The following is a 57,671-nucleotide window of genomic DNA, read 5'->3' as shown; positions in this document are numbered from 1 at the left end:
TAAAGATAAAGAACAATTGAATGTACTTACAAATTTATCGACGGCAATTGCAGTTACACCAGCAATTGCACCAGCGATTGGAAGCTTTATTCAGACGTATTTAAATTGGAGATATTGCTTTGTATTTTTATTAGTTCTTGTGTCTATCGTTTTAATTTTAACTTTATGCATTTTAGAGAAAGAAAAAAATGTACAAGGTAAAAAGAATATAAATTTAAAATCTATATTTAATAATTATAAATTATTACTAACACATAAAATATTTTTAGCTTATAGTGTTGCTATAGGACTTGCTTGGTGCGCATATTATACATTTATTCAATCATCTTCTTTTGTATTACAAGGATTCTTTCATGTTAGCCCAAAATCATATAGTTTAATGTATGCTTTGGTAATTATAGGATATATTATGGGGACCACTTTTACTAGAAGAAATGGGAGTAGGGTAGGCCTAAATAAAGTAATTATGTATGAAAGCTATATTGCCCTTTTTTCTTCAATATTAATGGTAATAGCCGTTTGGATTATTCCTTATAATCCATTTGGTATAATATTCCCGATGATGTTACTAATGATTGGTGTAGGAGGGATTTTTCCTGCATGTCAGGCTGCAGTAATGAAACCATTTAATGAAATTGTAGGGACCGCTTCAGGATTGTTTTTCTTTATACAAATGATATTTGGCTTCTGTTGTGGCCTTATACTTAGTGCTTTTAATATGACATCGCAGCTTCCAATGGTCTTAACTATTTTAGTTTGTTGTATTTTGTTAGTTGCAAGCTTTTACCAATTAATTTATAGGAATTTTAAAGAAATAAAACGTGCTTAATAGCATTCAATTTAATAAACCTTCAAAATAACTACTTAAAAACCAGTTATCTGAAGATAACTGGTTTTTATTTATATAGATCAAGATTTTAAAAAAGCTATTATTGTAGCTACACCGATGGTTGTTATAATTGTATTTCTTATAAGAGTATTTAGAAGTTACATTACTTACAGGTTATAGTAATAATCAAATTGTACTAAAAATTTAGTTAGTATGCAAAAAATGAGAAGAATGTTTGACACTCTTCTCATTTTCTGTGATTAGGGTCTGCATACTCACCAAATATGCAGTTGAGTAGATTGATGGATAAACAATCTACTCAACTATTATAACAAAATAATTAAAGCATTAGATATGCAATGTTACATATTTGGTGCTAATAAAGTTGATATTCATTCTTTTAGTTAGAAAGATGTTATTGCCTGAAGTAATTAAGAATATTAATTTAGAAATTGTTGAGGGAGTATTTCAACTGTATAACAACATTTATAAATTCTAATATAAGGTTGTATATTTATTACCTGTTGTGGTAGTTATAAGATTATTTTTAATAATAAAAATGAGAAGAATATTTATCATTCTTCTCACTTTTAGTAATTAAGGTTGCCTACATACATTTTCGTATGTGTGGATTCGATGAATGTAAGATCCACATAACTATTATAACAAAATGATTAAAGGTCTTCATATGCAATATTGCATATGAAAAGTAGATATAATAGCACGGTTTTTTTTATGATTAGAATTATTATTGTATTCTTTCTGTTTTTATCTGTGAAATTATGAAGGGCTATGATGTTTCATTGTGGGTGAAAGAATACAAATCTTTCGTAAGTGAACCTAGTATTATTAATTTCTAGACACACATCTTTTTATGAAAATATAGAAGTGAATTTCAATAATTCTTATTTATCTTATAAGAATTATAAGGTATAATAAAATTAGGTGCAAAGATGCACTATTTGAAAAAGAGTTCAAGGCAAAAAGGAATCCGTAAAGGATTCCTTTTTTTGTTTTTTAGAAAATGAAACAAATTTGTAATTATCTCCTTTAATTCACTGGTTTTAAAGTTAGTTACTATATACTTTATTAAAAAGCCAGTACAACCATAATGTGAAGTCTCGATAATATTGAACTTGAATATACAATTGCGATTAATTATTATACTAGTCTGCCAAATAATCAATTTAAATCAGAACATTCAGAATTTAAGGAGGTTGCTTTTAAATTATATATTAATGAATTATGCCTCCTTAGATAAAACAAATCGAGTTCAGATAAACGAAGAACATAGAATACATAATTTTTAACTAGATTTATTGTTAACTAATTTATCCCCACCACCAAGCTCCGCCTCAATCTGCGAAGTCTTCGATGACTCATCCATACGCCAATACGTAATAAAGCTTATTGCGATACATCCAGCTACGTAGAAGTAGAATAGTGATTCCATTCCGATACTCTTTAGCCATAATGCGATGAACTCAGCTGTTCCGCCAAATATCGCAACTGTTAGTGCATATGGTAAACCTACGCCAAGTGCGCGAATTTCAGTTGGGAAGAGTTCTGCTTTTACAATTGCGTTAATGGAAGTGTAACCAGTAACGATGATGAGGCCGACCATCATGAGTAAGAATGCTACGATTGGTTCTGTCGTTTTTTCCATAAAGAAGAAGATTGGTGCTGTTAGTAACGTTCCGAGAATACCGAATGCCATTAATAGTGGGCGGCGTCCAATTTTATCGGATAGTAGACCCGCAATTGGTTGAAGTACGACGAATATAAGTAGTGCGACAAAGTTAATCCAGCTTACAATTTCTTTCGGAAGGCCGACTGTGTTTACCATGAACTTTTGTAAATATGTTGTGTACGTATAAAATGCAACAGTGCCTCCTAATGTTAGGCCGACTACTGTCAATACTGCTTTTGGGTGTTTCATAAGAGCGCGAACGGTTCCTGCGCTTTCGCGTTTTTGTGATTTTATGTTTGAGAACTGCTCCGACTCATCCATCGTGCGGCGAAGCCATAATACAGCTACTGCGCCCATCGCTCCAATAATGAATGGAATACGCCATCCCCAAGCTTTCATATCTGGTTCGCTTAGTAATTGCTGAAGAACAATTTGAACGCCTAATGCAACCATTTGTCCGGCAACGAGCGTTACATATTGGAAGCTTGAATAAAAACCGCGGCGACCACTACTAGCCATTTCAGATAAATACGTTGCGGAAGTTCCGTACTCTCCGCCAAGTGATAATCCTTGCAGTAAACGGGCAAGAACTAAAATAATAGGTGCCATAATACCGATGCTTTCGTAACTAGGTGTACAGGCGATAATTAAAGAACCACCGGCCATAACCGTAATCGAAAGCGTTAATGCTGCTCGGCGTCCGTGCCGATCTGCATAACGTCCCATTAATAAACTTCCGATAGGGCGCATTAAAAATCCAACCGCGAAAATAGCCGCTGTGTTCAGTAACTGACTCGTTGGATCGCCTTTAGGAAAGAACTCTGCTGAGAAATAAACAGCGAAAGCAGAGTAAACGTACCAGTCGTACCATTCAATTAAATTACCGACAGAACCTTTGAAAATATTGCCGGCGACTCGGTTAGGTTTTGCTTGAGCCATAATCATTCCTCCTCTTGCTAGTAATAAAATGATAATTATGAAAGCGTGTTCATTATAGTTGAATTGTACTGTTCTTTAAATGAAATCTCAATATTTTGACAATTTTATTCTTTTTGTACTTTATGAACATGGATATTTTTAATAGTTGCTTCATTTTCAGTTTTGTCATAATAATAGAAAAAGGAGATTGATAGTTTTGAATATTTTATCAAAGGATATGAAGCATGAAAAAATCACGCAAAGTGTCATTACAAACGAAAATAGTAAGCTTAATTATCGCGTTAATTTTATTTGTCGTTCTCCTATTAACAGGAATATTTGTTTACATTCAGTCCGTTGATACGAAGCACCAAGTGGAACAGTTAGCACTGCAAACGGCTAAATCTCTTTCTTTTATGCCAGCTATAAAAGATGCTTTTCAATATAACGAGCATAAAAGTACCATTCAATCCATTGCGGAACAAGTTCGTGAGCAAGCTGGTGCAGATTATGTCATTATAGAAGATCGCTTTGGGGTGATGTATTCCCATTCTAATTCGGAGTTAATTGGCACAAAGAGTAACAATCCATATAACTATGAAGCACTCACTTTTGGTGGCTATTATACGCTCGAAGGAAATGGCGAAAGTGGTCCTGCTTTAATGGCGAAGGCACCCATTATTGTTCATAACGGAGACTACGATCAAGTAGTAGGCGTTGTGACAGTAGAATTTTTAATAAAAGGTATCGAATCTAACATATTGAGCAGAACGAAAGAAATTATACTCTTTTCCTTAGCGGTATTATTAGCCGGCATTGTTGGTGGCATTCTTTTAGCGCGTAGCATCAGGAAAGATACACTCGGTTTAGAGCCCAATGAAATTGCAGCGCTATACCGGGAACGAAGCGCGATACTACTATCTATAAAAGAAGGGATTATCGCCATTGATCAAAATGGTTTTATTACGATGATGAATACGTCGGCAGAAGAGATGCTACATGTAAATGGTGATTATATGCAGCAGCACATTTCAAAAGTTTTACCGAATTTTAATATGGAAAGAGTGCTAGAAAACGATCAAGAAATCGCGTTTCAAGATAAAGTGTTTATTTTAAACATGACACCGATACTCGAAAATAATAGTACGGTAGGCGTTGTATGTAGTTTTAGAGATAAAACAGAACTGCAAAACTTAGTGAATACGATATCTGAGGTAAGAAAATATTCCGAGGACTTACGTGCTCAAACGCATGAATTTACAAATAAACTTTTCGTCTTATCAGGATTACTTCAGTTAGGACATTACAAAGAAGCGATTGAATTTATCCAGCAAGAATCTAATATTCATCAAAGCCAAAATCATATTTTATTCCATCAAATTCATGATGCAAAAGTACAAGCTATTTTATTAGGAAAACTCGGAACAGCGTCTGAAAAGAAAATCGATTTTCATATTGAAGGAGATAGCGCGCTTCATCCGTTACCAGACCATATAAAGGTTTCGCATCTTATTACGATTCTTGGAAACATAATCGACAATGCATTTGATGTGGTGAATGAACGAGAGGAAAAGAGTGTTTCCTTCTTTGTTACGGATATTGGACACGATATTGTGTTTGAAGTGATAGATAGTGGAGTAGGGATACCGGTTGAAAAAATCACGACCATTTTTCAAAAAGGATTTTCAACGAAAGGAACTGATCGTGGTTACGGGCTAGCAAACGTGAAAGAAATGGTAGATCTACTAGAGGGAACAATTGAAATTCAAAACGAGAAAAATGGGGGAGCTATTTTTACAATTTACCTTCCGAAAACATTGAAAGAGAGTACATGACAAACAGGGGGATGGGCACATGTTGAAGGTTGCAATTGCAGAAGATGATTTCCGCGTCGCGCAAATTCAGGAAGAGTTTTTATTAAAAATAAAGGATGTAAAAATAATCGGAAAAGCATTGAACGCGAAAGAAACGATAGAACTACTACAAAAGGAAGAAATCGATTTACTTCTATTAGATAATTATTTACCAGACGGAATCGGAACAGAATTATTACCGAAAATTCACGCCGACTTTCCAGACGTTGACGTCATTATGGTTACTGCGGCAAATGAAAACCATATGCTAGAAAAAGCAATTCGAAACGGCGTAAGCAACTATCTTATAAAACCGGTCACGTTAGAAAAATTCGTTCGTACAATTGAAGACTATAAAAGAAAGAAGCAATTATTACATAGTAACAATGAAGTGAATCAAGCACTTATCGATAACTTCTTTGGCCTTTCGCAAACACAAGACATAAAAAACTTACCGACAGGTGTAGATCCGTTAACACTGCAAAAAGTGAAAGGGATTATAAAAGGATTCGAAGAGGGCATTACAATAGAAGAAATGGGCGAACAAATGGGGGCCTCCAGAACAACCGCAAGAAGATACTTAGAATATTTAGTAGCGACCGGCGAATGCACAGTAGAGTACACATACGGCATTATCGGACGACCAGAACGAAAGTACCGAATAGGACGAGGACTATGAAAAAACGATTATTACTATGTATATGGATCATGACAGGAGTAATAGCTGGTTGTTCTTCGGAAAAATCCCATACGAATAAAGTAAACATAGACAAAGTAGAAATCGTTGCGCCAAACGTTCAAGGAGCAGGATGGGACTTAACAGCACGAGCGATGCAAAAAACGCTGAAAGAAGAAAAAATCTTCACAAAACCAATCACTGTCACAAACAAAGTAGGTGGCAGCGGTGATGTCGGATGGAAATATACGAAACAAAAAGGTGGTCACGTACTGGCGATTAACTCAAGCTTACTCATAACGAACAACCTACTAGGCCACAGTAAACTAACATATAAAGACTTCACGCCGCTCGCAACTCTCGCATCGGACTGGGAAGTCGTTGTCGTATCAAAAGACTCAAACATAGAAAACGCAAACGAACTAATGAAACAACTAAAACAAAACAAGAAAAACTTCAAAATCGGAGTTGCCCCCGGCCTAGGAAACGACGATCACCTATCATTCGTACAAGTAAGCAAAGCATTCGGCATAAACCCAGCCGAACTACAATTCTTCGTCTACGAAAACAAAGGAAAAATCATAAATGCTCTAACGAACAAACAAATAGGCGCCGCAACCATGACCCTATCCGAAGCCGAAAAACAATACAAAGCCGGCAAAATAAAAATACTAGCCGTATCCGCACCAAAACGACTAGACCGACTACCAGAAATCCCAACATGGAAAGAACAAGGAATCAACGTCATCTTCCAGCACTGGAAAGGGATCATGGGCCCGAAAGATATGACGGAGGAAGAGGTTGCTTATTGGGATGGTGTAATTAAAAGGATGGTTGAGAGTGAGAGTTGGAAGGGGATTTTGAGGGAACGGGGTTGGGAGAGTTTTTATAAGGGGAGTGGGGAGAGTAGGGGATTTTTGGAGGAGAGTAGTTTAGGGTATGGTGAGCTGATAGGAGGAATTGGCTTGAGATGATGAGAGATAGTATTTCTACAATAAGCTATATAAAAACACCTCCTCACTGTATGTACTAATCATGTGAAGTGAGAAGGTGTTTTTTATGGTTATAGAACTAAAGATAAATTATTCATTAACGCTATTGGCAACGACAGAAGCAATATAAGAATTATTCAACCAATAACACTGCTTTGTAATATGCTGACCATCAGGTAAAGTTACTTTATCGGCACCGTTGCGAGCTTTTGGTCTAATATGCGCGACACCGTTGAAGTTTATTTTTGGTAGGTTATTTGCTTCGACGACTTTGTCACCGCGTTTTTTATATTCAATTTGAATACCCTCATGTATTACTTTATTAACTTCTTCCCATAGTTCACGTATTTCTTTTTCTATTGTAGGAGCAGGCATGTTCCAAAGTTTAATACCTTTAAAGTAGAGTTTACGATTTGGACTTTCTTTTTTTGTTTGGTTAAATTCAAAAATTACGAATAAAAACTTGGTTTGATAGAAGCGTTCTCTAATTTCGCTTTCTTCCCATGATTCGTTTGTCCATTGATGAAAATCGATTGTTTCAAATGACATGCTTTGTTCGGGTTTACCGTTAGGCTCTAAACGAACTGTTTTAAATTCTATATTAGCTTTCGCAAATTCTTCAATTTTATCGAGTCGAGTTCCTTTGATACCAAGTAAAGAGCTTACTAATAGTGGAACAAAGCTTTTGGTTGTAGGTTTGTAATCAATAGATAATTTTTGAGCGATTTCTTGATCAGTTAAGCCTATGTAATTTTCAAATTTTGAATAAAGGATTTCTTCTAAAGATTTTCCTTTTAGTTCATTTGTTGTTGTAAAACTTACTAGTTCTTCGTTTAGGTGATACCTGCGAACTAGTGCTGTCATGTAAGAAGGCTTTAACGAAAAAGCTCTTTGCATTGCTGGAATTTCAGAATGCGGTTGTGAGCGAAGTGAATTTTTATTGGAACCTTTTGTACAAGCTCCTAAATAGTTTGTATCACCTTCGGATAATTCATGTGCTTTGCCGGCACGAATTTTATTTACGATGGTTTCCCAGTCTTGTTTAATTATTTCTAAATCAGCTTCAGGATAGGTGAACAGAAGGCTTTTTGTAATATGAAAATCTTTACGGTCTACGCCAGGTACCCATTCATAGAACATTAGTAGTAGCTTTTCGTTTTTTTTCCAAAAGCTTGATGTCTCAAAGTGTGTATGAACTTCTTCCATATAGTTGATAATATTTAAGACTAGCCGTTCTTTGGCCGATAGTGAACCGTTTTTATTTTGTTTAAATGCAGTTACTTTGAGTTCAATACCAAGGTGTTTAAAGTCAGCTTCTGCGTTTGAATTTACTTCATATCCAAAGAAGCTTTCCTCAATTACTTGCCCTAGCCCACCTTTTGATTTTGCATTTGCGAGTCGGTCAGTTGTATCGATTTCACCAAATGTTTTTCCTTCAGCTTCATGTGCTTTTTTCATTAGTTCTTCTATTGTAGTGTAGTCCATAATAATCTCCTTTCTGTATCCAGTGCTGCGGTGTATGATTTTAAACAATACATATTAAAGTTATGCTATAATAAAAAGCTGTTTCAAATTTATATAAGTAAAATTTATAAGAGGGAAAAGACAGTTTATATTATTAGATAACAGTTATATTGAATTTATTCAATATGAGTTATGTCCTTTATAATATTGATAAAGTGCGAACAGTTTTCTTAATTGGTACAAGCCAAACAAGGAAATACAAAAAAGTACGGTTCTTGAAATGTTATAGTTGATCTTTTCCTTACTTTTTATTATAATGAAGCATAGATAAATAAAATACCGAAAGGATGTTCGTGTATTTATGGTGAAAGTAGTAGAACTTTTCGCGGGAGTAGGAGGTTTTAGATTAGGACTAGAAGCAAACGAAAACTTTGAAGTTCTTTGGGGAAACCAGTGGGAACCCTCAACTAAAGCACAACATGCATTTAATTGTTATGCAACTCGCTTTGAAAATAAAGGAATACATGTAAATAGAGATATAGCTGAAGCTTGGCCGGAAATACCTGAGCATGATTTATTAGTAGGAGGCTTCCCTTGCCAAGACTATTCTGTAGCACGTACTTTATCAAATGAAAAAGGAATACAAGGGAAAAAAGGTGTTCTTTTTTGGGAGATAATGAACATAGTTAATTCTCGCAAGCCAAGATTTGTTTTGTTAGAGAATGTAGATAGATTATTGAAGTCACCAGCAAAACAAAGAGGTCGTGATTTTTCAATTATGCTGGCTAGCTTTAGAGATGCAGGTTATGTAGTGGAATGGAGAGTCATTAACGCTGCGGATTATGGGAATTCACAAAGAAGACGAAGAGTATTTATTTTTGCGTACTTAAAAGAATCTCATTTCACATCTGTTCAAAGTAAAATGAAGCCGTTAGAGATATTGTGTGAAAATGGATTTTTCGCTCCGATTTTTAAAGTGCATGAAGCGCCTGAGGAAAACAAAAAAAGAGGGCAATTTGAGTTGCCGGTCGATATTATTGAGGTTTCTGATACATTTAAAGCTGAATACTATAATTCTGGCGTGATGATGGATGGACAAGTTTATACTGAAGAAGTAGTTCCGGTAACTGAAAATCCAGAGACTTTAGGTGAAGTTGTTCAAAAAGTATATGATAAATTTGGTCCTGCAGATGAATCATATTATTTGAAAATGGATAAGGTTAACAAAAAGGGCAGAACGGAATTTGAGGAACTTAAGTATCTTAAAGGTCCTAAAAAAGAAGAAAGAGTATCAAAAGCGACAGGTCATAAATATTTCTACTCTGAGGGAGGAATGGCTTTCCCTGATGATTTAGATAAGCCTGGACGCACAATGTTAACAAGTGAAGGAACATGTAATAGAAGTTCCCATGTAATAGAAGATCCTCATACAAAAAGGCTAAGATATTTAACGCCGGTTGAATGTGAGTTGTTAAATGGTTTCCCGATGGACTGGACAAATACGGGAATGCCACAAAGAAATAGATACTTTTGTATGGGAAATGCTTTAGTGGTTGATTTGGTGAAGCGCATGGGTCAAAGGATTTTAGAGATTAATCAGGAAGAAGAAAAGATGAAGGACTTTGTGCAGTTGAGTTGGTTTTAGTTGACAGATATTGTATAAGTCAATATATAGTTTCTATAAGAAAGTAGCTTGATTTTGTATCAATACAGAATCAAGCTACTTTTTTTGAAATGAAATTGATGATGATTAATAAGGATTATGTAGAGTCTATGTAGTTTTTCGATATCTTGAAATTTATAATATATACAATCCTTATATTGCAGTATAACGGTAATTTTTTTATTCTGCCAACGTCTTTATTATGGTAAAGAAAGAAGGGATTAACTGAAATAATCGTTATAGAATTGGACAGAATGTGGGAATATCATTACACATTAATTATATGTTTTTTTCGAATCCACCATAATTAGCCATTTTTTGATATAATTTTATAAAGCAGGGAAGTATAACATTATGATATTAAAAGAAAAGTTCCTAAATAAAGGGAGATTAGAACCATGAGGAAAGAATTAACATGGAAGCAGTTAAAAAGAATAATAGAGTTAAATGATAGTTTAATGGATTATAGTGAATTGCAAATAATGTTGAAAGATAAACCAGGACTTGCTGTTGCTTATATGGATCAAGTATTTTGCGCCATTTCATTTCAGCGAATGCAGCAGTTAGCAATACAAACAAGTAGTGAAGAAATCAATGAATCTTATTTTGAATTATCAACAATAGAAACAGCATGGTTGCTATTAAAAAGTGAGTTTGGCATTTCCGATAAAGAATTTGATTGTGCTATGGAATACTATACGGTAAGTAAGAAAAAGTTTAAAAATAATTTTACTGTGCAGGAAGCTCAACAAAGTTTGGATTGTATCCTATTAATTTCGGAAAAGTTAGTAATTGATGAGTCTAAAACGGAAGATGTCGTTAACCTAGATGTGAGCCAAATGGAGGCTGCTGCTACAATAGATGAAGAATTAAGGGAGGACATAACGACCGAAATTACCTATTCAAAGGACGAGAGTAGGTTTGTTTCACTGTTAGAAGTCTTACAATCTTCCTCGAAGGAATCTGTAGTAAACGCTAACTCATTTGGACTTCTTCAGAATTATATGCATGTGGAACGGGATATTCAAAAAGAGTTAGAAAAAATATTGATAGATTTAAAGCAGAAAGAAACCCCGAGTTTAATTCTCTTATGTGGGAGTGTGGGAGACGGTAAGAGTCATTTGTTGGCTTATATGAATGAAAATCATTCTGAACTTTTAAAAGACGTGATGATTCATAATGATTCAACGGAATCGTATAATCCTGATAAAAATTCATTGGAAACACTTGAACAGGTGTTAGCACCTTTTGAAGAGGGGGGGATTGCTAATGGTCATGTTATTATTGCGATTAATCTTGGTATTTTACATAATTTTTATAGCCAACAACGAAAAAATGGTAGATTTCAAGCTTTATGTAATTTCATAGACAGTTGTGGGGTGTTTGATAAGGGACAGGATGTAATCAGCCATGATGGAAATTTCCGTTTGCTTAATTTTGCTGATACACAACCATATATATTAACAGAGGAAGGGCCAAAGTCTCCGTTTTTCTTACAGCTCATTAATAAGATAACAAATCAAGATTATGCCAATCCATTTTATACTGCGTGGGTTCAAGACAAAGAAAATGGAATAATCAGTGCAGCACACTATAACTATTTTTTATTACAACAACAAGAAGTGAAGGAATCAATTGTTCAGTCACTTATTGAAGCGATGATAAAGAAAAAGGTGTTTATTTCCACTCGGGCATTTTATAATTTTTTATTTGAAATTATGGTACCTACCAAGCATAAATTGCTTGTAAATGATTCAGTAATTCCCGTAAACGATATGTTACCAAATTTAATGTATGGTCACCCGGATCGCTCGTTCTTACTAGCTACTCTAAATGAAATTGATCCATTAAAAAGAAGGTTGAAAGGAACAGATCAATTAGTCTCAAATCTTATACTAAAAGCAGACCCATTTCAATATGTGAAGGAAGTACTGGGAGAAAAGACAAGTATTGGCGCATGGGAACAAGTTAATAACATGCATCAACAGGGGACTCAGATAGAATTTGCTAGGCTATTCGTACGACAACATGCTTTATTATTTAAACAGGATTACAATGACGCCTATCATGAGTTTATAGCATATCTATATTCTTTCTATAAAGGGAATGAAGAAAGAATTGGTAGACTTTTTGAGTTAATTGAAAAAGTGATTTATGCATGGAAGGGTTCACCAAGGGATCGTTATGTTTTTTTAGATTCTCCTAACAAGAGCTTTAGGGTTGCGTTTGAAATTAATATTAATCCAGAAGTGGATGAAAACGTGTTCAATTCAGCGAGTCAACTAGATAAGATAGAGCGCTTTATACCATCAATGAGGATTGGGTATAGCCAAAATGGAAAGACATTTCTATTTGAACTAGATTATAAACTATATTCACTACTCAAACGAATAAATGAAGGGTATCGTCCTAACCGTCAGGATATACAAGATGCACTTCAATTTTATGAATTTCATGAAAAAATCCTACAATCAGTTGATAAGAAAAATAATATGCTTCTAGTTCGTACTCATGATGGAACCATTCTTGAAGTGAAGAAGCCACGGTTTTCGAAAGCGAAGTTTGAAGTTGGGAAGGTGAATTAAGAGGATGTATCAATTAGACTTTGATAAGATCGATAAATTTATAGATAAAAGTGGAAAATATACCTTCAGGAGACGTTCGGTAACAAGTGTTTTACCACTTCCAACAAGGGAACCAGAACGTGTTAAATTTGATAGGGGTTTTTCTTCTATTACGGGTGGTATAATTCGAAAATTACATGGGAAATCATTATTTATTGAGACGAGCCATGGCATTGTTGAGGATATTATTTCTAACGGTAAATTTAATGATGAAGAGAGTAAACTCTTGTTTACCCATTACTTAGAGGAACAAATAAAAGAGTTGCATTTAGGAAGGGTTACTTCGCTTAATCAGTTAGAACGTATTCCTTTGTCAGAAAATGAAAATGAACGAAAGGGAGAAATCGATTTTATCAATTTCTTTTTTGATACGTTTATCAGTAATGAGGTAGTTCGTGTACAAAAGATTCTACAAAGACAAGATGATTCAGATTTAATATCAGAGATATTAAGTCTTTCTACATCGGATTCTGCTGTGAAAAACAAAAGTATGGTGACCTATCATAATTTTTTTCCTAATTTAAGAGAACAGTTTATAAAAGATTTAGATAATTTAGCTAGTAATTCTAGTTTTTTAGTTAATCATATTTCACTGTTTTTTGTTCATTATACATTTATCGCGATGTCTCAACTCATCCTTCAGACCAATAAGATGACTCGTTTTTGCCAAGATGAATTCTTGCCTGTTTATTACATTTTACAATGGGAAACACCCGCGAAATGGCGAAACAGCTATCGTCAGGGGAATAAAATGTTGATTGGAGAAATGGATGGTTTTTTTGCACATGAACATGCTTTGAATATTTTAGGGATGAATACAATATCGGATGCGGAAAAACCAAATCAGTTTTATCATGATATCCAACATCAATTAAAGGAAGCTGGATTTGAGGCTGAACGTAAATATATTCAATCTATTTACAAGTGGCTGACAGAGGTATACGAAGTGAAAACTAATATTAATGTTGAAAAATATTCGGATGATAAAACGTTAGAGATGGCATTTGATGATTTGTTTTCCGCAATAAAAACGGGAATATCCAGTGAAATTAACTCTCGTTATCAAAAATCGTTTCAAACAATTGTTTCAAAGTTTTTTCGAAAACATGGTGGGTCTCTTGGTACGATTCTTTCCCTGTCTCAGGAGCATTTGTTAATGTTGGTTGCGGTATCAATTACTGAGGACAGGATAGAATTAAAACAATTATGGACTGAATTAGAAAAACGTGGCGTTTGGCTTGATTTTCATTCCAAAGAGGAAGTAGTAAAAGTGCTAGATAAATTAAATTACATGGAAAAGAAAAGTGATAGTGGGGATGCTCAGTATGTTAAATCAATTTTATAAATATATCGGTAACCAACTTGTTTTATTTTTCGAAAAAGAAGCTTCCAGGAATAAAACAGATCGATACTTTTTGTATCTACCAACTGAAGAAGTTATCTCTAGTTTGTATAATGCATTAAATGAGAATGATAACTGTGAACCATTTGTTTATCGACATGAAGAAGGCTCAAAGTCATACGAAACAATTGCTTTGCGTTTCGGAAAAATCAAATATGTTATTGCTACTACAAGTAACAATACCAATATTGATTTCCTTGTAACCCTTCGAAATGAGATGAGTAAGCAAAAAGGGGACTGGGAAAATACTTCTTTAATTCTACTATGTAATACGTTGAATGATTCAATTCGTGGTGGTAGTAGAGATCTTATTGGAGAGGGATTACCGCTACATGTTAATCAAATAGCTGGAAATCTTAATCAGCTATTGTTAGAAAGTAATTTAAATCCAATTGAACGGAAGATGGCTAGTCATTACTTAAATAGAAAAAAATCTGAACATCAGTTAGCAAATTCCTCATTTCTCGATTTTGAGGATGTGTTAGCACTTGTAAATAAAGGTAACCTGGAACACGAAGATTGTCGTTCACTGCAATATTTTTATGATTCAAAACTTGAGGATCTTGTCAAGGAACAAGAATCTCATTCTATTGATTCTAGTAAATGGAAGAATTTAGAGAGAAAGATTAATAAAAGGCTGACAGAAAATAATAGTCAGCATGAAGAAATTGAGAGATTACGTTCACTGGGAAATCCAAAGGAAAAACTAGAAGAAACCTATGATAAAGGTGGTAATAAGCTAAATAAAGAAAATTGGTATACCGTCGATTTTTCAGACATAGAGGATTGGAAGGAAGCGACGAAGCAAAAAAAAGCAATCGAATTTTATGCTGAAAAAGTCAAAATCACTGTAGAGTCACAGACACTCCAATTTTGGAAACGGCCTCAATCGAGTACAGCTGCTGGACGTAGGAACTGGAGCTTTATTATTTTTCATCCTACATATAAAGAGGGTGAAAAAATTGAGATTACTTTACCATTTGACCGACATACCAAAACAGAATTTTTAAATTCAACTAGTAAAAAGATTGCTAGAACGAGGGGGCATTCATTAATAGCTGAGTTGAAACTGGAACAAGATGGAGCGACATTTGGCAGGATAGTTTACAAACATGAAAAAGCAGCAAGTGGTAACTATTCATTCAATTTTGTTGTTGTCTCTAGTGAAAAGCAGTTCTTTGAGGCCTTCCAAACATCTTTTCAAGTAGTAGCAACTTCTAAAGCAAAACAATCCATACATCTAACCTTAAGTAATCAAAGTTTGATTTTTGGTGATGGAACTATGGAGGTCGATTTAAAAGAACAGGGACAATCTATTTCGATAGAAGATGGTGCTACAATCCGGTTTACGCCAGGGTTGTTAGATGAAAATGATAAAAATATTCGATTTTCTATTTTAACCCAACGGTTCGAATTACCGGTCGAAGTGGCTGATAAAGTGCTGAAAAATATTCCTATTAATGGAAAGGAGATATGGGAAAGAAAGCAGAGTATTCAAAGGTCACTATTAACAGATTCAGAAGTGAAACGAATAGAGATTGATAATCTACCATATGTTACCTTTGAAAAAGATCGCCCATTTCTCTTAATGGAGTTTGATTGGCTTAGAAAACGAGTTCGCCAGGCTAAAATTAAATTTAACACACTGGTACCACAGCAAGTGGAGCTGCCAGAGGAAGTGGAACAAGCATATGACGATTTCTTAGAGGTGATTGAACAAACAGAAACAATTCCATCGTTGCTTTATTATTCGGACTTAATTCGTGAAAAAGCAGAAATCTATGTTAAATCTTATATAAAGGCAATCGAAAACATTTCAGATAAACAAATTATGACAAATGAGGAAAGAGGTTTATTTTATCTAGGAAGTGCAAGGGATGAACAAGTAATATATATGACGCCTTTCTCACCGTTGAATGTAGCTTATCAATTACAGATTACGGAGGAATGTAAAGGTGAGACAATTGACGTCAATATCCTGAAGAGATTGAATGCAGTATACACATTGCCTTATATTGTGGCCTATTCAGGGAATTTATTCAAACCTACTATGGATAGTCGATTGCCTGAATGGCATGCCTTTTTACCTAGTGAAAAAGTGACTGTAGGAGAAACCAATACGTATTTGGCTCAAGTTGTAAAGGAAAAACTTGACCAGTTTTGTGACCATTATGATTACTTATTTGCATTAGATTCAAAATCTCCAATACTACTAAATATTATTAACATCCCCAATGATAGGGAAATATTAAATGGAATCGTTGAATGGTTGAAAAAACATATCAAGGAGACGAATAAATTGTCAGAATTACGACCAATTGAAATAGTCTCCTATAGACAGGATATGGATGGTTATAGTGTATTTGATGAGCTTAATGATATAGGGAATGCAGAAGAAATTTCTAATCGACTTGGTATCAATTTTTCGATGGGTGATTATCTAGCAGAGGATGTTTTATTTACGATTCAACAGGTTTTACGTTACTCAAAACGGGATATTTCTGAAAAAGTGGGATATAGCCATATCACCTTTTATAAAATGAAAACAGAAGAGGAAGTTGTTAAGCAGTTAGTTAAAGATGCACCAAGTAGCTTAAATCTAAATGGCTTATTTACGACTGTTACATCTTCCAAAAGCGATAATGGCGGATATCGGGTAGGTTTTGGAACAGGTGATGGAAGTAATATAAATCAATCCATATTAGAAATGTTTGCAATAAAAATGAATGAACTTGCAGCAAACATGACAGCTAAAGGACAAAACCCCTATACAAAAGGAATTTCCTTGGCAATGCATATTAGTGCAGAAGATGAAGAATATTTATCTTCGATATACAGTCAATCTCACTGGTTGACTTTTATAGATCCCGTATTGGATTTGAAGTATTTTCAAGAATCATCAGATAATCTGGTGATTGTTCATTACAGCGATCAGCATTCATCGTCCAATCGCTATGATGCAATTACAGTAACGGATAAATCTAATCAATATTTTAATGTAATTCGTGATTTTTTGAAATCACAAAGGGTAAACGTTTGTGATGAAAATATTGAAGGTGTAATTCGATTGTTTAACACTTTCAATGGAGAATGGCTCCTGCGTGCTGTACAAGGACGCGCACATGATAGGCGTGAAAAAATGAGTGTCGTATCTGCGATTAAACAGGCATTGCTTTATTTTGAAAAACCAGATGTGCTTTGGGTTCCTATCTCTATGGAGGAGATTGTACGGGTAGCAGGGAGTGTCAAATTAAGCAAGAAAGCTGGTATTTTTTCTGGGAAAACGATTGGAAGACGTGGGAATTGCAGTGATGACTTGCTAATGATGGGGTTAGAACAAACTGAAGATGGATTAAAAATTCATATGTATCCTGTTGAAGTAAAAATAGGTCTAAATGATTCGAGTGTTATTGAAAAGGGAATTAGTCAAGTTAAAGAATTAAAAAATCGATTAGATGAACAATTAATTGGTCAAAATACGTTTGATGCTAAGTTTCTCCGCAATTATTTCACTAGGCTTTTTATTAATAATGCCGCTAAAATGACATATAACAAAGTATGGCCTGAAAAAGATTACAATCTCACGCCAGATGTTATCAATGATTTACTGAATGACAAGTTTGAAATTGTAAATACGCTACGTGCTGATTATGGACAAGGGCTTCTCATTTCTTTTAAAAAAGGGGCGCAATTGAAGGTAAAAGAGAGACGACATGGAGTTATTATGTTAGAGTTTCCTGAACAAAATGGATATGATACCTTAGCGAAAACAATGAAGCAGTTGTCCGTGAGTTATGAGGAACAACCTGAAAAAATATATTCTATTCCTAGTAGAATGGATATGGAAAATGAGATTGCGGCAGAGCACTTAGATTCTTTTAACGAAGACGTGGAAAGTATTGAACGAAAAGAATTTAATATCTATAAACTAGAATGTAACCATACATCTAGTGTGGCGATTGGAGAAAAAGTTAAAGATTCTGATGATATAGAGGGAAAACATTCTCGCGATATATCGTCATTGCTGAATGTAAACAAAAAATCAGAAACTCTTTCGTGTAATCAACCATTAATAGGAATAGAAAACAATCAAAAAATTTACTGGGAATTTTTTGATAGTCAATTATCCAATCGTCACCTTATAATTGGAGGACGTTCTGGACAGGGGAAAACTTATTTTATTCAGTCTTTATTACGAGATTTATCAAGAACGAACCAATCCGCTGTTGTACTTGATTATTCTAGTAGTTATACTCGTACACAGTTAGATCCAGTATTCTTAGAAGATGTGGGTAATCGATTTAGAGAACGAATTGTGTATCATGAAGGGTTCCCGATAAATCCATTTCTGCGACGCGAAAAGGAAGTTGCTGGGGTTGTTGGGAAAGAAAAGCCGACCGAGGTAGCGCGGCGAGTAGTTGATGTATTCGCAGCTGTTTATAATAGTTTTGGAGCACAACAAAAGAGTGCCCTTTATGAAGCAGTAAAGCGTGGTATCGAACGCTATGATGATAAAATGAAAATGGAGCATTTGCTTGAAATCCTGGAAGAATTGGACGGATATGCAAATTCAGTATTATCGTCTATCACTACTCGAATCGTCCAATTTGTTGATATTGATCCGTTTGATTACGAGTCTAGAAATCAATGGGAAGAATACTTTTCTCCAGGTGGAAATATTACAATTATTCAACTAGCTGGATATGACCAGGATGAGATTAAGAGACTTATGACTGAATTCATTCTTTGGGATTTATGGTATTATACACAAAACGGAACAAAGGATAAACCAATTCCAGTCGTCTTAGATGAGGCACAGAATCTTGATTTTTCAGATGGCTCACCCTCTGCTAAAATACTTCGCGAAGGACGGAAATTTGGTTGGTCTGCATGGTTTGCTACACAGACCTTTAATAATTTTTCGAAGGACGAGCTTTCTATTCTTGATAATGCAGGAACTAAAGTTTACTTTAATCCAGCAGAAAGTGAAGTGCGTGTATTAGCTAGTCGAATTGGAAATGCTACACCTGAAGAGTTACGTATGTTGCAGAAAGGGCAATGTCTTGTACTAGGGCAATTTATGCAAAGAGATCAAACCTTGAGTAAACCCATGTATCATATTGTGAAGGTGCCGCCTATAAATAGTAGATAACGAAAAAAGGGTGATTCTCTTACTTCATATTAGAAGTAAGAGAATGGTCCTTTTATTTTAGAGATGAGGGATGGGGAAGTTTATACTCTTCTCATACATTTTACCTAGTGAATATTATGTGTGATATATAATTATTATTAGCGGTTATGATAGTACTATTTCATAGCGTCAAATGTCTATAAAGATTAGATAAATCAGCACCGGGTATATGTATATCAGTATCCGTTACTTTTGGGAAAGATTTATTGAGGGATACAAAAATTGCAAATGGTTTGTGAGTTAGTCTGAATAAATTGAGAGTGAATAAGTAATTAGCAATTCGTAGGAGGGAATACATATGATTTTTGAAACAGAGGAACAATTACTAGAATATACAAAGGGGATTATTGGTAAAACGTTTAAAGAAATAGATAAAAAAGGAATCTTACAGCAAGGAAATAATAATGATAAAGGAAGGTTAGGCAAGGTTGTTGAAACAGGATTCTATGGTTATGAATTGAATAATAGGCCTGAGGCAGATTTTAGTAAACTAGGGATTGAATTAAAGGTATCTGGATTTAATAGACTTAAAGATGAATCCTGGTCTGCAAAGGAACGAATTTCCTTGAGTAGAATTAATTATAATAATATCATTCATGAGGAGTATGAATTTAGTAAGGTAATTTCTAAGAATCGAAAGCTATTAATTATTTGGTATGAATACATCAGGGATGTACCATATGAGGACTTTGTTATCTATGATTTTCAGTTATACAATATGTCAAGGGATGAAGATATTATTCGAAATGATTTCTATACAATTAAACAAAAGGTGATGGATGGACTTGCTCATAAATTATCGGAAGGAGATTCTGTTATTTTGGGAGCTGCTACAAAAGGACAAAAAGGAGAAACGGTAGAGCAACCAAATTCTGATGTTGTTGCTCCTACAAGGGCGTTTTCCTTGAAAAATTCATTTTTCCGCGGTATTTTAAAAAATCATGTGGAAGAAAGGTTAATAGTTGAAAAATCTGTGGATTTTGTAGCTCCTGAAGAATTTATATGGAAGCAATTAAAACCTTATAAGGGTATGAGTCAATTGGAGATATTAAGCCATTTTAAAAAATATGATCCTACTAAAAGAATTCCTTACAACATTAGTAAGATGGTATCAGATAGGGTGGTAGGAAAAGATAAAGAATTACCTGAAAAACATGAAGTGTTTAGCAAATCAAACTTTCTTATAAAAAACATTCCAATTGAAGAGAATAACAGGCCAATCGAAAAAGCAACTTTTAGTACCCTTAAACTCTCTGATTTTAGCTCTCCATGGGAAGAATCTGACTGGAAAATATTTTTTGAAGAAGTAACATTTATATATATTGGCTATTTAGGAAACAGATATGGTGAGAAATTAGGCAATGGTTATAGGGTTTTAGATAGAATTTTTAAGGTTACTTTTACCTTAGAAGAAGTAGAGGAATTTGGAAAAACTTATAACATGATAAAAGAAGCTATTGAAACACAAGATATTACTAAACTACCTACAGCTTCAAGAGAACCTAAAAATGAACTTAAGCTTGTTATTGCACCGAAAGGTAAGATTAAAGGGGTATATGAAAGGTTTTTTGATGATAAGAAGGAAACTTGTTTTATGTTAAACAAAGACTTTCTCCACAAAAAATTCAATGAAGCTAAGAAGCTGTGTTAGAATGATAAAAGTATTTGTATGAATAAAGAGAATTTTATTTTAAAAGCTAGCTCTTGAATAAAAGTTGTGGGGTTTTCCTATAAAAAGAATTTTGGGAGCGATTAAAAGTAAGGGTGCATAAATCCTTGAACCACTGTTTTTTGATGTACCACTGAGCTATATATGATTGAGTGCATAGTTTTTAGTCGCTTCAATTAGTAGTCAGGTGATAGGTTGTAGAAAAGTATATAAAATTCTATGGGACTGACTCAGTAGTAAATTATTTTATCAGAAAAATCAGATAACTAATAAGAAGCAATGAAGCAGTTTAACACCTAGTTAAACTGCTTTTCCATTATAATAGAAGAAAAACTAATGGAGGAAAAAAGACATGCCAACCTACAACAAACTAATCCGAAACAAAATCCCACAAATCATAAAAGCTAACGGAAAAACACCCACAACAATAATCCTACCCCAAGACGAATACATAAAAGAAATCTGCAAGAAAACAGAAGAAGAACTAACCGAATACCTAGAAGCAGACACAAAAGAACATAAACTAGAAGAACTATCCGACCTACTAGAACTAATAAACGCCCTAGCCGAACACGAAGGCACAACACTAGAAGAAATCAACAAAATCCGAAAAAAGAAAGCAGAAGAACGAGGTGGCTTCTCAGATCGAGTCTTTCTAATCGAAGTAACCGATAACTAGCCCCTTATAAGCCCCTTACAAGCCCCTACCAAGTAATAAATCACTAAGAAAAAACATAACAAAAACAAAAACACCAACAAACACCGTAGTAGTCAAAAAAAATTAAAAATAACACGCCAAAAACCCGGCCATCCTCCCATATATATTATGAAGGGGCTTTTACTTTTGAACGGAGACGGGAGGAATTAGGATGGCGGTATACCGTAATGTGCAGGTGAATTTTTGGCAGGATGATTTTGTTTTGGATTTGACGCCGGAGGAGCGGTATTTTTATGTTTATTTATTAACTTGTTCGAAGACGACGCAGTGCGGGATTTTTCCTTTTCCGAAGCGGTTAGCGGAGATGGAGACGGGTTATAATCGGGAGACTGTTGATAAGCTTGTGCAGCGCTTCATTGATTATGGGAAGATTCTTTATGATGCGGAGACTCGGGAGTTATTCGTTTTGAATTGGCTTCGTTATAATCCGGTGACGAATACGAATGTGGAGAAGTGTGTGCTTCGTGAGCTGAAGGGTGTGAAGAATAAGGAGTTTGTACATATGTTTCTTCAGAAGTGCATAGAGGAGGAGCTGAATGTTCCGATGCTTTTAGCGCATTTCGGTATGCCGAGTGATTTGGCTGTGGATGATGTTGAGCCAGTTTGTGAGGAGACAGAGGCGGAAGAAGAGGTTATAGAAGAAGAGACGGGAAGTCGCGTGTTTTCTTTTTATGAGCAACATTTCGGTAGTTTGTCTCCTTTTGCGGTGGAGGAACTGAGTGCGTGGATGGATGATTTGTCGGAGGAGCTTGTGCTGAAGGCTCTTCAAATTGCGTTTGAGAATAATAAGCGGACGATTGCTTATGTGAAGGGGATTCTGCGTGGGTGGCACGGGAAAGGGTTTACGAAATTGTGTGAGGTTGAGGCGGATACGGCGAGCTTTAGGAAGAAGGAGTCGTCTGTTAGTACGGGGGAGACGGAGGAATTTTTGGCGAGGTGTGAGGAGTGGGAGAAGAATGCGCCGTCTGAAGAAGAGTTGCAGCGCTTTTTAGCGGAGCGCGGGTGGCGGCCATGAGTATTCAAAATGTGGAGGCGGAGAAGACGGTGTTAGGTTCTCTACTAATTGATGGAGAGCTTATTAAGGAGTGCCGTTTGACGGAGCAGTATTTTTCTATGCCAGTACATAAGTCTATATTTCAGTTAATGCGAAAGATGGAAGGCGAGGGGCAACCGATTGATCTTGTGACTTTCACTTCTAGGTTGGACCCGAATTTTTTGAAGGGCATCGGGGGAATGGAGTATTTTATAGGGTTAATGGATGGTGTGCCTACTACTAGCAACTTCTCATATTATGAGGGGCTTGTTCGAGGTGCGTGGAAAATGTATCAGGCTGGTGTTCTCGGGCACAAGATGGGGGAGCGTCTTATTGCGGAGAAGAGTGAGAAAGTTATCGGTGAAACGATTACGGCACTTTGTGAGTTAGAGGAGAAAGACTCTGTATGTGAGTTTGATTTGAAGGATGCGTTAGTTGATTTGTATGAGGAGCTTCATCAAGATGTGAAAGAGATTACTGGTATTGAGACTGGTTATACATCGCTAAATAAAATGACGTGCGGATTGCAGGAGGGTGATTTTGTCGTCCTTGGTGCACGCCCTTCTATGGGGAAGACTGCGTTTGCGCTAAATGTTGGACTGCATGCGGCGAAGGCTGGAGCGGCAGTTGGATTGTTTTCGTTAGAGATGAGTAGTAAGCAATTGTTAAAAAGGATGGCGTCTTGCGTGGGCGAAGTGTCAGGAGGTAGGCTGAAAAATCCGAAGCATCGTTTTGCGATAGAGGACTGGGAAAAGGTGAGTAAGGCGTTTGCGGAGATTGGTGAGTTGTCATTTGAGATTTACGACAATGCAGGTGTTATGGTGCAAGATATTTGGATGCAAACTCGTAAGTTAAAGAGGAAGCACGGTGATAAAAAGATTTTAATTATTGTAGATTACTTGCAGCTTATTACGGGCGATCCGAAGCATAAGGGCAATCGATTTCAAGAGATTAGTGAAATTTCTCGTAAGCTTAAAGTATTAGCACGTGAATTAAATGTTTGTGTAGTCGCGTTGTCGCAATTGTCTCGTTCGGTAGAAGCACGTCAAGATAAGCGACCTCTTTTATCTGATTTAAGAGAGACCGGACAAATTGAGCAAGATGCGGATGTCATTATGCTTATGTATCGTGAAGATTATTACGATAAGGAAAAGAAGCAGAAAGAGATGACGGAGATTCATGTGGCGAAGCATCGGAATGGACCTGTGGGGAGTTTTAAGCTGAGGTTTATGAAGGAGTTTGGTCGGTTTGTGGAGGGAAAATAGTGAAAAGACTGGAGTATCACTTTGCAAATAAAATAAAGCATAAGTTTTTCATTTCATTAACTTATGCTTTATTTTTTGATTCTTTTAATATACTTCTCATTTCCCCATAAAGAAAGACTTTCTCTCTGCAGTAATCCATTGCTGCAAATCATCTTGGCTACGTCGGACAAGTCGATTCACTAAAACATCATGCCATACATAATCCTCTAATAAGTATATATGAACGGGGTCATCTGTATAAAAAGCAATATTACGCTCTTCAAGTGATGGTCCATAAATCATCTCTTTAGAATCTATCGATACAATAAACCAATGATCTGTAGACAAGGTTTCTGTATAAGGTGTTATGCGATGGGCTTCTAGATTTTTAATGGGATTTTCAACATGCAGGGTAATACCTTGTATTGTAACTTTATCAGCTACTTCAGATAGATCTTCTTTTAACGCTTCATACATCTCATCCCACATTGAAATGACAATACGTCGTTCTGCTTTTTTTATTAATGCCTGACAATAGCTAATGATTGTTTGATTGTCTTTTAAAGTAATTACTCGATTATCCGTTTTTTCCTCGGAAGTTTCTAGTTTTTTTAATGAATCACTTATTCCTTCGTAAGTAGATTGCCATTCTGTTTGCGCCTTCTGTAAAAAGATTTCAACAGGTAGAGGTGAATAGCGAGTGGTGTCATTTATTTCTTCCTTCATGACAATTCCTTTTTCTACAAGGTTACCTAAAATCTCATAAATTCGCGCTCTTGGGACACCCGAATCCTTACTCACTTGGTAGGCTGTGACAGGCCCCTGTTTAACAAGAGATACATAAGATTTAGCTTCATATTCATTGAAACCAATTTTTTTAAGCTGTTGCACTATGTAGTCCACTTTTTTCGTCCTCCGATGTTTGCTTTTATATTTCAACGTTACAATAACTGTTTACATTTAGCAAATTATTAGTTACTATTCGAATAGTGACTAAAGGGGAGGTTAATAGTATGGATTTTTATTTAGACCCATCTGTATTAATGATTTTGATTGTTTTTGGATTTGTAGCTGCATTTATTGATTCAGTTGTAGGTGGTGGTGGACTCATTGCTTTACCAGCTTTATTATTTACAGGACTGAATCCAGCAAGTGCAGTAGCTACGAATAAACTAGCATCGACAATGGGAAGTGCAACTAGTAATATTGTGTTTTATCGTTCTGGTAATCTTAATTTGAAATCGGCGTTTAAATTAGTTCCGCTTACTTTCATAGGTTCCATAATAGGGGCATGGACCGTTCATTTAATGAATCCAGAAGTACTGAAGCCATTGATGTTAATTATGCTTGGTGCGGTCGCTATTTATACGATATTCAAAAAGGATTGGGGTAGTATTTCCACTCATAAGAAGTTGTCTGGTCGACACGTCATTATTTTTACCTTTTTTATTTTTGCTATTGGTTTTTATGATGGATTTCTAGGTCCTGGAACAGGTTCATTTTTAATGTTTTCTCTTTTATTTATTGGGTATGATTTTTTAAAAGCAGCAGGTAATGCGAAGCTTCTTAATTTAGGAAGTAATGTTGGTGCATTGTTGATGTTTATGTATGTAGGGCAAGTCAACTATGCATATGGTTTTATAATGGGGATTGCTCAAATTGCTGGAGGGATTGTTGGCTCCAAATTCGCTATAAAAAAAGGTAGTGGGTATGTTCGTGCTCTTTTCATTACAGTAACTTGTTTATTGTTAGCGAAAAATCTGTATGACTATATTCAGTAAGTAATTAAAGAACGTAGAAAAGGTCAAATATGCAGATTACATAAAATATAAGAAGACACTAGGGAGAAAATTCCTTTTAATATTTTTTAGATGCTACCTTATTTGAAGATAGCATCTAAAAAGAAAATCTAAGTGAAGAGAATGAAAAAAATATAAACTCATATTTTTCCATATGAAATTTCATTTGTTTTATTTACATAATATCTTTACAATCATTTGATAAAATAAAGTCAACTGCATATTGTGAGGGTGGGTGGTTATCCCTTCTTTCCATTTGGAAGGAAAGGGGGTGATAATATGGAGTTTTTGTTTGACCTTGTAAAAGAATTTGTAAAAGCGACTGTACGTGAAGTTTCAGCGTATTTTTTGCGGAAGCAACTTCTGGGTAAGGACAACAAAAAACCCACTCCGCGCCGTAGGAAGCAAAAGGGTGGGTTTCGTAAAAAATAATAACGTATAATAAGCACCACCCTATACGGTAGCAGTTAAGGAAGAGATGTTAGCGCATCTCTTCTTTTTATTATATGCCAATTTATTCGCTGTTACACTTATATAGTATTCTACGGAAAATATATCATATTCCTATTTTGTGGTCAATTTGATCCCGCTTTAACGGGCAGTAAGACCCCCACCTCAAAATTCAGTGGAAGCAAAGAAGTTAGGTGGGGGGCGGGCTGTCCGTAAAAGTCCGATTGGTGAGGGCTGATTAAAGTTTCACTTTATTGCATGATTGAAAAGGTGTAGTCTTATTCCTTTTCAAACTGAAAAATATCCCGATTAATAAGTTGATGGAGATACCTATCCATTTCAGCAGCAGAAACTTTTCTTTCACTTTTAAACCACCATGCGCTTAATGAGGTGATTGCCCCTGAATAAAATTCAATGATTAAATCATTGGGCATCGTATGATTTTTGTGCAGTTGATTTAACGCGTCTATTTCTTGTTTTCTCGTTTCGTGACTTAAATGCTGTGTTCGGTTAATAAATTGTTCATCAGACATTTGCGTTTCTAATATTTTACCGATTTCTTCATGGTGTAGAAATTGTTCCATTACTTGAAATGGTTTACTTAATCGATCTGAAACCGGTATTTCAGCAATCATCTTGCTATATCGTTTAAATCCAAATGCTAATAAAGCATCTTTATCTTCGAAGTGTTTATAAAAGGTTGTTCGGTGTACCATTGCGCGGTCACATATTTGGTTAATCGTAATCGTACTATATTTTTGTTTTGATTGCGTCATTAATTCAAATAAGGAATCCCACAGTAATTTATGTGTACGTCTAATACGTAAATCAAGTTGTTTTTCATTATCGTTCATCTACAATTCTCCTTTTTTGTAGATTAAATATACAGTGGCTGAAAATTGATTCTCCCTTTTTAATCTACATATGTATATTATATTACATGTGTTCCGGTGTATTTAAAGTTTTTTAAGTAAGAAACAGGAGGAGAATCTGTAAATGAATATGACAACTAAGAGCCCAGCAAGTGGCAAAGTTGATACTTCTAATTTGAAACATACCCCCATTTTAATTGCATTACTTTTAGGTGCAATGGTTGCATTATTAAATGAAACATTACTTGGAAATGCGTTAACGGTATTAATGAAAGAATTTGACGTAACGGCTTCAACGATTCAATGGCTTTCTACAGCATACATGTTAGTAGTTGGGGTTTTAGTTCCAATTACAGCGTTACTTCAGCAATGGCTCACAACGAGACAAATGTTTTTGATCGCTATGGTAACGTTTTTAGTCGGTACATTAATTGCGGGATTCGCACCGACATTTTCCGTTTTATTAATTGGCCGTATCGTCCAAGCTGTAGCGACGGGGTTAATTACACCGTTATTAATGAATACGATTTTAATCATTTGTCCACCTGAAAAACGTGGTGCGACAATGGGATTAATCGCACTCGTGATGATGGCAGCTCCGGCAATTGGCCCTACATTATCTGGAGTAATTGTGGATTCATTAAATTGGCGCTGGTTATTCTATATTGTTATTCCTATCGTGATTATTTCCATTATGATTGGGATGAAGTACATTCAAAATGTTTCAGAGTTAACAAGGCCAAAAGTAGATTACCCATCTATCCTTTTATCGACATTAGGATTTGGCGGGCTTGTGTATAGCTTTAGTGCATCGGGTGATTTAGGATGGTCCGATGCAAAAGTGTATGGCACTTTAATTGTTGGGCTTATCTCATTATGTATTTTTGCCGTTCGACAATTGAAAATTGAGAATCCAATTTTAGAATTACGAGCATTTAAAGTTCCGATGTTTACATTATCAGTTGGATTAATTGTCATTGTGATGATGTCGTTATTTTCAACGATGACTTTATTACCGATGTTCCTGCAAACCGTTTTACTCGTTACAGCTTTTAAATCAGGAATTATCATGCTTCCGGGAAGTGTTATTAGCGCCATAATGGGACCAATCGCAGGTAAACTATTTGATAAATTTAGTCCGAAAGTTATTATCGTTCCCGGCATTGTCTTAGTAGGAATTGCAATGTTCTTATTTAAAGGCATTACTCCTGATACATCAATGGTACAAATTATTATCATGCATAGCGTATTAATGGTTGGACTCATGTTTGTCATGACAGCACAAACATACGGTTTAAATCAATTAACACCAGATTTATATCCGCACGGAACAGCACTATTTAGTACGTTGCAACAAGTAGCTGGTGCAATTGGTACAGCTATCTTTATTTCGAAAATGTCTTCAGGAACAACTAAGTATATGGAAAGCTCCGCAAATCCACTGGATCCAGTAGAGAAGTTAAACGGTTTAACTTCAGGGTTCCAAGGTGCATTTGCACTTGGGTTAATCTTTATTATTATTGCATTTATCGTATCATTATTCTTAAAAGAAGAGAAAGAAGGAGTAAAGAAAGCGAGAGTTTTACAGAACGAACATTAAGGTTTATATAAAAAAGACATCTTTCCCTAGCAAAGATGTCTTTTTCATATTTTTTTCGTAACACTTGTTTTGGTTGTCTTCATACATAAGAATTGGTATGTACAATAATTATCCTTTTTGAGAATAACGATGCAAAGCCGTACTAATAACTAATAGTTCACCAGATGATTTAGTGACATCGTATATAGATTCTGTTATGAGAATAGTCATGATTATGAAGTTATTATATTTATATTAAAAGATTTATCCTTTTTTGTAGTAAAAATTAGAGACTCTTCAATAAAAAGGAATTAAATATGATATTCTTTAGTTAATGTATGTAAACGAAGACAGGGGAAATGAAGATGGACAAGAAGCTAACGTATTGGCTAGCATCTATTATAGGGGGAGTAGTACTTGCAACTGGTATGACTTATGGAATGTTACAGTTTGCTGAAGTCCCGCTTAAGAGTGAGGACCATGTTTTTGCAGAGATTAATAAAGAAGACATACTATCGAATGAAGCAGAAGTGAAAGGTTCAAATGCACAACTTCACATTACAGTAACTTCTACTGAAGAAGAAGTTATTTCAGCTATGCATAGCATGACTCATCAAAAAGTAAAAGCGTGTGAAGGAAAGGGAGCAACCCCTATGTCCAAAAAGAATGCAGAGAAAGTAAGAAACATTCTAAACGGAAACAATTTCAAGAATAAAGAAGAGCTATTAGCAATTACTGAAAGATGGGCAAATAGAGATTTTAGTGAAATTTTAGAAGAACATAACTATTTTATTAAACTTCAAGGTGGCAAGATAGGTGAAGCCACAGTAATGGATAAGATAGACGAGAAAGTATTCTGTTTCAATACTTTCGGTGATGATGTAACGGCCGCATTAGTTAAATCAGGAGATCTTCAGCCACGTTAAAGTGTCTTTCTCAATTATAAGAAAAGCCTCAAGTATTCATATACTTGAGGCTTTTCCAATGGAAAGATAGGAATGATCCGAATTCCTTACATTAAGAACAAAGTGGAATTACTCCTAAACCAATTAATAAAGCTGCAGCAACTGCTGGAATTGGTACAGGAATTTGAATACCTTCTACAAACAAGAAATACTGACCACTTACTATTTTAAAACAAACTAATTGCATGGCTATTCCTCCCTTCTTTTAGAATTAATACACTATATTAATTAATCTATTTATTGGTATAGTTAAATTATTTATTTTTAAAAATATAGTTAATATGTGAATAGTTTTCGAAAGGACCTGCTCAATCAATACGGAAAAACATAAGATGAAACGAATCCATTAAAATACATGAGTGAACCTTAGTTTTCCCCTCTTATCTAAAGGAGGAACTATTATGGGTTATGGTGGTAGTTGTGGCGGTTGTGGCTTCTCGGGAGGCTTTGCTTTATTAGTTGTGTTATTCATTTTATTAATCATCGTTGGAGCTTCTTGCTTCTGTTAAAAACTATTGGAAAAGACACTCATATGGAGTGTCTTTTCTTTCGTGCAAAATGATTCCTGATAATATCCAACTGTATATAGTATACGGTATATTTTTTCCTCATTAGATATATAAAAATGTTGGAGGAATGTTATGAAACTAGTAGGGAAGCACATTTATATTCGGCTTTATAAAACTGCTGATGCTAACGAGTTAGCTAACTTACATATTAGAAATCGCGAATTTTTTCAACGAGGTTGCCCGTTGCTCTCAGAAGTTTTTTATACAGAATAACATCAAAAAATACGTCTTGAACAAGTATTAAAAAGAAAGCTGAAGGGCAAGTATATCCTTTTGGAATCTTTTTAAGAGAAAATGATAAACTTATCGGAGACATTTCATTAACTCAAATTGTTAGGGGAGACCTCCAAAGCTGTTATACGAGATTTACTTTAGATAAGGAGCATAATGCAAAGGGCTATACAACAGAGGCTCTTCAACTTGTTGTAGATTTTGCTTTTAGGGAATTAAAGCTACATAGAATTGAAGCAGGAGCGATGCTTGATAATATAGCATCTATTCGCGTATTAGAAAAAGTGGGGTTTAAAAAAGAAGGTATAGCGAAAGAAAATATAAGGATTAATGGCAAATGGACAGATTATCAAATATTAGCTATTATCAACGACTTGGATGTGTAAGCTTATTTTGATTCCAATAAAGATAATCATGTAACTCTTCAAATTTTACCAACTGTTTTATAGAGACCTTTACAATGTTTGGATCAGAAACTAACCCTACAAGTCTTGAAATTCCACCTAACTCTACAATTACTCTATTTGAAAATTTTACAACTAACCACACTAAGACTCTTATTCGTTTTAGTTTTAGCTTTGTATTTGCTGCGTTCGTCACATTGACTATTAGAACATTTAAATCCACAACTCCACAAACAATTAGATTAACACCAGGGAGATACAAGGACTTTCTTATTTGAGGATGTTAAATGCCACTTCAGTTAACGCCCCATCAAGGCCATGATTTATCCAACAAACAACATATATTTGTTGTGATAAATCAAATTCATATTACTGTGAGAATAGTGACTATGGTTAGTATTAGTTATTAAAGAGAGCTTTGGCTCTTTTTTTATTTTCTTTCGACATAATATGACAATATATGAATTAATAGTTTGGTATTATTATCTAGAAATCTTACATTTATCTACAAATTATTATTGTATTTTTAGATTTTTAAATGTAAAATATTTCAATGTAAATACATACCATTTAGGGGGATAAAGAAATTTATGAAAAAATTATTAGCTTCAGCAACAGCGGTAACACTATTAACAGTGGGGTACAGTTCTTCTGCATTTGCAGCTAAGAGTCCTAATGATACAAAAAACTGTGGCCATTTTAAAAGTCAACAAGATGCTCAAGCATTCTGGGATCAAAATGGATATGGTGTTGGAAATGATCCGCACCGTTTAGATAATGATAAAGACGGCATTCCATGTGAAGATTATAAATATCCAAAGAGCACAAATACTACAACAGAAAATAAAGAAACTACTAAACCTCAAGAACAACCTAAACAAGAAAATACTAAACAAGAACCTGTTAAACAAGAAAACACTAAGCAAGAGAATTCAAAACAAAATAACCAAACAACAAATACTAAACAAGAACAAACTAAGCCTCAAACAACTGCAAAAGAAACAAAGAAAAATACTAATACAGTTGTGAAAAAAGAAACGAAAAAACAAGGTGAAAAATTACCTAATACAGCATCAAACGGTGTTACAATGATGTTAGCAAGCTTAGGATTAGCATTAGCTGGATCTGTATTAATGTTCCGTCGTAAAAAGACAAACGCATAAAATAGTTCCTTAAAACGGCAGGAGAAATCCTGTCGTTTTCAAATGGAGTGATAAGAGTGAATAAAAAACGATGGATAGGCTTATGTTTAACTGTTATTGGACTTACTATCTTTTCCTATTATTTTCTAGAATGGTATAGTGCTAGACAATCAGCAGAGTCGTTAACAACTAACGAGGCTAAACAATATGAGACCTCCACATCTTCTAAAGAAAATGAAACGCAAAACATCAATCAAACAGAGACAGAGATAAAGACTGACACTTCATTACAAGAAGAACCTGTACAAATTCCTGCTTCAAAGGTAAACCATCAGTTAGGAGATAAAGTAGCATATTTAATTATCCCTAAAATACAAAAGAAATACTCTATATATTGGGGAGCTGATGATAAAGTACTAAAAAAGGGTGTAGGTATGTTTGTTAGTGACTTAACTACTACACCATCAGGAAATGGTCATACAGTTTTAAGTGGACATAGAGATACTGTTTTTACCGAGCTTGGTCAATTAAAGGAAAATGACCAACTTATCGTGGAATATGAAAATAAAACATATACATATAAAATTAACAAGCATTGGATAACAGATTCAGAAGATCGAACAGTTATTGTAGAAAAAAGTGAGCCGACATTAACATTAACAACTTGTTATCCTTTTGACTATATAGGAGACGCTCCAGATCGGTACATAATTGAAGCATCTCTACTTTCCATTCATTGATGAGGATGGAAAGTCCAATACACATTAGTAAAATTAAAGTGGTTATCGAGTCGGAGAAAGGCACCTTAGAGTGTCTTTTTTTATGTAAATAAGCTGCTCATACGGACAGCTTATTATGGTTTTTGGCTTAGCGTGATTTTTTCGGAATGCTGGCGGCACCCCATCGCTATCAACCTAACAGAGCAGGTTGCTCCCAGAAGTTTTTTATGCAGAAGAACATCAAAAAATACGCCTTGAACAAGTATAAAAAAAGAAAGCTGAAGGGCAAGTATATCCTTTTGGAATCTTTTTAAGAGAAAATGATAAAATGAAGATAATATTAAGAAATTATGGGGATGATTACGTTGCTTACTTTAATAAAATTTGTAGTTAGTTATGCTGCAAGTCTATTTGCTTTTATTTTTGGATGGTTCTTAATTTCATATATTTTTAATCCTAGCTTTATTCACCCGGACGTTTTACAGGGGTTCATAAAAACTATCGTCACTTATGGTAGTATACCAGCTCTTATAGCTTGTCTAATTGGGGAAGTCTTATATAGGAAAATTAAACGATGTAGAGAGTTTCAATTTGGAATTCCTTTATTTATAGGACTAGCAGTTATCTATACACTTATACCATTTCTTTTTCTTTTTAATTTTTCTTTTTCACATTTCTTTTATTTCGTAGCACCTGTTATGATGGGATCCTTAGCTTTTTATTTAGTGCGTAGAAAAATATAATTATAATAGATATCTCTGAATCACTAGTTTCAAAAAAGCCTTCACGCAATGATGATTGCATGAAGGCTTTTGATGTTTTCTTATTTTTTTGTCTCGTTAACCCATGTAATAATGTCCTGGATGACGTACTCGGGAATATTAGCAGGGATTTCATATTCACTAGGGAGGCTTAATTCCCCGTCACCCTCCGTGAAGAAATGATTCAATTTCGGGTATTTTTTGAACTGAACATTCCTGCGGTTTGCAAGCCCTTCTTGCCATTTTGTATATTCATTTTTTACTGTTACTTGATAATCGCGTGCTCCTTGCAGAATGAGTAAAGGCTCTTTTCGTGATTTTGCCTCTTCAACTGGACGCCACCTAGAAACATCATACATAAAATGAGGTGACCCAAAATTGTAGCCAGCTGGAGGATGATCAGGATTGAAAGTAGGATCCTGAATAAAAGCAGCCTGTCTTTTTAGTTCATCGATTTCTTCCTGTGGTTTCCCAAGGTATTGATACTGATCAATGGCAATGTCAGTCAAAGGGCGTGCAGGTGGTGCGAGTAAGATACTTCCTCGAACAAGTGAGGAAGGCGCTTTGCTCAGTATACGCGGCATTGTGCCAGCTCCTTGGCTATGTCCAAGAATGAAAATATTATTTGGATCAATGCCTTCCTGCTGCGCTGCTGACTTTGCTGCATATATGGCATCATCTGTAGTATCACGGTCTAATGTAACAGGTTCTGCACTCATCTTTAATGCATGTTCTAAGGTACGTTTTTCATAGCGCAACACTGCAATTCCGTTGGATGAAAGGCCCACCGCAAGGTCTCGTAAGATTTTTGTTCCCAAATAGGTAGCATCGCGATCATGGATGCCAGCACCATGCACAAGAACAACGACGGGTACCTTTTCACTACGCTGATGCTTCGGAACTGTTAATGTCGCTGGTAACGGATAGGTAGAATTTCCAATGATGATTTCACGTTCTTGATAGGAGTCAGGTTGATCATAGCTAGGATGTGGGATGGTATAAGATTCTTCGGGTGGCCTTTCTCCAATTTCATCTACTTTCCCGCCAGGTGTGAATTTAAGGAGTAGCGGTATGGTAGTTCCTTCGGTAGCTGCTGGAATTTCTACCGTCTGATGGACCAAGTTTCGTTCTTTTATCACGGGGGTTCCCATGCTTTTTATCCCGCTCCAGCCACTTTGTGTCCACCAGTTTTGTAATGTGGTTGCTGTAAACTTGGATTGAAAAGCAGTAGACGTCAACTGTAGTGCCTCTGTATACTTACCTTGCTGGAGATATTCAAAAAATAATGATGTACGCTCCGTTAAAGAGACTAGTTTCTTTTCAGCAGATTGTTCTTCGCGTGTATCTGCGTGAATAGTTGTTGTAAGCGGGAAAGATGAAACGCCTAAAGAAAAGAGTAGGGGAAAGGTAAGTACTGATCTTTGTATTTTCTTTTTTTTATTCATGTTTTAACCTCCAATACGTGATGATAAAAAACAGGTATGGTAATTAGAATTCTGGTGCGAAAACTTCAAAATATTTGCAAGCAATCTCCAAAACTTGGACATACTCATATTATTATTCTAAAAAAACGTAGCTTTCTTCTCTTGTCACATGCATATTAATCCCAGAAATAATCTTTCTTCCTTCACTTTATATTTTGATTATACGAAACAAAGCTCTCGTTTTTCTTACTTGATACTTACAAATTCCTTAAGTAAAGGATATTTTAAAATCTTAGCTTGATGAATATGTAGCGGTACTCCTATGTTAAGAGATAGCTTAAGGACCGAGGATTATATTGTTTTTATAAAGGGTTGATGTTATGTTTGTTTTGTAACATATGGTGTTTTATGCATGTAGGAGGATTTATTGAAGAAATTATTAATATTGTTTTTATTAGCTACATTTTGTCTACAGATTACAGGATGTTCTAATAATATGGGTACACTAAGGGAGAAGTCTAAAACTTCAACAACTGTGAAGTCTAAACGCATCAATAAAGGGTGGTACAAACATATGTAATAGTTTGTATCACCCTTTATTGATGATAGAAGTCATAAAGAAAAGACACCCTAAGGTGCCTTCCTTCGACTTGAACCATCTTAATTTTAATAATATATTGGACTCCCATCCAACTATTATTTTACCATGTTAAATTGTTTTATTCCTTGAGAAATATAGTTTTAACCTATATTTAAAAGAATTATATCGATTTGAACCAACTAATAATTAGGGGGGAGCTGACATGCTGAGCCAATATTATACTATCCCCAGAACGGAAATTATGAGCAATATGTATATGAGCCACATATCAAAAAAAGACACTCTCAAGAGTGCCTCTCCTTAGCAGCCGAATCCGCCGCCCCAACAGCTAGCGCCAACGATGATTAATAAGATGAAGAGCACAACAAGTAAGGCAAATCCGCCGCCGAAACCACAGCCTCCACCACAACTACCTCCATAGCCCATATTAACTCCTCCTTCCATAAAGACCATTTATTAATGGATTTAATTTAATTTATGTTTTTAAGGGTGAATGGAGCAGGTCCTTAAAAAAATAAAAGGATTTTGGAAGTTAAAAAGAGTTGACGATCTTATTTTTGTCACCGGAATTTTGTCTTCTACATATTGTATTTTATTCTGTGTATTGGGGGAAGGAGGATCTTATGGCTAATTCTGAGATGATTTTACGTTTACTTACGGATTTAAAGATTGAACAACAATTGTTGAAAGAACAGTTAGAGAAAATGCAAACAACTGTGACTATTCTTGAAGAAAAATCAGTGACGCTTAAAGAAAAACCAGCGACTCTTAAAGAAAAAACAATGACTCCTGAAGAAAAACCATCTGTTACAAAGCAAAGAGCTTTTTCTGGACGCCCAACATCTTTTCGTGATTGGAGAGCAGCTGCTCAAAAAAATTCATAAAACTATAAAAAAAGAAGACATCAATTAAGATGTCTTCTTTTGCTTGTACAATCCAAATGAAGTTAAGAAGATATATCCATATTGCTTTAGAAATAAGAAGAAAATAACGATTGTCGACTCCTATTTTAGTTATCTATTATTTGTTTTAATTCATTTATTCGTATTATTTTTTGAGAGCCCCAGTAATGAGGCCTTTTTTATAATTGTGTTAAAGTAGAAACCCCTCAAGCGTAGTGAGGGGTTACATGACTAGGGAAATGAATGATTATTAGTGTTTCATGAGCCGAAGTTCAGGATATTGCTTCTGAATTTCTTCTAAATGATTTTCGTTTATCCCTTTTAAATTTTGATCAAAGAAGCTAGTTACTAGTTTATTAATGAGTGTATAATTTGCGGCTACATCTTCGTCTGGTTCATTAATAATAGGTGAAAATGCTGCTAAATCTGTAAAACTGGTATGGTTTGTTTTTGGAATTACCACTGTGTACACGCCCGGTTTTTCAATCGTTTTATTTCTTAAATAGGATATTTCCAATAATTCATTTTGGATTCCGGTTGTCTTTTGATTCTCCGCTTCTTTCATATAATGAATCGTCGCCTCAGCATTCATCAACATGAATGGTTTCTGAGGACCGTCTTTAGGCATTGGGTCGCCAAACAATCCGCCATCCATATCAATTGCAGCTTTAATACGCGTATCCTTTACTAGCATCTGTGCGGCAGTTGCTCCGCCAAAAGAGTGACCGAACATTCCAATTTTGTCATAGTTAATTAAGTCTGCAATCGTTTTAAAACTTTTATCGAAATTACCTTTTATTACTTCGTTTAAAACAAAAGTAGTATCCTGTTCCCATTTTTGAACTATGGTATTTAAGGCCGTAGGTGTATTTTCAATTGGTATAGAGTCTACACGGTTTCCGTTAGGGAAAATCGTTGTTGCTGCATATCCTGTGAAATTAAGAGCGATTACTACATAGCCTTGACTAGCTAATTCCTCTAACTGGAATGTATTTTGTTGACTATATAATCCCATCCCATGGCCGAATAAAAGGAGGGGGAATTTTTCTTTAGCTTGAAGTGGCTTAGCATTTTGATAAGAATGTGTTTTTGTCAGCCCTAAATGTGTCGTTACGATATACGGAGCACCGTTTGTTACTGCCAATTGTTCACCCAGTTCGTTTATGTTCTCAAAATAGGCAGAAGGATTCCCTGATCCTTTTGCAGCAGGATAGTATACTTGTATCATTAACTCACGATTTCCATGATTATTTGGTACAGTTGTTTCTTTTCGATTTGTATCAATTAAATGAAAAGCTTTCGTGCCTACTGTATATTTTCCAGTAGGCTCTGGGAGTGTTATGATTGGAAAAAGTAAAGGTAATGTAAACATTACGATAGCAGTTACGATAATTCCTAAACCTTTTAAAACTTTCATCACTAACTTTTTAGAAACGGCTGTAGTTTTTGGTTTCAAAAAAACTTGTAATGTTAAAACGAACAATAAGAAATAGGCGGGAATCATGCGCCAGTTTGCACCAATTACAATGATGGTGGCAAGTAATAATGTATAATTTATTAGTAAAATGACTCCATTTTTTTTCGTCAAACCTCTTTTGATAAAGATGGGAATGATACTAGATAAAAGTAATGCAGCAACAAAAATGATTTCTAACATTTTTAGCTCCTTTCCTAATCAACATAAATATAGATTGATAATTTAAAACCTTCTCAATTATATAACTATCTTTGATAATTGTATGCATGTAAGTAAGTTTGGAATGTTTTTATATGACATTAAAAAAGTACTCATACGAGTACTTTTTCTTAAATGAATTATTATTTATTTTTAAACCGTTCCCCATAAATGATAAACCATACCGATAACAAAAAATGCTAGTCCTACAAATAAAACAATTAAAGCAAGCACTCCATTTTTATTATGTTCCATAAAATTAGCTCCTTTTTCATTTACTTACATACAAAAAGCCTTTAGTCGTAATTATGGCTAAAGGCCTTAATCTTCATACTTTGTAGTTTATAAAAAAGTTGTACTTCTGTATTAATTTGGAATATGATTATTTAAAGAGAAGGTGATGAGTACATGCAGGAAACAAAACAATTCCCGCTTATATCGGGAAATCTCTCATTAGATTTAGTAAATACAGAGCTAGTTAGGCGTGGACAACGTTATGATTTATTAATAACAAACGAAGATGTATTAGAATGGCTACATGTAATAAAGGTTAATCTTCCTTTTTGGAATGAAAAAACACTTATAGGAATTCAGAAGCGAATGGATCAAGTTACATCTAGCATATTAGAGGTAAGGGAAGTATTGAGAAAACAGTTTGAGGTAATTGCTGATCAGCAAGAAATTTCTAATGATTTTATTACGTATTTAGAAAAACAAATTGAGAAGGCACCATTTACATATAAAATCATTGAACAGCAGCTAGTATCTATCCCAGTTGGAGAAATCGAGGATGTACTCGCATCGTTAATTGCATTTGACGCTTTAACGTTAATAGCAGAAAATAAGCTTATTTCCCTTAAAAGGTGTTCAAATCCTGACTGTGTTTTATTATTTATAGATAAGAGTGGAAAACGAAAATGGTGTTCTATGAAAATATGTGGGAACCGGAAAAAGGTAGCAAAATTTCAGGATCGAAAATTTGAGGAAGTTTAGAGAATCAACTTATAACAGTTGATTCTTTTTTTGCATTTTAAAACTAACCCCTTAAATTAATATTTACAGGTTAGTTATGCCGGGTTATAATTGTTGGTAAATAAAGGAGGAGAACGATGGATAATATAACAGCAACTAAGCAGAAAGATCCTCAACCAATAAGTGTACGATATTTTACAAAAATGAAAGGGAAAGGAAGAAGCCCATTACAAGTAAATGTAAAGGACTCTTTAACGGGACTACTAGGGGGATTTTTAACAATTCTTACCTTAACATATTTAACGAGCATAACCTCTACAGAATTATTAATGGCTCCATTTGGTGCGAGTTGTGTATTAGCGTTTGGAGTTTGGAATGCGCCATTATCTCAGCCGCGTAATATTATTGGAGGACATTTGATTTCAACTTTCATTGGTCTATCAATATATCATTTGTTTGGGAATGAATATTGGACAATTGCTTTAGCGGTGGGGATGGCAATAGCCGTTATGATGTTAACGAGAACGACGCACCCTCCGGCAGGCGCCGATCCGATTATCGTAATTTTAGGGGCAAATAGTTGGAGTTATTTAGTAACACCAGTTTTAATTGGCTCCGTTGTTATTGTAGTTATTGCTTTATTCATTAATAATATGAGTAGTAAAAGAAGTTATCCAACTTTTTGGATGTAGTTTGTGAAGTGAAAAATAATTTAAGTGAGTATTCTATTCTTACTATGTTTTATTTTTTATATAGTAAAAGCCTTAGTCGTAATGGCTTGGGTCCTCATACTTTGTAGTTTATAAAGAAAAGACACTTTAAAGTGCCTTCTACAGATTTGAATTATTTAATTCATGTAATTAATATTCGTTAGCATAAAACTCTTTTATTAATTTTATTTCATTTGTATCTGGATTAAACTTAAATATTTTAATTTGATTCGATTCGTCTTTGTATGCAAATGTATTCTCACCAACTTGGGTCATATTGCTGGTGTTTAAGATAGGATCGCTACCGTGATCAGTAATTTCCACAGTTTTCTCACGATCCCAGAATGCAATGACAATAATCAAAATGATAAGACATACCCGTATAAAACGTAATTCTCTTGCAACAGGATGTTCCATCTGTTTGTCTCCTTTACTGTTTGATAGAGTCTGTTTATAAAAGAGATGATTCCTAGGAATATAAATAAAAAAGACACCGTAAAGTGTCTTTTTTATTTTAGTTATGCGCATTACTTAATAAGACGCTAGTTCCTCAGTCTGGCTATGAGTAACTATGTAGGGTAATTCCATTATAACATTTTAACCAGTAATGGGTCTATATGGAATTTAATTGATTTTCTTTTTGATTATTCAGAACGATTAATCGGGTATTTGGATGAAGGAAGCGGTGAGGAAGAAGGGAATTAACTTGTTTTAGAAGAGTGTCTTCTTTTTTGTATCATTGTGAGTAAAGTGTAGAGTTATATTTCTCTTTACACGAACATAACGGTATAATATAGTTAAGTTAAGTAAACTTAACTATTTAACAAAACGAAATAAAAGCATGGAGGAATAACGCTATGACTAGAACGTATAAAGAAGTAATTAATGAAATGAACCGAGCTTATAATGAATTCTACATTTTACTATTCCAGGAGTTAAAAGATGAGTTCGGTCTTACAGGACAGCAAGAGAGCATGCTATTTCATATTAATTTAAATGAAAACACGACAGCAAATCACATTGCGACTACTTTTAATATATCAAAAAGTGCCGTTAGCCAAGTTTTATCTAAATTGGAGAAACAGAAGATGATTTCAAAACAAGTAAACCCTAATAATAAACGGGAGTATTTTCTTACACTTGGTCCAAACGGTAGTAAGTATATAGAGCGGTTGTCGGAGTTAGATGATGTATTAATTGAGAAATATTTTTCTAAAATCGATATAAACGCCCTAGAGCAAATGACAGATACGTTAACGAAAATAAATAAAGTCATATTGGAAGAAAAACAGAAAGATCTTGATTGTAATGAGTAAGAACATAGATGAAGCAATTAGTAGAAAGGAGGAGAAGTGTATTATGAGTTTCATACCAAATATGATTACGATAGCAAATTTTGTATGTGGGCTTTTAGCTATTTACGCTGTTTTCGTTCACGATATTTATTTGGGAGCAGTTTTTATTATTACAGGTATGTTGTTTGACTTTTTAGATGGTATGGTCGCTCGGAAACTTGATTCTGTTTCGGAAATTGGTGGAGAGTTAGACTCATTTGCAGATTTAGTTACTTTTGGTGTGGCACCGTCTATTCTTGCATATAGTGCCTCGTTAAAAGATTTGCAGTCTATCGGGATGATATGCGCGCTCACTTACAGTATTTGCGGCATGCTTCGGCTTGCAAGATTTAACACACAGCAAAGCAAACTCCCGACCTTTATCGGCATGCCAATCCCATTCGCGGCAATGTGTCTCCTCATTTTATGTTTTTTAAAGAATCCAGTTTCCGTGGCGTTTGGTACATGCGTACTCGCTTATTTAATGGTAAGCAAAATCAAATTCCCTCATTTTAAAAAAGATATAGCTGAAAGCTTGAAGCCTGGAAGATTGGATTGATGATACGGGATTACAATGAGAAAGATAAAGGAGTATAACATGATTCGTATGGCATTAAGATCATTCAACATACAAATGTATTGTTTGCTAGGCGTAATGTTATTGGGATGGCTTGTGACACCTTTTTCAGCCCAGTTCGTAGGGATAAGCATTGGCCTTTTAGTAAGTATGTACTGCGCCTGGATTTTAGGAAGACGTATTGAAAAGTTCGGAGATAGCATTGTAAAAAAAGAAAAAGCACCGATGCTTGGAATGATAAATCGGTTCGCAGCCGCAATACTCGGCGCGATTATTATGTATGAAATTGAACACCATGAATTCATGTGGACATTCGCTGCTGGAATTATGGGTGGGTATTTCTTGGTTATTATTAATTTGGGGTATTACAGTATGAGGGATGAGAAGGGATAAAGTGAAACCTAAGTTTCAGCATACTGTTGCCTAACAACGAATAGCGGATTAGTAATTAGAGTAATAATAAAATCTAACATAAAATTTAAGGAAAATTTTATATTTCCCCCACTTTTTATTTTAAAAGTTTTTTCTATCCTATAAACAAGTTACATCAAGGAGGAGACTGAAAATGAATAAGTGGGGATTTTTTTATTTTTAATATATTCCCTATATTCGAAGACAAAGTAAAAGATTAAATATATGAACAAAGTACTGGTTCTTAAACTATGTTCTAAATAATAGATGAAAATGTAAAGTTAGGGGATTCCACATGCATAGAGAAGTTTTGATGAGTTATTTGTATACGTATTTTTTTACAATTATGTTTTGTATTGTATTTCAAATTGGATGTTATTTTAAAGCGAAAAACAATATATCTATTCGGCATTTTCTATGGGTGTATGTTTTTCTATTTTACCTTTCGCTTGTGTATAAGGTGACGCAAATCGCGACTGTATGGGATATAAGTAGATATGAAACGTGGATTCGTGTAAGTCAAATTAACTTGACTCTATTTGATACGGTAGGTAGTACTACGTATCTTTTGAACATCGTACTGTTTATGCCGTTCGGTTTTTTATTACCGATGATTTGGCCGTATTTTAGAAAAATGAAAAACACGGTATGTGCAGGATTCTTTTTTTCATTGGCAATTGAGTTAAATCAATTGTTAAATAATAGAATTACAGATATTGATGATTTATTGACGAACACCCTCGGGGCGATTATTGGGTATTTATTATATAGAGCTTTAAAAATGATATTTAAAAGAGAGGGGGAAAAGCTTGATACCAGCTCTTCTCTAGTTATAAAATACGAGGCTATTTTTTGTTTAGTATGTTCATTTGTAGGAGCGATGTTAATTTATCATCCAGCTTTATTTGGAAGACCTGTCATCATTCAGTGAGGTAATTACGAATTTCTTTTGAACGCTCGAGCGATATTTCAATTTGCAAAAAGCCTTTAACTTGTTATAGTTAAAGGCTTTTATCATCATAATTTTTACTTACCAATTACCCACTCTAACATCCGCCTTCAACCACTTCACCCAATCCAAATCCTCTACTTTAAGCAAACTAAGCGAAACACCCTTCATATCTAAAGAAGTTAACAGCGTACCAATCTTTACGAATGCCACTTGCAATCCTTCAAGTTCACACAAACGGCGAATGTCGTTTGCGAAAATGTATTGTTCCATTAATGGAGTTGCGCCGAGTCCATTAATGAGGATAGCGAAGTTGTCTCCTTTTCTCCAGCGATAAATGCTTTTTAGTTTGTTCATTAGTTCGATCGCTAATATTTCAGAAGAGGATAGTGCTTCTTTACGGTAACCTTTTTCTCCGTGAATGCCGACGCCATAAAACACTTCATCGTCATTTAATGTGAATGAAGCTTTTCCTTTTACTGGATCGTTGACAGGGGAAAGAGCAACTCCTAATGTGTGTAAGTTTTTAGTGATAGAGCGGCCAAGTGTTGTTAGTTCTTCTAGAGAATGGCCTTCAAGAGCGGCCGCACCAAGTATTTTTTGAACGAAAACAGTACCAGCGACGCCGCGTCTTCTTTTATTAAAAGAAGCATCATCTTCAATTGAAACGTCGTCATTTACGATGATGTGGTCAATTTTTCTTCCTTCTTCTTTAGCGATCTGCTTTGCCGCAAGAAAGTTCTCAACGTCATCTTTAAAGTTTTTAATAATGAATAGTATACTTTTATCTTTTGGCATAAGGCGAGTTGCCGCCGCAATTTGTTCCACTGTAGGCGGAGTGAAGATGCTTCCGTTTACTGCCGCTGTAAGCATACCTTTTCCTACATAGCCAATATCAGCAGGTTCATGTCCGCTACCACCGCCACTTATAATAGCGACGTTTTGCTTTAGTTTTTCGATATCTTTTACATAAATGATGTTATTCGTTTCATCGCAATTTACTTTGTCGTTATGTTCAAAATAAAAGCCATGCAGCATATCTTGAACGATATTTTGTACATCATTCATAATCTTTTTCATTGCTTTTGCCACCCTTTAATTACTTTGCTGATTGCTCCAGTAATAGTAGTAATTGATTGTTTATCATATTTTTCATGAGAGAAGACATAATGGAAGGATCTACTTCGCACTTACTTTCAATCCAATCTTTAATCGTTCCAACGAAGCCGTGACTATAAAAGGAGGCAATCGTATTTTTTGTCTCATCAGAAAGGCTGAATCCACAGCTCACAGATAGTTCATCGATAATCTTCATATATAAGTTTTTCGTATGCTCAAATAAATAGTGATTAAACGAGTTTTGCTCAATGACTTTAAAAGCATTTCGGTAAAATTTTTGATTTTCATAAAAGTAATCAAATAATAAATCGAAAATGTTTTCCCACGTTTCATAATCGAGAAAGTCGATAATGTTTTCCTTCGTTTCTTCTCTATAAATCCAGCTTAATAGTTCAAATTTATCTTTAAAATGATAATAAAAAGTTTGCCTACGCATTTGACAGTGTAACATAATATCGCTCACTGATATTTTATGAAACGACTCTGTTTCCATTAAATACTTCAATGAGTTCGCGATTATCTTTTTAGAAATTATAGAAGAGGTCATCTGAATCATCCCTAGAATGTTAGTAATATAAAAATCCTATCTATAAATGAGAGCGGTGTCTTTAGACAGATTGTCCATTTTGTCCGTTTACTATAAAACGCTTTCATTTTAACATGGATAGTAAGAAGAAGATTTCAAATATATCACAATATATTAAAGGAATTGAGGGAGAACTACAATGAAAAAGATTATAAACAAACCAGAAACATTAGTAATGGAAATGTGCAACGGAATGGTTATGGCTCATCCAGAGCTTGAGCTTTTGAAAAAATATAAAGTCATTAAGAAGAAAGAAATGAACGAAAATAAAGTAACATTAATTAGTGGCGGCGGTAGTGGTCATGAGCCAGCGCATGCAGGATTAGTCGGAAAAGGAATGTTAGATGCGGCTGTGTGCGGAGATGTGTTTGCTTCTCCTTCACAAATTCAGGTGTATCAAGCGATTAAAGAGACAGCTAGTAAAAAAGGTACGTTATTAATTATTAAAAATTATAGCGGCGATATTATGAATTTCAAAAACGGAGCGCATTTAGCGACGGAAGATGGAATTGAAGTCGACTATGTAAAAGTAGACGATGATATTGCGGTAGAAGATAGTTTGTATACAGTAGGACGCCGCGGCGTTGCGGGCGTTATTTTAGTTCATAAAATTGCCGGTGCAGCAGCGGAAGCAGGTATGGATTTAGGAGCGGTGAAAGCTGTAGCGGAAAAAGCAGCTGCTAATGTGCGCACAATCGGTTTAGCGTTAACGTCTTGTACAGTTCCAGCGAGCGGATCACCTACTTTCACACTTGCGGAAGATGAAATGGAATACGGCGTAGGTATTCACGGCGAACCAGGAATTAAGCTTGAAAAAATGCTGTCGGCTGATGAATTAGCTAACCGTATGACAAATGATTTAATGAAAGATTTAGGAGTAAAAGACGGCGAGGAAATCGCACTGCTAGTTAACGGTTTTGGCGGAACACCACTGCAAGAGCTTTACTTATTTAACAACGCAGTGACGAGAGAATTAGCTGCTAGAAATATTAAAATTAATAGAGTATTCGTCGGCAACTATATGACGAGTATCGATATGGCAGGTATGTCTTTAACGGTAATGAAATTAGATGATGAGCTAAAAACATTACTATCAAAAGAGTGTAATACACCAGCGTTTAAAGTAGACGGTCCAGTTGAAAGTGTTGAGTATGTAAATGTACTTGAAGAGGCAGAAGAGAAGGAAGTCTCCTTTGAACTAGAAACGGCGGAAGAGCACGCTGTGATTAAAGATAATGTCATTACATTAAACAACATAATTTATCTCGTTGATAAAATGAGCGGTATTATTATTAAAAATGAAGTACCGTTCTGTGAGTTAGATACACATGCAGGTGACGGCGACTTTGGAATGAGTGTGGCAAAAGGATTTAAGCAATTAAAACGTGAGTGGCATTCTATCGTGGAGCAAGAGAACGTAACGATCGGATCATTCCTTGATGGTTGTTCCATGATTATTATGGAACATTGCGGCGGAGCTTCAGGTCCAATTTGGGGCGGTGCATTCCGCGCAGCTAGTAAAGCAGCAGGCGAGAAGCGTGAGTTAACAGTGAAAGAATTAGCTGAAATGTTGCAAGCAGCACTGCAAGGCATACAATCGATTGGTGAAAGATCATTCGGAAGAGGAGCGGTAGTTGGTGACAAAACACTTGTTGACGCACTTGCTCCATGTGTAGACTCTTGGTTAGCTAGCGCTTCAAGCGAAGAAGATATGAAAACTGCCTTTGAAAAAGGTGCAGAAGCAGCAGTTAAAGGTGCAGAATATACGAAAGAAATCGTAGCTCGCATGGGCCGCGCCGGTACAGTTGGTGAAAGAAGTTTAGGATATCCTGATGCAGGTGCGCATGCGCTTGGAGTTATCTTTACGGAGATTGCGGGTAGTTTGAAATAGTAATTGGAAAGTCCCTCTGCCTTAAGGTGGAGGGGTTTTTCTGTAGTTTTCGAGAATAATAGTATGTGTCTTTTTGTATTACCAAAAACGACCGATTTTGGTAATACAAAAAGACATAAATCTCGTTTTTTATCGGACTTCTTTTTACTGTACTTTTATTTTCTTTATGAGTTATTAGAAAAGTAATTGTCTATATAAGTCTTTATTTTTTCAAAATCCTTTTCCATAAATAAAATTGCTGGTACTTCAATTATTGGAAGATTATTTTCATTATCAAAAGGTGGACACGGTTTGGGAACTACCAAATAGTCAACTGAGCTTTTATCCCTAATATAATTGATTGAAACATCATAATAATTGGAAAAATATTCCTTCAAATCATCCTGATTCCTTAAAAATGGTAGAGAAAATATTGAACCATAATTTATACCAGCGTCGACAATTAATACAAAGCATATTTTTTTCATGATACACCCTCCTCGTATAATAAGTTTTAAGTTAATAATTGTTCCTTGAAAATTAAATAGTTTTTATATTCAAGAGCTACATCAAAAAAATGATGTATGGGTAAAATTTAGTCTTGGATACTGGGGGGGTTCCTAGATAATGGAAGTATAGAAGTAAAAAGATATGGTTATAATTTAAGTCTTCGACACGATATAACATATCCCCTGTAAAAATTTTGTAAAATAGCCTGTAAAAAACTGGATTTTCACTTGTAAATAACAGAAATAGGAGATGGAGAGAATGTTATTTACTTTGGATGAAATTATGACGCCGAGGGAAGCATGTGATCGTTGGGAGATTATGCTGGATAATCTACACATGAAATTAAATAGATTAAAAAATAGTGATGTGTTGAATGGATTAATTAAAGAAGGAAAAGCAAAATATTATAAGCCAGAAGGAAAAAAAGAGGGTAATGGATATTTACAATAGAAGAGATTAATAAGGTGCAGCAAGTAAAATTATTAGAAATGGAACAAAGATTAGGTGATCGCATTGATCAAAGAAATAAATTAATTGAAAATGATATAAAAGATCGTAAGGAACGTGAAGAAAGAATAGAAAAAAGGCTAGAATTAAGAGATGATAACTTTATGGAAATGGTAAGAGAAATCCAAGATGCAAAACGTACTATCGTATTGGCTCAACAAGAAATAGCGGCAGCTAAAAAGAAGTCCTGGTAGAAGTTTTGGAAATGAGTATCATTTTTAAATTAATACAAGTAAAAGAGACCTTATATGGTCTCTTTTTTTTAGGGTATTTTACTGTTTTCGCTCAAATGGATTGTCTTATACATCTAAGTTGTTTCTACATAAATATCTGTAATCTCACCTATTACTATATCTTTAAAAAAATTTCCAACAGAACCAATAAACCGTTATAAAAAGTATTTAAAATAATAACAAATAGGTATAATAATTCCCACTATAGAAAATACAATACTTCCTAAATTAAATGCAGAAAGTTTCGCACGATGAACTTGAATTTCACCTAAATCTACCCCTCCACTAAAATGCTTATCCATAACTTTAGCGACGTTTTGTTGTTGATTAACAAAATAAGGTATTAGCCATATACAGCAGAACAAAATAATACTACCAAAAAAGAGTGTGTCAATAATTGAAGCTTTCCAATTTAATGAAGTAATGACTATGAGAACAAATTCTCCCACCATAACAATTATCATAGTTACTACATATCTGGTTTTTTCAGAAACGTTTTTAAATACAGTCTCGTCCATAATTTTTTCTATATTAGTCCATATTACACTGATTAACACGATTAGGATAATTAAGAAAATAGTAAATAAAGCTTTAACTAAAAGGTACTCAAACACTACCGACACCACCTAATAATTTCTCAATTAGAATATAAAGTTGATTTTTTAACTCTATCAAAAGATTAAATTCAATAATCTATTAACTAGCTTATCGAAAAATTTATTGATTTAAAGATACAACGCTATATGTATTAGTTATATAGGATAAGATCTCCCAAAATTCCTTTTCTAATATATATATCTTCTAATCGTTGTTGGACTTCAATTGTCTAAATATTTTATTTAGCACTTTATATCAGTTAATAATTAGAATTTTCTGAATTAAAATTCCGTGATATTGTTAAGAAAATAATTATTATTATGATATCTCGATGTAATTGCTGCTAATGCTTTATCTTCAAGGGGAAATATAAGGTTTTCGTTACCGTAATACTAATAACAACCTAACAAATTGAATAGTTAACAGAAAATAATAAAATATTTCCCTCGGCAATTTACAGTATAATACACTTTTAGAAAAAATGGAATATTTAAGTATTTCTTTATTAATAATATGAATTAATAGAATGTTTATATTATTGTACGGATTAAAGATAGCTCAGCTGTGGTGATCTTTATTCATTTTTTCTAGAGTTTATATTAACTTAGAAAACTTTGTAACAGAATCATATATAAGAGCAAATATGATACAAGCAATATCATAAGTTTTTTATTTTTTTACAGTAACCATTTCTCAGCTAATCTCCACTATTAATTCGCAATATTCTGTTATTTTTTTATCAATTTACAATTGCAGGTTGAACTATTATATAATATACATAATAATGGTAATATTTAGGTGAAAAGAAGTAGTTGAGGAGGACGTAGTGATATGAGCACAAATATTTTAATGCATGAAGCAGTTATGCAACAACTTAATGATTTTTATCAAATGATGTTGTCGCAGCAAATTATAAAAGCAACGGAATTAAAGAAAGAAATAGATGAAAAAATTGAACAGATTAAACATGCAGAAGAAAAAGAAAATCAAAATTTATTATTATATTATTCTTTACTAGACCTAAAATATAGAATGCTAACTGATCGAGTGAGTATTCGAAAAGATAGTTTTGAAGCAATTGATACAATTAATGAATCGACAGATACACTCACAGCTTATTACTATCATTCTTTTAAAGCAGAACATGCTTTAATGTTTAGTAACTATAATGAAGCCAGAAGGCAATATGAAGAAGCTGAGAGCCTATTAGAACATATTTCTGACGAATTAGAGCATGCAGAGTTTTATCAAAAATATGCGGTGTTAAATCATCATATGTCTAGTATGCTAATATCTATTGAATACGCAAATAAAGCGAAAGAAATCTTTGAAAGGTATGCTGGATATGAGGTGAAAGTTGCTTCTTGCGAAAACACATTAGGGACAGCTTGTATATTCTTAAAGCAATTTGAAAAAGCGGAAGAACATTTGAATCGTTCCATTGACCTTTTGCAAAAACATAATGTAGAAAAATTGATTTTAGTAGTAAGGCATAATTTAGGATTATTATATGCAACTCAAAACTTATCTACATTAGCGATTCGTCATTTATCAGAAGTGACAGAGAAGAATCCTGCCCATTTTAAAGCATTGTTCTTACAAGCACGTGAACACTATAAGCTAAGAGAAACAATTATTGCAAAAGAACTTATTGAAAAAGGATTAGCAGTTTGTATAGAATTAGGAAATGAAGAGTATGTATATCATTTCAATATTTTACGTTCTCTTAATGAAGATGAAGCAATTGAACTCTTAGAAGAAGAAGTGAAAAAAGGTATTTCTTACTTCGAAAAGCAGGATTTGTGGGATTTCGTAGAAGAATATGCAGAAGTATTAGCGGTTCGCTTTCGCAAATTGAATAAGCATGAAAAAGTTAGTGATTATTTCGATGTATGTTACGAAGCGAAACAAAAATTACTAAGCAAAGGGGCGTTAAAATAATGAAGAAGCTTATATTAGCGGCGTTAGGATTAGTGATAACATTATCATTTAGTAACAATACAGGTGATACACAACATGCTCTAAAAAAGGAAGAAATTATACAATACTCACATGCTGATCATTTTTAATAGCTAATTAACAAAGGGACTCCAATTATGGAGTCCCTTTGTTAATGGGATATTGCTTTGGTTTATCTAATTGTAATAATGTTTGTAAAAAGTATAGATATTTTCTAAATTTGCAGAGGTAATTATTTGTTAATCTTTTAAAACATTGGCTTAGTAATACCGAGGGTTATTATAGATATATTAATCATATAATTTGTCCCTATCAAAATGAACATTTTTTGCATTTAATATATTGTAAATATATTTTATTTTGAAAGGATGTGATTATATGGCTCATAAATCTACTGGAGTGTTTCGAGTTCCAGTTTCTGAAAATGGGATTATTCCAACTGCTCTCAACATTATGCTAAACAATGATTCACGCTGCCATACTAGTAATGTAACGGTAACTGTTAAGAGAAGTCGAAACACCTTTTTCCCAACTCAAAATGAATTAGTTGAAATCTCTCGTACTTTTGTTTCTTTAGAACCAAACAGAACAACTAAGATTGTGTTGTTTACTCCAGAATTCCAAGTAGAAGATTTCCTTGATGTCATCATTAGTGGAAATAGAGAGGATGTTAAGGATGTTCTTGTATATTCTTTCTTAGCAGATTCAGTAGGTCATAATCTGCCATCTACTGTTTTCAGAAATGCAGAATACACTTTTGCTTGCTGACACTGTGATAATGTATTCTTTACTGTCGTATATCTGAATTGAAATGTTGCAAACAGCACTTCAAGGCATATAATCTATCGTTGAAAGATCATTCGGCAGAGGAGCGGTAGTTGGTGAAAGAAGTTTAGGATATCCAGATGCAGGTGCACATGCGCTTGGGGTACCTTTACGGAGATTTCGGGTAGTTTGAAATAGAAATTAGAAGATCCCTTCTACCTTAAGGTGAAGGGTTTTTTTAATATGTTTTTTGATATATATTGCTAAATATGTCCCCATAATTCATTCTATTGTATTGAGAATAATGTCATCTACATCAAAAAACGGTTTATAAAAGGAACTAGTATTTGAAGAAGTTCCACCTCAAACATACTCCTATGCATATAAGTATGTTTGAGGTGGATTTATTAAAGAATTTTATATATAGCATGAATGAAAATGAGATAAATAAAACAATGCTTCTCAGTATGTTTTTAAGAATTAATTGAGCAGGTCCTTGTAAAAATAAAGAAAAGACATCTAAAGGTGCCTTTCGCCGACTTAAATTAATTTTAATATTATCGATCTAAGTTTAAAAGCTGTAGGGATTTTTTCTGTGGGTTTTGTAAGTAGTTTTTACGAAATTATGAGTGTTTTTTATTTTGTATTTCAATAAGTTCATCTGGTAGCATTTTTGTATAATATTCTTTTTCTGTTAGTTCAAATATAAATAATGCTTTTTTCCAGTTATAAATAACCTCTTCTACATTATGTTGTTTCATTTTTAATAAACACTGACCTTTTAAATAGAATAGTTCACCTAGTAGGTATAAAGTATTTAGATTAATTGCTAATTTAATACCTTTATCAATGTACTTTATTGCCTCTTCATATTGATATGTGAAGTCGAAACATTTTGCTAAATTTAACATGAGTTTTAATTTAATTTCTTTATCTCTAGGAAAATCTAGCTTATTAAAATTAGTTAAACATTTTTTGAATATATTAATACTTTTTTCATATTCTTTATTTTCCGCATAAAATATAGCCATTGTTTGCATAATATCTATTTCTCTTTCTGATAAAAAATCAGAATTAGTTAAAGTCAGTTTTAATGCATTATTTAAAAAATCTAAAGCAGTTTTTATTGATTTATCCACCATAAATATAGCAATTGCTTCATGCCATATTAGAAATTGTTTCTCATCTTTTGTTTGAAAATTATTTAAGTTTTTCTCTTTTTTTACTATTTCATAAAGTTCTTTATATTGTTTTTGTTTTAAGCAATCTTTTATTACGTATTTTACATTTTCTACATATTTTAATCTTTTGTTTTGAGTTAGTGCAAATATGTTATTTGGATCAATACCAAGTCTTTCTGATAATTGATATAACAATATACTAGATGGATAAATCATACCTTTTTCAATCTTGCTAATTTGACTTTGTGAACATATTCCATAACATAATTCGGATTGTGATATATTTTTTTTAATTCTAAGTTCTTTAATGGTAATACCCAAATCGTTAAATTCCATTTTGCCACCTACTATTTAGCACTTTATTAATATAAGAACATTCTCTAACCTTAATGTAATGTAAAATTAATATAGTTGCAATTATTGTTTTAAAGGGCTTATCGTTTCGATAAAATGGTGAGATTTTTTTATGTACAAAAAAGACATCCTAAGGTGCCTTACGCCGACTTGGACCACATTCGTTTAATATGAACCTATCTGTATTTTCACATGCTTCTCTAATTCCTCTATTTTCCATTTGATAAAATAAAATCCTAATATTACTAATAATTAAATAAATATTTCTACATATTCAAGATATTTACATAAATTACAAAAGTGATACATTTAAGTTGTAATCTATAAAAACTATTAAAGGGGGATTTATTATGTTCAAGAAATTAGTAGTAGGAGCGTTAGCAACAGGTATTGCATTAACAGGAGGAATGGGTGCAGCTTCAGCTGATACACAAAAAGCTGTGAGCTCTCCGAAGCAAGCAGCCTGCTCCATTCCTTATGAGTATTCTAATGGTAAATTCAAAAGAACTCTTTATTACTCAAATGGAGTATATGCTAATAGTTTTAATGAAAATGTTTGTGGCGGGACGATTACGTGGTATTTAAAACATGTTCAACATGGAGTTGCTTTTTACGAAGGTAATTTAAAATAGTAGATTTTTTGAACCTCATTTATTGAGGTTCTTTTATTTTTAGTTTTTAAACTGATTCTCTATAAAAAAGACACCCTAAGGTGCCTTCTTGCGATTTGCTCCATTGTAATATGGTATTGGATGCCAGTCCAATTATTATTTTACCACGTTAAATAGTTTCGGTTATTGAGAAAAAAGACAACTCATTATTTGAATGCAAAAAAGCCCTAGGGGGACTAGGACTTTTTGCTAGAATGAATATGATTTAAAAAAGGACTTATATAACGTAACATATGAATGTTTCGTAAATGTATCAAAAAAGTGAACAAAATAGTTATTTTAAATAAAAAAAGCTCCGCGATAAAAGTTGCGGAGCTTCATAAGGTCGAGTTATGTCGTACTCACAAGGGATTTTAACATGAATGCTGTGGTAAAAATACCGGTAAATTTATCCTATAAACCCCCCGTTGATTAGAGTTTCACTTCATTCGAAGGAATTTATGTTTTATAAATTAGATTATGATAGTTGATATTCTCCATATTGACCAGAAAAGAACTAAAAATTCTAGTGAAATTCCAAGTGTTCGTTTCCTAGTTTTTTGAAATTCTTTTATTAAATAGCCAACAGCACTAATTGCTATAAGAATAAAAAGAATAAGTTCGAGTGTAACTGGCATTTTATCTACTCCTAATACATTAATTTATTATATAAAGATTATAAGATATTTTTGTGGCTAGTAGTGAAAAATTTAATAAAACTATCTCTAAATGGAGGTTTGTTTGAACTTCTAAAAGAATTTGTGAAAACCATTGTACGTAAAGTTTTTGCGTATGTTTTTAGGAAACAAATTTTAGAAAAAGATAACAAAAAACCACTCCTCGTCGCCGTCGGAAGCAAAAGGGTGGGCTTTGTAAAAAAAAATGAGCCCTAATGGATATAATGTACAAAAGAAAAGACACCCAAAGGTGTTTTACTCCGACTTGATAACAACATTTTATGTATTAAAGGTCATCAAAAAATGTTGTATTTGAAACACGTGACGTTTCATTAATATATTATAAACTAGATGTAATTATATATTGAATATAAAATTTAGGAAGTTGGTGGAAATAATAAAATGCATAAAATCCTTATTAAAAAAGAAGCCCTAGGATTAGGGGGCTAGGGCTTCCTGTGTTAGTATATCTCGCACGACATTATAAAAAGAAAAGAACTTAATGAAGATAACAGAGAAATGTTTCGTAAATGTATCAAAAAAGTGAACAAAATAGTTATTTTAAAAAGAAGAGAAACTAGCAAAAATTAGATACTTTTGTATAAGAAAGGAATAGATTAATAATTTAATATAAAAAATACAAGATATGCAATATTGCATATCTTGTATTTTTTATTACATTGAACCCAATTATGCCTTGAATAGAGAGGGTTTAAAAGAAATATAATAATCTAAATTGTTTACCAATTAATATGGTAAATTATAGATAAATAAAGAAATTTATGTTAATGTACTTATGGTAATATACTGTTAAAAAAAGGAAGAGGTGAAAAGTTTATATGTTTAAAAAAGGCGTATCATTGCTATTAATTTTCATTTTATCTATTTCTACATTTAGTATAGTAACTCACGCTGCTAGTAGTTCAGAATATGTGAATCAATCATTCTATGGGTATAAGGAGCCATCTTTTAATTCAGCTAAAACAAATGGCGGATCAGAGTATGGTGCTCAAAATGTAGGAGTCGTGGAAAAAAGAGATAATGGTTGGTGGAAGATTGAAACATGGGAAGGTCCAGTTTGGATTAACTTAAATGGGGAAGAACGTGTCATGGGAGATTTCTATGCATATGATGAACCTTCTTTTTCATCAAAGGTTGCGAATGCTGGAGCGAAGTACGGGCGACAAACATTTAGAATAGTAGATGGAACAACAGATGGTTGGCTAAAATTTAAGACGTGGGAAGGCGACAAGTGGATGAATCCTACGGCTGAACAAATTACTGTCAACAAAACAATCTATGCGTATAATGAACCTTCATTTAATGCAAAGAAAGCAAATTATGAAGCACCATTTAACCCGCAAAATTGGGGAGTAGTAGAAAAAAAAGAAAATGGCTGGATGAAGGTAAGTACTTATGAAGGTTATAAGTGGATCAATCCAGATGGAGAAGAAAGGTTCATAAACAAATCATTCTATGCGTATAATGAGGCTTCATTTAATGCAGCTAAAGCAAACGCTGGAGCATTATATAGTCCACAAAATTTTAGAGTTGTGGATGGAACACCTAGTGGATGGTTAAAGGTTAAAACATGGGAAGGCGAGAAATGGCTGAATCTAGATGGAGAAGAAAGATTCATAAACAAATCATTCTATGCGTATAACGAGCCTTCATTTAGCTCAGGCAAAGCAAACGCTGGAGCATTATATAGTCCGCAGAATTTTAGAGTTGTAGATGGGACAACTAGTGGGTGGTTGAAGATTAAAACATGGGAAGGCGACAAGTGGATGAATTTAAATGCGGAAGATACAGGCGTAGAATTCTACGTGGAAGCTACTGCATATAGTGTAGAAGGTAGTCCACCAAATGAAAGGATTACGGCGTCTGGAATAGACATAGGAAAAAATCCTAACATCAAGTTAATTGCAGTTGATCCTAAAGTTATTAAACTAGGAACGAAAGTTTGGGTTGAAGGATACGGTGATGCAATTGCTGGAGATACAGGTGGGGCTATTAAAGGCAATAAAATTGATGTTCTGTTTCCTACAGAAAAGCAAGCACGTGAATGGGGACGTAAAAAAGTGAGAATTAAAATAATGAAATAGGATATATCTATTCTTTGCTTCGAAAATTATATATTAGACAAAATAAAAGGGAGGATATTTTTATGTTTAAGAAAAGTATAGGAATCTTATTGTTTTTTATTCTATCTATCTCGACATTCAGTATGGTAACTCACGCTGCTAATAGTTCAGAATACGTGAATCAATCATTCTATGGGTATAAAGAACCATCTTTTAATTCAGCTAAAACAAATGGCGGATCAGAGTATGGTGCTCAAAATGTAGGAGTCATGGAAAAAAGAGATAATGGCTGGTGGAAGATTGAAACATGGGAAGGTCCAGTTTGGATTAACTTAAATGGGGAAGAACGTGTCATGGGAGATTTCTATGCATATGATGAACCTTCTCTCTCATCAAAGGTTGCGAATGCTGGAGCGAAGTACGGGCGACAAACATTTAGAATAGTAGATGGAACAACAGATGGTTGGCTTAAACTTAAGACGTGGGAAGGCGAAAAATGGATGAATCCTGCGGCTGAACAAATTACCGTCAACAAAACGATTTATGCATATAATGAGCCTTCATTTAATGCAAAGAAAGCAAATTATGGAGCACCATTTAACCCACAAAATTGGGGAGTAGTAGAAAAAAAAGAAAATGGCTGGATGAAGGTAAGTACTTATGAAGGTTATAAGTGGATCAATCCAGATGGAGAAGAAAGATTCATAAACAAAGCATTCTATGCGTATAACGAAGCTTCATTTAATGCAGGAAAAGCAAACGCTGGAGCATTATATAATCCGCAGAATTTTAGAGTTGTGGATGGGACACCTAATGGATGGTTAAAGGTTAAAACATGGGAAGGCGAGAAATGGCTGAATCTAGATGGAGAAGAAAGGTTCATAGAAAAATCATTCTATGCGTATAACGAGCCTTCATTTAGTTCAGGCAAAGCAAACGCTGGAGCATTATATAGTCCGCAGAATTTTAGAGTAATAGATGGGACAACTAGTGGATGGTTGAAGATTAAAACATGGGAAGGCGACAAGTGGATGAACCTAAACCAAACAGATTCTGGTTCTTCTGGAGTAATTGATTTAGCTTTAAAACAACTTGGAAAGCCGTATGTTGAAGCTGGGACAGGACCAAATGGATTTGATTGTAGTGGCTTTATTTATTACGTATTTAAAAATAATGGATATAACATTGTGAGAACAAGTGTTGCAGGATACTGGGGAATGGTTACAAAAATAAGTGATCCTCAACCAGGGGATTTAGTATTCTTACAGAATACATATAAGCAAGGTCCTTCTCATTTAGGAATATATTTAGGAAATGGCGAATATATCCATGCAGCGGATACGACAACAGGTGTAATTAAAAGTAAGATAAACAGTCCATACACTCAGAAGCATTTCTTGGGGTATGCTAGATTTTCAAAATAATTAAATTGGATTCAATAAAAAGACAGTTATCTATGTGAACTGCACCCCAATTGTTAGACACAGTCTAACAATTGGAGGTGTAGTTTTTTTATGACTAAATTTACTTCAGAAGACAAAATAAATGCAGTAATACATTATCAAGA

48 protein-coding genes and 5 pseudogenes (1 of these 53 running past the window's edge) are annotated in these 57,671 nt (G+C 34.2%); 39 read left to right on the top strand and 14 right to left on the bottom strand.

Annotation, left to right across the window (positions count from 1 at the left end; all coding sequences use genetic code 11):
• On the top strand, positions 1-829 hold the 3' portion of the coding sequence (locus MR136_RS17445) for a multidrug effflux MFS transporter (RefSeq protein ID WP_000772962.1). The gene continues 392 nt to the left of window position 1, outside the view; only the last 829 of its 1,221 coding nucleotides appear in the window; its start codon lies off the left edge, out of view; the stop codon is at positions 827-829.
• Positions 830-2,135: 1,306 nt separating this feature from the next.
• On the opposite strand, the gene MR136_RS17440 is transcribed toward MR136_RS17445, so the two are convergent.
• Positions 2,136-3,458 carry an MFS transporter gene (locus tag MR136_RS17440; protein WP_242259543.1) on the bottom strand — a complete coding sequence of 441 codons (1,323 nt, stop codon included), beginning with the start codon at positions 3,456-3,458 and terminating at the stop codon, positions 2,136-2,138.
• A gap of 224 nt (positions 3,459-3,682) precedes the next feature.
• Here MR136_RS17440 and MR136_RS17435 point away from each other — a divergent pair, with 224 nt between their 5' ends.
• From MR136_RS17435 to MR136_RS17425, 3 genes are read left to right on the top strand one after another with little or no spacing between them, the layout of a single operon-like run.
• Positions 3,683-5,272, top strand: coding sequence for an ATP-binding protein (locus tag MR136_RS17435; protein WP_242259542.1), 1,590 nt, complete (start codon positions 3,683-3,685; stop codon positions 5,270-5,272).
• Between the two features lie 19 nt (positions 5,273-5,291).
• Entirely contained in the window at positions 5,292-5,969 is a 678-nt protein-coding gene (locus MR136_RS17430) for a response regulator (protein WP_078421152.1), read from the top strand.
• On the top strand, positions 5,966-6,940 hold the full coding sequence (locus MR136_RS17425; RefSeq protein WP_078421151.1) for a tripartite tricarboxylate transporter substrate binding protein: 975 nt from the start codon (positions 5,966-5,968) through the stop codon (positions 6,938-6,940). Before MR136_RS17430 ends, MR136_RS17425 begins: the two co-directional genes overlap by 4 nt.
• 108 nt (positions 6,941-7,048) lie before the next feature.
• Here MR136_RS17425 and MR136_RS17420 read toward each other — a convergent pair whose 3' ends face one another.
• The gene (locus MR136_RS17420; protein ID WP_242259541.1) at positions 7,049-8,443 is read right to left on the bottom strand and encodes a Sau3AI family type II restriction endonuclease; all 1,395 of its coding nucleotides are present in this window, start codon (positions 8,441-8,443) and stop codon (positions 7,049-7,051) included.
• A gap of 340 nt (positions 8,444-8,783) precedes the next feature.
• Between MR136_RS17420 and dcm the strand changes: the two genes are divergently transcribed.
• From dcm to dnaB, 8 genes are all read left to right on the top strand, one after another.
• A complete protein-coding gene (gene dcm, locus MR136_RS17415) occupies positions 8,784-10,067 on the top strand; it encodes a DNA (cytosine-5-)-methyltransferase (RefSeq protein ID WP_078421149.1) in 1,284 nt (427 codons plus the stop codon).
• A 416-nt stretch (positions 10,068-10,483) separates the two neighbouring features.
• Positions 10,484-12,670 (top strand): DNA phosphorothioation-dependent restriction protein DptF, encoded by a 2,187-nt coding sequence (gene dptF / locus MR136_RS17410; protein ID WP_078421148.1) that lies wholly within the window; start codon positions 10,484-10,486, stop codon positions 12,668-12,670.
• A gap of 4 nt (positions 12,671-12,674) precedes the next feature.
• On the top strand, positions 12,675-14,054 hold the full coding sequence (dptG, locus tag MR136_RS17405; protein ID WP_078421147.1) for a DNA phosphorothioation-dependent restriction protein DptG: 1,380 nt from the start codon (positions 12,675-12,677) through the stop codon (positions 14,052-14,054).
• A complete protein-coding gene (gene dptH, locus MR136_RS17400; RefSeq protein ID WP_170879404.1) occupies positions 14,035-19,263 on the top strand; it encodes a DNA phosphorothioation-dependent restriction protein DptH in 5,229 nt (1,742 codons plus the stop codon). Before dptG ends, dptH begins: the two co-directional genes overlap by 20 nt.
• A 337-nt stretch (positions 19,264-19,600) precedes the next feature.
• Positions 19,601-20,953 (top strand): Sau3AI family type II restriction endonuclease, encoded by a 1,353-nt coding sequence (locus MR136_RS17395; RefSeq protein WP_078421145.1) that lies wholly within the window; start codon positions 19,601-19,603, stop codon positions 20,951-20,953.
• 370 nt (positions 20,954-21,323) lie between these two features.
• A complete protein-coding gene (locus MR136_RS17390; protein WP_048656431.1) occupies positions 21,324-21,650 on the top strand; it encodes a nucleoside triphosphate pyrophosphohydrolase in 327 nt (108 codons plus the stop codon).
• A 190-nt stretch (positions 21,651-21,840) separates the two neighbouring features.
• Positions 21,841-22,704 (top strand): DnaD domain-containing protein, encoded by an 864-nt coding sequence (locus MR136_RS17385; protein ID WP_078421144.1) that lies wholly within the window; start codon positions 21,841-21,843, stop codon positions 22,702-22,704.
• Entirely contained in the window at positions 22,701-23,987 is a 1,287-nt protein-coding gene (dnaB, locus tag MR136_RS17380; RefSeq protein WP_134266332.1) for a replicative DNA helicase, read from the top strand. Before MR136_RS17385 ends, dnaB begins: the two co-directional genes overlap by 4 nt.
• 96 nt (positions 23,988-24,083) lie before the next feature.
• On the opposite strand, the gene MR136_RS17375 is transcribed toward dnaB, so the two are convergent.
• Complete coding sequence (locus tag MR136_RS17375; protein ID WP_078421142.1) at positions 24,084-24,869, bottom strand: TrmB family transcriptional regulator; 786 nt, start codon at positions 24,867-24,869, stop codon at positions 24,084-24,086.
• Positions 24,870-24,979: 110 nt separating this feature from the next.
• On the opposite strand from MR136_RS17375, the gene MR136_RS17370 reads away from it, so the two are divergent.
• Positions 24,980-25,747: a TSUP family transporter gene (locus tag MR136_RS17370; RefSeq protein WP_000348466.1), complete on the top strand. Its 768-nt coding sequence runs from the start codon at positions 24,980-24,982 to the stop codon at positions 25,745-25,747.
• Between the two features lie 297 nt (positions 25,748-26,044).
• On the top strand, positions 26,045-26,197 hold the full coding sequence (locus MR136_RS17365; RefSeq protein WP_000394757.1) for a hypothetical protein: 153 nt from the start codon (positions 26,045-26,047) through the stop codon (positions 26,195-26,197).
• A 296-nt stretch (positions 26,198-26,493) separates the two neighbouring features.
• Here MR136_RS17365 and MR136_RS17360 read toward each other — a convergent pair whose 3' ends face one another.
• Positions 26,494-27,069, bottom strand: a complete 576-nt coding sequence (locus tag MR136_RS17360; RefSeq protein ID WP_078421141.1) for a TetR/AcrR family transcriptional regulator — start codon at positions 27,067-27,069, stop codon at positions 26,494-26,496.
• A 142-nt stretch (positions 27,070-27,211) separates the two neighbouring features.
• On the opposite strand from MR136_RS17360, the gene MR136_RS17355 reads away from it, so the two are divergent.
• Together MR136_RS17355 and MR136_RS17350 are read left to right on the top strand one after the other, a co-directional pair.
• A complete protein-coding gene (locus tag MR136_RS17355) occupies positions 27,212-28,687 on the top strand; it encodes an MDR family MFS transporter (RefSeq protein WP_078421140.1) in 1,476 nt (491 codons plus the stop codon).
• Between the two features lie 344 nt (positions 28,688-29,031).
• Entirely contained in the window at positions 29,032-29,592 is a 561-nt protein-coding gene (locus MR136_RS17350; protein ID WP_078421139.1) for a PRK06770 family protein, read from the top strand.
• 91 nt (positions 29,593-29,683) lie between these two features.
• Here the strand turns inward: MR136_RS17350 and MR136_RS28440 are convergent, their stop codons facing one another.
• Positions 29,684-29,818, bottom strand: coding sequence for a hypothetical protein (locus MR136_RS28440; protein ID WP_001177693.1), 135 nt, complete (start codon positions 29,816-29,818; stop codon positions 29,684-29,686).
• A gap of 214 nt (positions 29,819-30,032) precedes the next feature.
• Here MR136_RS28440 and MR136_RS17345 point away from each other — a divergent pair, with 214 nt between their 5' ends.
• The 6 genes and pseudogenes from MR136_RS17345 (at position 30,033) to MR136_RS17320 (ending at position 33,439) form a co-directional block, all read left to right on the top strand.
• Complete coding sequence (locus MR136_RS17345) at positions 30,033-30,140, top strand: YjcZ family sporulation protein (RefSeq protein WP_000540375.1); 108 nt, start codon at positions 30,033-30,035, stop codon at positions 30,138-30,140.
• A 132-nt stretch (positions 30,141-30,272) separates the two neighbouring features.
• Positions 30,273-30,817: pseudogene (locus tag MR136_RS17340) on the top strand (GNAT family N-acetyltransferase).
• Between the two features lie 608 nt (positions 30,818-31,425).
• The gene (locus MR136_RS17335) at positions 31,426-31,998 is read left to right on the top strand and encodes an excalibur calcium-binding domain-containing protein (protein WP_016125591.1); all 573 of its coding nucleotides are present in this window, start codon (positions 31,426-31,428) and stop codon (positions 31,996-31,998) included.
• Between the two features lie 56 nt (positions 31,999-32,054).
• The gene (locus MR136_RS17330) at positions 32,055-32,717 is read left to right on the top strand and encodes a class D sortase (protein WP_078421138.1); all 663 of its coding nucleotides are present in this window, start codon (positions 32,055-32,057) and stop codon (positions 32,715-32,717) included.
• A gap of 187 nt (positions 32,718-32,904) precedes the next feature.
• Positions 32,905-33,027: pseudogene (locus tag MR136_RS17325) on the top strand (GNAT family N-acetyltransferase); the annotation flags it as partial.
• 25 nt (positions 33,028-33,052) lie between these two features.
• Positions 33,053-33,439 carry a hypothetical protein gene (locus MR136_RS17320; protein ID WP_063538308.1) on the top strand — a complete coding sequence of 129 codons (387 nt, stop codon included), beginning with the start codon at positions 33,053-33,055 and terminating at the stop codon, positions 33,437-33,439.
• Between the two features lie 80 nt (positions 33,440-33,519).
• Here the strand turns inward: MR136_RS17320 and MR136_RS17315 are convergent, their stop codons facing one another.
• Together MR136_RS17315 and MR136_RS17310 are read right to left on the bottom strand one after the other, a co-directional pair.
• Positions 33,520-34,902: an alpha/beta hydrolase gene (locus MR136_RS17315; RefSeq protein ID WP_078421137.1), complete on the bottom strand. Its 1,383-nt coding sequence runs from the start codon at positions 34,900-34,902 to the stop codon at positions 33,520-33,522.
• 880 nt (positions 34,903-35,782) lie between these two features.
• Positions 35,783-35,908 (bottom strand): YjcZ family sporulation protein, encoded by a 126-nt coding sequence (locus MR136_RS17310; RefSeq protein WP_000540377.1) that lies wholly within the window; start codon positions 35,906-35,908, stop codon positions 35,783-35,785.
• A 197-nt stretch (positions 35,909-36,105) separates the two neighbouring features.
• Here MR136_RS17310 and MR136_RS17305 point away from each other — a divergent pair, with 197 nt between their 5' ends.
• Positions 36,106-36,366, top strand: coding sequence for a hypothetical protein (locus tag MR136_RS17305; RefSeq protein WP_000013698.1), 261 nt, complete (start codon positions 36,106-36,108; stop codon positions 36,364-36,366).
• Between the two features lie 268 nt (positions 36,367-36,634).
• Here MR136_RS17305 and MR136_RS17300 read toward each other — a convergent pair whose 3' ends face one another.
• Positions 36,635-38,041 (bottom strand): alpha/beta hydrolase family protein, encoded by a 1,407-nt coding sequence (locus tag MR136_RS17300; RefSeq protein WP_242259540.1) that lies wholly within the window; start codon positions 38,039-38,041, stop codon positions 36,635-36,637.
• A 426-nt stretch (positions 38,042-38,467) separates the two neighbouring features.
• Between MR136_RS17300 and MR136_RS17295 the strand changes: the two genes are divergently transcribed.
• Positions 38,468-39,052: a CGNR zinc finger domain-containing protein gene (locus tag MR136_RS17295; protein WP_242259539.1), complete on the top strand. Its 585-nt coding sequence runs from the start codon at positions 38,468-38,470 to the stop codon at positions 39,050-39,052.
• Between the two features lie 116 nt (positions 39,053-39,168).
• Complete coding sequence (locus MR136_RS17290) at positions 39,169-39,723, top strand: HPP family protein (protein WP_000368844.1); 555 nt, start codon at positions 39,169-39,171, stop codon at positions 39,721-39,723.
• Positions 39,724-39,891: 168 nt separating this feature from the next.
• Here MR136_RS17290 and MR136_RS17285 read toward each other — a convergent pair whose 3' ends face one another.
• Positions 39,892-40,158: a YmzC family protein gene (locus MR136_RS17285; RefSeq protein WP_000400965.1), complete on the bottom strand. Its 267-nt coding sequence runs from the start codon at positions 40,156-40,158 to the stop codon at positions 39,892-39,894.
• Between the two features lie 440 nt (positions 40,159-40,598).
• Between MR136_RS17285 and MR136_RS17280 the strand changes: the two genes are divergently transcribed.
• The 4 genes from MR136_RS17280 (at position 40,599) to MR136_RS17265 (ending at position 42,994) form a co-directional block, all read left to right on the top strand.
• Positions 40,599-41,057 (top strand): MarR family winged helix-turn-helix transcriptional regulator, encoded by a 459-nt coding sequence (locus MR136_RS17280; protein ID WP_000198939.1) that lies wholly within the window; start codon positions 40,599-40,601, stop codon positions 41,055-41,057.
• Positions 41,058-41,100: 43 nt separating this feature from the next.
• Positions 41,101-41,634 (top strand): CDP-diacylglycerol--serine O-phosphatidyltransferase, encoded by a 534-nt coding sequence (gene pssA / locus MR136_RS17275; protein WP_000008338.1) that lies wholly within the window; start codon positions 41,101-41,103, stop codon positions 41,632-41,634.
• A gap of 39 nt (positions 41,635-41,673) precedes the next feature.
• On the top strand, positions 41,674-42,045 hold the full coding sequence (locus MR136_RS17270) for an ATP synthase subunit I (protein ID WP_000620607.1): 372 nt from the start codon (positions 41,674-41,676) through the stop codon (positions 42,043-42,045).
• Between the two features lie 313 nt (positions 42,046-42,358).
• Entirely contained in the window at positions 42,359-42,994 is a 636-nt protein-coding gene (locus MR136_RS17265) for a VanZ family protein (protein ID WP_135277538.1), read from the top strand.
• 99 nt (positions 42,995-43,093) lie between these two features.
• On the opposite strand, the gene dhaQ is transcribed toward MR136_RS17265, so the two are convergent.
• Positions 43,094-44,092 carry a DhaKLM operon coactivator DhaQ gene (dhaQ, locus tag MR136_RS17260; RefSeq protein ID WP_135277540.1) on the bottom strand — a complete coding sequence of 333 codons (999 nt, stop codon included), beginning with the start codon at positions 44,090-44,092 and terminating at the stop codon, positions 43,094-43,096.
• A 19-nt stretch (positions 44,093-44,111) separates the two neighbouring features.
• Positions 44,112-44,678, bottom strand: coding sequence for a dihydroxyacetone kinase transcriptional activator DhaS (gene dhaS, locus MR136_RS17255; RefSeq protein WP_000204220.1), 567 nt, complete (start codon positions 44,676-44,678; stop codon positions 44,112-44,114).
• Between the two features lie 178 nt (positions 44,679-44,856).
• Here dhaS and dhaK point away from each other — a divergent pair, with 178 nt between their 5' ends.
• Positions 44,857-46,608, top strand: a complete 1,752-nt coding sequence (gene dhaK, locus MR136_RS17250; protein WP_242259538.1) for a dihydroxyacetone kinase subunit DhaK — start codon at positions 44,857-44,859, stop codon at positions 46,606-46,608.
• Between the two features lie 164 nt (positions 46,609-46,772).
• Here dhaK and MR136_RS17245 read toward each other — a convergent pair whose 3' ends face one another.
• Positions 46,773-47,075 (bottom strand): hypothetical protein, encoded by a 303-nt coding sequence (locus tag MR136_RS17245; RefSeq protein ID WP_242259537.1) that lies wholly within the window; start codon positions 47,073-47,075, stop codon positions 46,773-46,775.
• Between the two features lie 280 nt (positions 47,076-47,355).
• Here MR136_RS17245 and MR136_RS17240 point away from each other — a divergent pair.
• Positions 47,356-47,558 (top strand): annotated as a pseudogene (locus MR136_RS17240) (hypothetical protein); the annotation flags it as partial.
• A pseudogene (locus MR136_RS17235) lies at positions 47,544-47,798 on the top strand (DUF3967 domain-containing protein); the annotation flags it as partial. The pseudogenes MR136_RS17240 and MR136_RS17235, both read left to right, overlap by 15 nt.
• Before the next feature lie 194 nt (positions 47,799-47,992).
• Here MR136_RS17235 and MR136_RS17230 read toward each other — a convergent pair.
• Positions 47,993-48,451 carry a hypothetical protein gene (locus tag MR136_RS17230; protein WP_000464467.1) on the bottom strand — a complete coding sequence of 153 codons (459 nt, stop codon included), beginning with the start codon at positions 48,449-48,451 and terminating at the stop codon, positions 47,993-47,995.
• 814 nt (positions 48,452-49,265) lie between these two features.
• Between MR136_RS17230 and MR136_RS17225 the strand changes: the two genes are divergently transcribed.
• The 4 genes and pseudogenes from MR136_RS17225 to MR136_RS28600 all read left to right on the top strand — a co-directional run.
• Entirely contained in the window at positions 49,266-50,375 is a 1,110-nt protein-coding gene (locus tag MR136_RS17225; RefSeq protein ID WP_078421131.1) for a response regulator aspartate phosphatase, read from the top strand.
• Positions 50,375-50,503 carry a hypothetical protein gene (locus tag MR136_RS28435; protein WP_000733501.1) on the top strand — a complete coding sequence of 43 codons (129 nt, stop codon included), beginning with the start codon at positions 50,375-50,377 and terminating at the stop codon, positions 50,501-50,503. Before MR136_RS17225 ends, MR136_RS28435 begins: the two co-directional genes overlap by 1 nt.
• Before the next feature lie 268 nt (positions 50,504-50,771).
• Positions 50,772-51,161 (top strand): hypothetical protein, encoded by a 390-nt coding sequence (locus MR136_RS17220; RefSeq protein WP_000940664.1) that lies wholly within the window; start codon positions 50,772-50,774, stop codon positions 51,159-51,161.
• Positions 51,162-51,255: 94 nt separating this feature from the next.
• Positions 51,256-51,356 (top strand): annotated as a pseudogene (locus tag MR136_RS28600) (DAK2 domain-containing protein); the annotation flags it as partial.
• Between the two features lie 425 nt (positions 51,357-51,781).
• Here MR136_RS28600 and MR136_RS17215 read toward each other — a convergent pair.
• Entirely contained in the window at positions 51,782-52,675 is an 894-nt protein-coding gene (locus MR136_RS17215; protein WP_242259536.1) for a helix-turn-helix domain-containing protein, read from the bottom strand.
• Between the two features lie 368 nt (positions 52,676-53,043).
• Here MR136_RS17215 and MR136_RS17210 point away from each other — a divergent pair, with 368 nt between their 5' ends.
• The 3 genes from MR136_RS17210 to MR136_RS17200 all read left to right on the top strand — a co-directional run bounded on the left by MR136_RS17210 (position 53,044) and on the right by MR136_RS17200 (position 57,528).
• Positions 53,044-53,325, top strand: a complete 282-nt coding sequence (locus MR136_RS17210; RefSeq protein ID WP_000473820.1) for a hypothetical protein — start codon at positions 53,044-53,046, stop codon at positions 53,323-53,325.
• Between the two features lie 1,534 nt (positions 53,326-54,859).
• Positions 54,860-56,125: a 3D domain-containing protein gene (locus tag MR136_RS17205; RefSeq protein ID WP_025687271.1), complete on the top strand. Its 1,266-nt coding sequence runs from the start codon at positions 54,860-54,862 to the stop codon at positions 56,123-56,125.
• A gap of 62 nt (positions 56,126-56,187) precedes the next feature.
• The gene (locus tag MR136_RS17200) at positions 56,188-57,528 is read left to right on the top strand and encodes a C40 family peptidase (protein ID WP_000474056.1); all 1,341 of its coding nucleotides are present in this window, start codon (positions 56,188-56,190) and stop codon (positions 57,526-57,528) included.
• The last annotated feature ends 143 nt before the right edge of the window (positions 57,529-57,671 follow it).

Source organism: Bacillus cereus group sp. BfR-BA-01311 (assembly GCF_022664295.1).
GTDB classification, from domain to species: Bacteria; Bacillota; Bacilli; order Bacillales; family Bacillaceae_G; genus Bacillus_A; species Bacillus_A cereus.
This window is presented reverse-complemented; position numbering and strand designations above follow the sequence as displayed.

What these genes read in the sequence shown, in the direction of transcription:
- MR136_RS17345 (WP_000540375.1), top strand. Translation starts at nt 30,033, where the DNA reads ATGGGTTATGGTGGTAGTTGTGGCGGTTGTGGCTTCTCGGGAGGCTTT.
- MR136_RS17265 (WP_135277538.1), top strand. Translation starts at nt 42,359, where the DNA reads ATGCATAGAGAAGTTTTGATGAGTTATTTGTATACGTATTTTTTTACA.
- MR136_RS17385 (WP_078421144.1), top strand. Translation starts at nt 21,841, where the DNA reads ATGGCGGTATACCGTAATGTGCAGGTGAATTTTTGGCAGGATGATTTT.
- MR136_RS17215 (WP_242259536.1), bottom strand. Translation starts at nt 52,675, where the DNA reads ATGGAATTTAACGATTTGGGTATTACCATTAAAGAACTTAGAATTAAA.
- MR136_RS17315 (WP_078421137.1), bottom strand. Translation starts at nt 34,902, where the DNA reads ATGAATAAAAAAAAGAAAATACAAAGATCAGTACTTACCTTTCCCCTA.
- dcm (WP_078421149.1), top strand. Translation starts at nt 8,784, where the DNA reads ATGGTGAAAGTAGTAGAACTTTTCGCGGGAGTAGGAGGTTTTAGATTA.
- MR136_RS17300 (WP_242259540.1), bottom strand. Translation starts at nt 38,041, where the DNA reads ATGTTAGAAATCATTTTTGTTGCTGCATTACTTTTATCTAGTATCATT.
- MR136_RS17290 (WP_000368844.1), top strand. Translation starts at nt 39,169, where the DNA reads ATGGATAATATAACAGCAACTAAGCAGAAAGATCCTCAACCAATAAGT.
- MR136_RS17440 (WP_242259543.1), bottom strand. Translation starts at nt 3,458, where the DNA reads ATGGCTCAAGCAAAACCTAACCGAGTCGCCGGCAATATTTTCAAAGGT.
- dptH (WP_170879404.1), top strand. Translation starts at nt 14,035, where the DNA reads ATGTTAAATCAATTTTATAAATATATCGGTAACCAACTTGTTTTATTT.
- MR136_RS17225 (WP_078421131.1), top strand. Translation starts at nt 49,266, where the DNA reads ATGAGCACAAATATTTTAATGCATGAAGCAGTTATGCAACAACTTAAT.
- MR136_RS17425 (WP_078421151.1), top strand. Translation starts at nt 5,966, where the DNA reads ATGAAAAAACGATTATTACTATGTATATGGATCATGACAGGAGTAATA.
- MR136_RS17200 (WP_000474056.1), top strand. Translation starts at nt 56,188, where the DNA reads ATGTTTAAGAAAAGTATAGGAATCTTATTGTTTTTTATTCTATCTATC.
- MR136_RS17395 (WP_078421145.1), top strand. Translation starts at nt 19,601, where the DNA reads ATGATTTTTGAAACAGAGGAACAATTACTAGAATATACAAAGGGGATT.
- MR136_RS17220 (WP_000940664.1), top strand. Translation starts at nt 50,772, where the DNA reads ATGGCTCATAAATCTACTGGAGTGTTTCGAGTTCCAGTTTCTGAAAAT.
- MR136_RS17430 (WP_078421152.1), top strand. Translation starts at nt 5,292, where the DNA reads ATGTTGAAGGTTGCAATTGCAGAAGATGATTTCCGCGTCGCGCAAATT.
- MR136_RS17360 (WP_078421141.1), bottom strand. Translation starts at nt 27,069, where the DNA reads ATGAACGATAATGAAAAACAACTTGATTTACGTATTAGACGTACACAT.
- MR136_RS17305 (WP_000013698.1), top strand. Translation starts at nt 36,106, where the DNA reads ATGGCTAATTCTGAGATGATTTTACGTTTACTTACGGATTTAAAGATT.
- MR136_RS17205 (WP_025687271.1), top strand. Translation starts at nt 54,860, where the DNA reads ATGTTTAAAAAAGGCGTATCATTGCTATTAATTTTCATTTTATCTATT.
- dptF (WP_078421148.1), top strand. Translation starts at nt 10,484, where the DNA reads ATGAGGAAAGAATTAACATGGAAGCAGTTAAAAAGAATAATAGAGTTA.
- dhaQ (WP_135277540.1), bottom strand. Translation starts at nt 44,092, where the DNA reads ATGAAAAAGATTATGAATGATGTACAAAATATCGTTCAAGATATGCTG.
- MR136_RS17285 (WP_000400965.1), bottom strand. Translation starts at nt 40,158, where the DNA reads ATGGAACATCCTGTTGCAAGAGAATTACGTTTTATACGGGTATGTCTT.
- MR136_RS28440 (WP_001177693.1), bottom strand. Translation starts at nt 29,818, where the DNA reads ATGCAATTAGTTTGTTTTAAAATAGTAAGTGGTCAGTATTTCTTGTTT.
- MR136_RS17310 (WP_000540377.1), bottom strand. Translation starts at nt 35,908, where the DNA reads ATGGGCTATGGAGGTAGTTGTGGTGGAGGCTGTGGTTTCGGCGGCGGA.
- dptG (WP_078421147.1), top strand. Translation starts at nt 12,675, where the DNA reads ATGTATCAATTAGACTTTGATAAGATCGATAAATTTATAGATAAAAGT.
- dhaK (WP_242259538.1), top strand. Translation starts at nt 44,857, where the DNA reads ATGAAAAAGATTATAAACAAACCAGAAACATTAGTAATGGAAATGTGC.
- MR136_RS17320 (WP_063538308.1), top strand. Translation starts at nt 33,053, where the DNA reads ATGATTACGTTGCTTACTTTAATAAAATTTGTAGTTAGTTATGCTGCA.
- MR136_RS17245 (WP_242259537.1), bottom strand. Translation starts at nt 47,075, where the DNA reads ATGAAAAAAATATGCTTTGTATTAATTGTCGACGCTGGTATAAATTAT.
- MR136_RS17390 (WP_048656431.1), top strand. Translation starts at nt 21,324, where the DNA reads ATGCCAACCTACAACAAACTAATCCGAAACAAAATCCCACAAATCATA.
- MR136_RS28435 (WP_000733501.1), top strand. Translation starts at nt 50,375, where the DNA reads ATGAAGAAGCTTATATTAGCGGCGTTAGGATTAGTGATAACATTATCA.
- MR136_RS17350 (WP_078421139.1), top strand. Translation starts at nt 29,032, where the DNA reads ATGGACAAGAAGCTAACGTATTGGCTAGCATCTATTATAGGGGGAGTA.
- MR136_RS17210 (WP_000473820.1), top strand. Translation starts at nt 53,044, where the DNA reads ATGTTCAAGAAATTAGTAGTAGGAGCGTTAGCAACAGGTATTGCATTA.
- dnaB (WP_134266332.1), top strand. Translation starts at nt 22,701, where the DNA reads ATGAGTATTCAAAATGTGGAGGCGGAGAAGACGGTGTTAGGTTCTCTA.
- dhaS (WP_000204220.1), bottom strand. Translation starts at nt 44,678, where the DNA reads ATGACCTCTTCTATAATTTCTAAAAAGATAATCGCGAACTCATTGAAG.
- MR136_RS17280 (WP_000198939.1), top strand. Translation starts at nt 40,599, where the DNA reads ATGACTAGAACGTATAAAGAAGTAATTAATGAAATGAACCGAGCTTAT.
- MR136_RS17370 (WP_000348466.1), top strand. Translation starts at nt 24,980, where the DNA reads ATGGATTTTTATTTAGACCCATCTGTATTAATGATTTTGATTGTTTTT.
- MR136_RS17355 (WP_078421140.1), top strand. Translation starts at nt 27,212, where the DNA reads ATGAATATGACAACTAAGAGCCCAGCAAGTGGCAAAGTTGATACTTCT.
- MR136_RS17270 (WP_000620607.1), top strand. Translation starts at nt 41,674, where the DNA reads ATGATTCGTATGGCATTAAGATCATTCAACATACAAATGTATTGTTTG.
- pssA (WP_000008338.1), top strand. Translation starts at nt 41,101, where the DNA reads ATGAGTTTCATACCAAATATGATTACGATAGCAAATTTTGTATGTGGG.
- MR136_RS17420 (WP_242259541.1), bottom strand. Translation starts at nt 8,443, where the DNA reads ATGGACTACACTACAATAGAAGAACTAATGAAAAAAGCACATGAAGCT.
- MR136_RS17435 (WP_242259542.1), top strand. Translation starts at nt 3,683, where the DNA reads ATGAAAAAATCACGCAAAGTGTCATTACAAACGAAAATAGTAAGCTTA.
- MR136_RS17335 (WP_016125591.1), top strand. Translation starts at nt 31,426, where the DNA reads ATGAAAAAATTATTAGCTTCAGCAACAGCGGTAACACTATTAACAGTG.
- MR136_RS17295 (WP_242259539.1), top strand. Translation starts at nt 38,468, where the DNA reads ATGCAGGAAACAAAACAATTCCCGCTTATATCGGGAAATCTCTCATTA.
- MR136_RS17365 (WP_000394757.1), top strand. Translation starts at nt 26,045, where the DNA reads ATGGAGTTTTTGTTTGACCTTGTAAAAGAATTTGTAAAAGCGACTGTA.